The sequence below is a fragment of the Shewanella gelidimarina genome, assembly GCF_023283945.1.
Taxonomy (GTDB): domain Bacteria; phylum Pseudomonadota; class Gammaproteobacteria; order Enterobacterales; family Shewanellaceae; genus Shewanella; species Shewanella gelidimarina.
This window is the reverse complement of sequence record NZ_JAKIKW010000022.1, coordinates 1-57,671: the sequence shown is the minus strand read 5'-3', so window position 1 is coordinate 57,671 and position 57,671 is coordinate 1. Positions and strand designations below refer to the sequence as shown.

Annotated in this window: 54 protein-coding genes, 1 other RNA gene and 1 pseudogene (1 of these 56 running past the window's edge); 22 read left to right on the top strand and 34 right to left on the bottom strand. The window is 43.8% G+C overall.

Annotated features, from left to right (window positions below; genetic code table 11):
• The 5 genes from L2729_RS17070 to L2729_RS17050 all read left to right on the top strand — a co-directional run.
• A protein-coding gene (locus tag L2729_RS17070) for an NAD(P)/FAD-dependent oxidoreductase (RefSeq protein WP_248989342.1) crosses the window boundary here: on the top strand, positions 1–106 show its 3' end. It extends 1,103 nt beyond the left edge of the window; the window shows 106 of its 1,209 coding nt (coding positions 1,104–1,209); the start codon falls outside the window, past its left edge; the stop codon is at positions 104–106.
• A 30-nt stretch (positions 107–136) separates the two neighbouring features.
• Positions 137–565: a hypothetical protein gene (locus tag L2729_RS17065; RefSeq protein ID WP_248989341.1), complete on the top strand. Its 429-nt coding sequence runs from the start codon at positions 137–139 to the stop codon at positions 563–565.
• A 301-nt stretch (positions 566–866) separates the two neighbouring features.
• A complete protein-coding gene (locus tag L2729_RS17060; RefSeq protein WP_248989340.1) occupies positions 867–1,220 on the top strand; it encodes a hypothetical protein in 354 nt (117 codons plus the stop codon).
• Positions 1,221–1,356: 136 nt separating this feature from the next.
• Entirely contained in the window at positions 1,357–2,052 is a 696-nt protein-coding gene (locus L2729_RS17055) for a HupE/UreJ family protein (RefSeq protein ID WP_248989339.1), read from the top strand.
• Positions 2,053–2,127: 75 nt separating this feature from the next.
• Positions 2,128–2,787, top strand: a complete 660-nt coding sequence (locus L2729_RS17050) for a hypothetical protein (protein ID WP_248989338.1) — start codon at positions 2,128–2,130, stop codon at positions 2,785–2,787.
• 127 nt (positions 2,788–2,914) lie between these two features.
• Here L2729_RS17050 and L2729_RS17045 read toward each other — a convergent pair whose 3' ends face one another.
• The 5 genes from L2729_RS17045 to L2729_RS17025 form a co-directional block, all read right to left on the bottom strand.
• The gene (locus L2729_RS17045; protein WP_248989337.1) at positions 2,915–3,382 is read right to left on the bottom strand and encodes a DUF6491 family protein; all 468 of its coding nucleotides are present in this window, start codon (positions 3,380–3,382) and stop codon (positions 2,915–2,917) included.
• 406 nt (positions 3,383–3,788) lie between these two features.
• Entirely contained in the window at positions 3,789–4,628 is an 840-nt protein-coding gene (gene fghA / locus L2729_RS17040) for an S-formylglutathione hydrolase (protein ID WP_248989336.1), read from the bottom strand.
• Positions 4,629–4,727: 99 nt separating this feature from the next.
• Positions 4,728–5,858: an S-(hydroxymethyl)glutathione dehydrogenase/class III alcohol dehydrogenase gene (locus tag L2729_RS17035; protein ID WP_248989335.1), complete on the bottom strand. Its 1,131-nt coding sequence runs from the start codon at positions 5,856–5,858 to the stop codon at positions 4,728–4,730.
• 202 nt (positions 5,859–6,060) lie between these two features.
• On the bottom strand, positions 6,061–6,327 hold the full coding sequence (locus L2729_RS17030) for a DksA/TraR family C4-type zinc finger protein (protein ID WP_248989334.1): 267 nt from the start codon (positions 6,325–6,327) through the stop codon (positions 6,061–6,063).
• A gap of 410 nt (positions 6,328–6,737) precedes the next feature.
• On the bottom strand, positions 6,738–9,041 hold the full coding sequence (locus L2729_RS17025) for a patatin-like phospholipase family protein (protein ID WP_248989333.1): 2,304 nt from the start codon (positions 9,039–9,041) through the stop codon (positions 6,738–6,740).
• Between the two features lie 680 nt (positions 9,042–9,721).
• Between L2729_RS17025 and L2729_RS17020 the strand changes: the two genes are divergently transcribed.
• From L2729_RS17020 to L2729_RS17000, 5 genes are all read left to right on the top strand, one after another.
• The gene (locus L2729_RS17020; protein WP_248989332.1) at positions 9,722–10,726 is read left to right on the top strand and encodes an ABC transporter substrate-binding protein; all 1,005 of its coding nucleotides are present in this window, start codon (positions 9,722–9,724) and stop codon (positions 10,724–10,726) included.
• Between the two features lie 85 nt (positions 10,727–10,811).
• Positions 10,812–11,711, top strand: a complete 900-nt coding sequence (locus tag L2729_RS17015; RefSeq protein ID WP_101093430.1) for an ABC transporter permease — start codon at positions 10,812–10,814, stop codon at positions 11,709–11,711.
• Positions 11,704–12,960, top strand: a complete 1,257-nt coding sequence (locus L2729_RS17010; protein WP_248989331.1) for a quaternary amine ABC transporter ATP-binding protein — start codon at positions 11,704–11,706, stop codon at positions 12,958–12,960. Before L2729_RS17015 ends, L2729_RS17010 begins: the two co-directional genes overlap by 8 nt.
• Complete coding sequence (locus L2729_RS17005) at positions 12,960–14,219, top strand: OprO/OprP family phosphate-selective porin (RefSeq protein WP_248989330.1); 1,260 nt, start codon at positions 12,960–12,962, stop codon at positions 14,217–14,219. The genes L2729_RS17010 and L2729_RS17005 overlap by 1 nt, the downstream gene beginning before the upstream one ends.
• A 1,053-nt stretch (positions 14,220–15,272) precedes the next feature.
• Positions 15,273–15,605 (top strand): hypothetical protein, encoded by a 333-nt coding sequence (locus tag L2729_RS17000; RefSeq protein ID WP_248989329.1) that lies wholly within the window; start codon positions 15,273–15,275, stop codon positions 15,603–15,605.
• 108 nt (positions 15,606–15,713) lie between these two features.
• On the opposite strand, the gene L2729_RS16995 is transcribed toward L2729_RS17000, so the two are convergent.
• From L2729_RS16995 to L2729_RS16975, 5 genes are all read right to left on the bottom strand, one after another.
• On the bottom strand, positions 15,714–16,685 hold the full coding sequence (locus L2729_RS16995) for a hypothetical protein (RefSeq protein ID WP_248989328.1): 972 nt from the start codon (positions 16,683–16,685) through the stop codon (positions 15,714–15,716).
• Between the two features lie 93 nt (positions 16,686–16,778).
• Positions 16,779–17,318 carry a helix-turn-helix domain-containing protein gene (locus tag L2729_RS16990; protein ID WP_248989327.1) on the bottom strand — a complete coding sequence of 180 codons (540 nt, stop codon included), beginning with the start codon at positions 17,316–17,318 and terminating at the stop codon, positions 16,779–16,781.
• The gene (locus tag L2729_RS16985; protein WP_248989326.1) at positions 17,284–17,454 is read right to left on the bottom strand and encodes a hypothetical protein; all 171 of its coding nucleotides are present in this window, start codon (positions 17,452–17,454) and stop codon (positions 17,284–17,286) included. The genes L2729_RS16990 and L2729_RS16985 overlap by 35 nt, the downstream gene beginning before the upstream one ends.
• A gap of 1 nt (position 17,455) precedes the next feature.
• Positions 17,456–17,791: a hypothetical protein gene (locus L2729_RS16980; RefSeq protein WP_248989325.1), complete on the bottom strand. Its 336-nt coding sequence runs from the start codon at positions 17,789–17,791 to the stop codon at positions 17,456–17,458.
• Positions 17,785–18,087 carry a hypothetical protein gene (locus tag L2729_RS16975; protein ID WP_248989324.1) on the bottom strand — a complete coding sequence of 101 codons (303 nt, stop codon included), beginning with the start codon at positions 18,085–18,087 and terminating at the stop codon, positions 17,785–17,787. The genes L2729_RS16980 and L2729_RS16975 overlap by 7 nt, the downstream gene beginning before the upstream one ends.
• A gap of 362 nt (positions 18,088–18,449) precedes the next feature.
• Here L2729_RS16975 and L2729_RS16970 point away from each other — a divergent pair, with 362 nt between their 5' ends.
• Positions 18,450–19,001: a recombinase family protein gene (locus L2729_RS16970; RefSeq protein WP_248989323.1), complete on the top strand. Its 552-nt coding sequence runs from the start codon at positions 18,450–18,452 to the stop codon at positions 18,999–19,001.
• Positions 19,002–19,853: 852 nt separating this feature from the next.
• On the opposite strand, the gene L2729_RS16965 is transcribed toward L2729_RS16970, so the two are convergent.
• From L2729_RS16965 to rsmI, 5 genes and pseudogenes are all read right to left on the bottom strand, one after another.
• On the bottom strand, positions 19,854–20,333 hold the full coding sequence (locus tag L2729_RS16965) for a hypothetical protein (RefSeq protein ID WP_248989322.1): 480 nt from the start codon (positions 20,331–20,333) through the stop codon (positions 19,854–19,856).
• Positions 20,334–21,222: 889 nt separating this feature from the next.
• A complete protein-coding gene (locus L2729_RS16960) occupies positions 21,223–22,434 on the bottom strand; it encodes a tyrosine-type recombinase/integrase (RefSeq protein ID WP_248989321.1) in 1,212 nt (403 codons plus the stop codon).
• 24 nt (positions 22,435–22,458) lie between these two features.
• Positions 22,459–22,665, bottom strand: a pseudogene (locus tag L2729_RS21845) (DUF6538 domain-containing protein); the annotation flags it as partial.
• A gap of 38 nt (positions 22,666–22,703) precedes the next feature.
• An RNA gene (rnpB, locus tag L2729_RS16955) (RNase P RNA component class A) lies at positions 22,704–23,049 on the bottom strand.
• A gap of 73 nt (positions 23,050–23,122) precedes the next feature.
• Positions 23,123–23,965, bottom strand: coding sequence for a 16S rRNA (cytidine(1402)-2'-O)-methyltransferase (rsmI, locus tag L2729_RS16950; protein ID WP_248989320.1), 843 nt, complete (start codon positions 23,963–23,965; stop codon positions 23,123–23,125).
• 102 nt (positions 23,966–24,067) lie between these two features.
• Between rsmI and L2729_RS16945 the strand changes: the two genes are divergently transcribed.
• The 4 genes from L2729_RS16945 (at position 24,068) to L2729_RS16930 (ending at position 27,581) form a co-directional block, all read left to right on the top strand.
• Complete coding sequence (locus tag L2729_RS16945; protein ID WP_248989319.1) at positions 24,068–25,933, top strand: penicillin-binding protein activator; 1,866 nt, start codon at positions 24,068–24,070, stop codon at positions 25,931–25,933.
• 85 nt (positions 25,934–26,018) lie between these two features.
• Positions 26,019–26,360 carry a YraN family protein gene (locus L2729_RS16940; protein ID WP_248989318.1) on the top strand — a complete coding sequence of 114 codons (342 nt, stop codon included), beginning with the start codon at positions 26,019–26,021 and terminating at the stop codon, positions 26,358–26,360.
• Between the two features lie 61 nt (positions 26,361–26,421).
• Positions 26,422–27,015, top strand: a complete 594-nt coding sequence (locus L2729_RS16935) for a phosphoheptose isomerase (RefSeq protein ID WP_101093436.1) — start codon at positions 26,422–26,424, stop codon at positions 27,013–27,015.
• Positions 27,012–27,581: a BON domain-containing protein gene (locus L2729_RS16930; protein ID WP_248989317.1), complete on the top strand. Its 570-nt coding sequence runs from the start codon at positions 27,012–27,014 to the stop codon at positions 27,579–27,581. The genes L2729_RS16935 and L2729_RS16930 overlap by 4 nt, the downstream gene beginning before the upstream one ends.
• A 23-nt stretch (positions 27,582–27,604) precedes the next feature.
• Here the strand turns inward: L2729_RS16930 and L2729_RS16925 are convergent, their stop codons facing one another.
• On the bottom strand, positions 27,605–28,495 hold the full coding sequence (locus L2729_RS16925; RefSeq protein ID WP_248989316.1) for a DMT family transporter: 891 nt from the start codon (positions 28,493–28,495) through the stop codon (positions 27,605–27,607).
• Between the two features lie 145 nt (positions 28,496–28,640).
• Between L2729_RS16925 and L2729_RS16920 the strand changes: the two genes are divergently transcribed.
• Entirely contained in the window at positions 28,641–29,513 is an 873-nt protein-coding gene (locus L2729_RS16920) for a LysR substrate-binding domain-containing protein (protein ID WP_248989315.1), read from the top strand.
• A gap of 64 nt (positions 29,514–29,577) precedes the next feature.
• On the opposite strand, the gene trpS is transcribed toward L2729_RS16920, so the two are convergent.
• The 3 genes from trpS to rpe are packed head-to-tail and all read right to left on the bottom strand — an operon-like array spanning position 29,578 to position 31,960.
• Positions 29,578–30,579 carry a tryptophan--tRNA ligase gene (gene trpS / locus L2729_RS16915; RefSeq protein WP_248989314.1) on the bottom strand — a complete coding sequence of 334 codons (1,002 nt, stop codon included), beginning with the start codon at positions 30,577–30,579 and terminating at the stop codon, positions 29,578–29,580.
• A 4-nt stretch (positions 30,580–30,583) separates the two neighbouring features.
• Positions 30,584–31,282, bottom strand: a complete 699-nt coding sequence (locus L2729_RS16910) for a phosphoglycolate phosphatase (protein WP_248989313.1) — start codon at positions 31,280–31,282, stop codon at positions 30,584–30,586.
• Between the two features lie 3 nt (positions 31,283–31,285).
• Complete coding sequence (gene rpe / locus L2729_RS16905; protein ID WP_248989312.1) at positions 31,286–31,960, bottom strand: ribulose-phosphate 3-epimerase; 675 nt, start codon at positions 31,958–31,960, stop codon at positions 31,286–31,288.
• Between the two features lie 201 nt (positions 31,961–32,161).
• Here rpe and L2729_RS16900 point away from each other — a divergent pair, with 201 nt between their 5' ends.
• Positions 32,162–32,497, top strand: a complete 336-nt coding sequence (locus tag L2729_RS16900; RefSeq protein WP_248989311.1) for a hypothetical protein — start codon at positions 32,162–32,164, stop codon at positions 32,495–32,497.
• Positions 32,498–32,505: 8 nt separating this feature from the next.
• Positions 32,506–32,691 carry a DUF2970 domain-containing protein gene (locus L2729_RS16895; protein ID WP_248989310.1) on the top strand — a complete coding sequence of 62 codons (186 nt, stop codon included), beginning with the start codon at positions 32,506–32,508 and terminating at the stop codon, positions 32,689–32,691.
• A gap of 2 nt (positions 32,692–32,693) precedes the next feature.
• Here the strand turns inward: L2729_RS16895 and L2729_RS16890 are convergent, their stop codons facing one another.
• From L2729_RS16890 to L2729_RS16850, 9 genes are all read right to left on the bottom strand, one after another.
• Positions 32,694–33,533: a Dam family site-specific DNA-(adenine-N6)-methyltransferase gene (locus L2729_RS16890; protein ID WP_248989309.1), complete on the bottom strand. Its 840-nt coding sequence runs from the start codon at positions 33,531–33,533 to the stop codon at positions 32,694–32,696.
• 49 nt (positions 33,534–33,582) lie between these two features.
• On the bottom strand, positions 33,583–35,004 hold the full coding sequence (locus tag L2729_RS16885; RefSeq protein WP_248989308.1) for an AAA family ATPase: 1,422 nt from the start codon (positions 35,002–35,004) through the stop codon (positions 33,583–33,585).
• A gap of 148 nt (positions 35,005–35,152) precedes the next feature.
• A complete protein-coding gene (aroB, locus tag L2729_RS16880; RefSeq protein WP_248989307.1) occupies positions 35,153–36,232 on the bottom strand; it encodes a 3-dehydroquinate synthase in 1,080 nt (359 codons plus the stop codon).
• A gap of 3 nt (positions 36,233–36,235) precedes the next feature.
• On the bottom strand, positions 36,236–36,751 hold the full coding sequence (gene aroK / locus L2729_RS16875; RefSeq protein WP_101093448.1) for a shikimate kinase AroK: 516 nt from the start codon (positions 36,749–36,751) through the stop codon (positions 36,236–36,238).
• A gap of 214 nt (positions 36,752–36,965) precedes the next feature.
• Positions 36,966–39,038 carry a type IV pilus secretin PilQ gene (locus tag L2729_RS16870; RefSeq protein ID WP_428848259.1) on the bottom strand — a complete coding sequence of 691 codons (2,073 nt, stop codon included), beginning with the start codon at positions 39,036–39,038 and terminating at the stop codon, positions 36,966–36,968.
• A 5-nt stretch (positions 39,039–39,043) separates the two neighbouring features.
• Positions 39,044–39,562 carry a pilus assembly protein PilP gene (locus L2729_RS16865; RefSeq protein ID WP_283104265.1) on the bottom strand — a complete coding sequence of 173 codons (519 nt, stop codon included), beginning with the start codon at positions 39,560–39,562 and terminating at the stop codon, positions 39,044–39,046.
• Positions 39,559–40,173 (bottom strand): type IV pilus inner membrane component PilO, encoded by a 615-nt coding sequence (locus tag L2729_RS16860; RefSeq protein ID WP_101093451.1) that lies wholly within the window; start codon positions 40,171–40,173, stop codon positions 39,559–39,561. Before L2729_RS16860 ends, L2729_RS16865 begins: the two co-directional genes overlap by 4 nt.
• Positions 40,170–40,751 (bottom strand): PilN domain-containing protein, encoded by a 582-nt coding sequence (locus L2729_RS16855; RefSeq protein ID WP_248989305.1) that lies wholly within the window; start codon positions 40,749–40,751, stop codon positions 40,170–40,172. The genes L2729_RS16860 and L2729_RS16855 overlap by 4 nt, the downstream gene beginning before the upstream one ends.
• Positions 40,739–41,818: a pilus assembly protein PilM gene (locus L2729_RS16850; RefSeq protein ID WP_248989304.1), complete on the bottom strand. Its 1,080-nt coding sequence runs from the start codon at positions 41,816–41,818 to the stop codon at positions 40,739–40,741. Before L2729_RS16850 ends, L2729_RS16855 begins: the two co-directional genes overlap by 13 nt.
• A gap of 598 nt (positions 41,819–42,416) precedes the next feature.
• Here L2729_RS16850 and L2729_RS16845 point away from each other — a divergent pair.
• Entirely contained in the window at positions 42,417–44,984 is a 2,568-nt protein-coding gene (locus L2729_RS16845; RefSeq protein ID WP_248989303.1) for a penicillin-binding protein 1A, read from the top strand.
• Between the two features lie 96 nt (positions 44,985–45,080).
• Here the strand turns inward: L2729_RS16845 and argH are convergent, their stop codons facing one another.
• The 5 genes from argH to argC all read right to left on the bottom strand — a co-directional run bounded on the left by argH (position 45,081) and on the right by argC (position 50,560).
• Positions 45,081–46,448, bottom strand: coding sequence for an argininosuccinate lyase (gene argH, locus L2729_RS16840; protein ID WP_248989302.1), 1,368 nt, complete (start codon positions 46,446–46,448; stop codon positions 45,081–45,083).
• Positions 46,449–46,527: 79 nt separating this feature from the next.
• Entirely contained in the window at positions 46,528–47,757 is a 1,230-nt protein-coding gene (locus L2729_RS16835; protein WP_102038642.1) for an argininosuccinate synthase, read from the bottom strand.
• Between the two features lie 68 nt (positions 47,758–47,825).
• On the bottom strand, positions 47,826–48,734 hold the full coding sequence (locus L2729_RS16830) for an ornithine carbamoyltransferase (protein WP_248989301.1): 909 nt from the start codon (positions 48,732–48,734) through the stop codon (positions 47,826–47,828).
• Between the two features lie 12 nt (positions 48,735–48,746).
• Positions 48,747–49,532, bottom strand: coding sequence for an acetylglutamate kinase (gene argB, locus L2729_RS16825; protein ID WP_248989364.1), 786 nt, complete (start codon positions 49,530–49,532; stop codon positions 48,747–48,749).
• A 38-nt stretch (positions 49,533–49,570) separates the two neighbouring features.
• Complete coding sequence (argC, locus tag L2729_RS16820) at positions 49,571–50,560, bottom strand: N-acetyl-gamma-glutamyl-phosphate reductase (RefSeq protein WP_248989300.1); 990 nt, start codon at positions 50,558–50,560, stop codon at positions 49,571–49,573.
• Between the two features lie 274 nt (positions 50,561–50,834).
• Between argC and argE the strand changes: the two genes are divergently transcribed.
• The 3 genes from argE to L2729_RS16805 all read left to right on the top strand — a co-directional run bounded on the left by argE (position 50,835) and on the right by L2729_RS16805 (position 55,333).
• A complete protein-coding gene (gene argE, locus L2729_RS16815) occupies positions 50,835–51,986 on the top strand; it encodes an acetylornithine deacetylase (RefSeq protein ID WP_248989299.1) in 1,152 nt (383 codons plus the stop codon).
• 168 nt (positions 51,987–52,154) lie between these two features.
• Entirely contained in the window at positions 52,155–54,791 is a 2,637-nt protein-coding gene (ppc, locus tag L2729_RS16810) for a phosphoenolpyruvate carboxylase (protein ID WP_248989298.1), read from the top strand.
• A complete protein-coding gene (locus tag L2729_RS16805) occupies positions 54,791–55,333 on the top strand; it encodes a YceB family lipoprotein (protein WP_248989297.1) in 543 nt (180 codons plus the stop codon). The genes ppc and L2729_RS16805 overlap by 1 nt, the downstream gene beginning before the upstream one ends.
• Before the next feature lie 46 nt (positions 55,334–55,379).
• Here L2729_RS16805 and L2729_RS16800 read toward each other — a convergent pair whose 3' ends face one another.
• Positions 55,380–56,654, bottom strand: a complete 1,275-nt coding sequence (locus L2729_RS16800; RefSeq protein ID WP_248989296.1) for a CinA family nicotinamide mononucleotide deamidase-related protein — start codon at positions 56,652–56,654, stop codon at positions 55,380–55,382.
• Positions 56,655–57,671: the final 1,017 nt, after the last annotated feature.

Genomic DNA, 57,671 nt, shown 5'->3' with positions numbered 1-57,671 from the left:
GTACGATACAATTTTTCGCTTACATCAAAAAACCGTTAGTGGCCTATTTACCATGTCACGACTGATTATTATCAAACGCTTAAAATGTATGTTTAAGCCGGCTTAAAGCAGGTAAAGCCAAAGTCCAAGCTGAATATTGAACATAAAAAAGGCGGCTAACACCTCCTTTTTTATTGGCGTATGTAAATGCTTACTCACTCAGTCTTACAGCGCATTAGTCGCTAACAACTATGCCTGCAAACACATGTTTTCTTCACTCGTTCATTACCTTCTACCCGTTCTTTTAGGCATTGTTGTGCCAAGAGCATTGTCGACCAACCGCTTTGCTGTAATCAGCTTGCTTCGTATTCGTCTAGGTGAGGCTGTAGGTAAGTTAACCTCGGCAATGGTTTTGTCGTCGGGAATATTAGGGGCTGTAGATCTTTCACGGTTGTTTTTGCCGCAGTTTATTGGCTATTTTGACAAGGCGGAGGCTATGTCGTTTAGTCATTCTCCACAAATAACCTACAACACAGTCAAAATAGCCAAGAAGCGCGGCCCTTCGGGTTCGTTTCAATGCTTTTAGTCTTTTATGACTAGAATGCGTTACGAGCTTTTCGCTTAGCCAGCTAAGCAGCATCGCTCAAGCCTTGTACTAAAATCATTATTCCTTACGGTAAAGAATCGAACAAAAACTAAGCTAGGAAGATCAACAGCCCTAGCAGTTTGATCTTCAATCTGATTTAATCTCGGTAGCTATATTCTCTTGAAGACTAAACATACTGAGCAGCAAAAACATCAAGGTCAGGTTAGCGTTACCAGCGACCCACCAATCCAGAACAACATTAGCCATCATGCTAGTGCTGTTGCTGTGCCAGTTTTTTGTGATGAATTCAGCTTATTCAGTACAATACCCCAATGGTAAACACCCTATGGGTAGCAGTGTTAGCCATCATCATAGCCATGAAAATGTGCATGCAACCTTTGCTCATGTGCACGATGTAGAAGCCCTGCCCGCTTTTAATGCCACCGAATTAATTGCCGATTTAAACGGCACTGATGTTGTTTTTGCTAGCGACAGTAGCGAGCATGATCATAACAACCACTCACACACGCCATCACACCCGCCCTTTGAGTCGACCTTTAACAGCGATTTTTATCAGGCAGGCACTGTCGGCGACAATGATGTGCTTTATAACAACTACCGATACGCACCACCCAATCCCCCTCCACACCGCTAATTATTTATCTTTTTAACGACGGCTTGGTTAACTATTCCAAGTCGTTTAGCGATAGACCCATTTTGCGCTTCTTTGACTGACTACATTCAGTCTGTGATTCATGCGCTTAATAAAATAAATAATTGGAGTACATGTAATGAGCCAACCATTGGCTAACACCATAAGATTTATGGTGATTTTTTTGGGGTTATTGGCCTCTTTCTCTCTTTTTGCTCACGGCGTAGATGAAGGTACCAAGCAGTTTTTAGCTGCTAATCAAGGGGTTTCTATTCTGCCCTTTATCTATATCGGTGCTAAACATATGGTCACTGGATATGACCATTTACTGTTTTTAGTCGGGGTGATTTTTTTCCTTTATCGCACTAAAGACGTGTTGCTCTACGTCAGCTTGTTCACTATTGGTCATAGCATTACCTTGCTGTACGGCGTGTTTTACGACATCCAGGTAAATCCTTATCTTATCGATGCGATTATTGGATTTTCAATCGTTTATAAAGGCTTTGATAACTTAGGCGGATTTAAACGCGTGTTTGGCTTTCAGCCCAACACCAAGGTCGCGGTGATGATTTTTGGACTGTTCCATGGCTTTGGGCTGGCCACTAAAATCCAAGAATTCAATCTGCCTAAAGAGGGGTTAATGACCAATATTATTGCCTTTAACGTCGGCGTAGAAATTGGGCAGTTTTTAGCGTTAGGCGTTGTACTCATTATGATGAGCTTTTGGCGCAGGCATCAAAGTTATCTCAAGTTTTCAACTGCGGCCAACACACTACTCATGAGTGGTGGATTGATGTTAGTCGGCTTTCAACTCACTGGATACTTTACAAATTAAAGCAGATTCCAAAGCTGCTACCAACAGAAAAATGCAGCTAAATACGCATGCGTAAATACAAATTTAGGAACTATAATGACACAGCAAACAGACAACCAAGCAACTAACACCGTGAACAACCCACTCAGTGCACCGGTCCACTCTAACGCCACCTTACTGAAAGCGAGTATCGTCGCAACCGTCATTGCAGCGATTGTATTAGTCACGGCGATTTTACCCGCTGAGTACAACATTGATCCAACAGGTATTGGTCAATCATTAGGCTTAACAAAAATAGCCACCGCGGCGACAGATCCTATACTCCCTAGTACATCAAATATTAAAGCCGTGCCAGGCGTAATGGTAAGTTCAGGCTCTATTGTGATAAACGATGCGCCCTCAGTGGCTGAGATCAAACAAACTCGTACAGAAGTGATGGGGCTACGCCAAGATACGGTCGACATCATTATTGCGGCGGGTAAAGGCTTAGAATATAAACTACTGATGAATGAAGGAACCCATTTAGAATATGAATGGCGCACCAATGGCGCACCCTTGTATTTTGATTTTCACGGCGAACCTCAAGGTGATAAAACAGGTTTCTTTGAAAGTTTTACCATCACCACCTCAGATCAAGTGAAGGGCACGTTGACCACGCCTTTTGCAGGTGCGCACGGATGGTATTGGAAAAACAAAACCAGTGAGCCAATCACGGTGACACTTTCAACCAAAGGCGCTTATCTTATTAAAGGCTAACGCGGTCTTTAGTTAAAAACCATTCGGGTTAATGACCCCTCTGAATGGTCTACAGTAAAAAGCCCGTCTATCGACTGATAGACGGGCTTTTTTATAGACCTATTCCACTCAGCGGTAAGTGGGCAATTTAATCGCCTCGAGTGCTACTGGCCTCAGGATTTTTATTTTCTAAATTTTTCTCATCAACAGAGAAAGCGAGGATTTTTTGCTTTATAAGCTCTTTTTCCGCTTTATCTTTTATGCGGTACATACGCTTAATATTGTACTTACTTTGCGGGTTGTCTCGAGTGGAGACACTATCAAAACCAACTTCTACCTTACCAAGGGTTGATGTAATGAGTAATCCTTGGGCAAACTTAAGATCATTATTACCACCATTTAAAATCAACAGATAGATCTCTCTTGGCCTGCTATTGACTATCAGCGAATACTTATCAACCTCTTCCCAACCATCCATTCTAAAATTATCAATGGAATTAACTTGCTCTAACTCAGGAAACTCATACATTGCCGCCCGCTCTTTTGAAGCTTCCGTTGATGCGCAACCTGCTAAAACTATCGCAAGCCCAATCACAACTATATTCCATATTTTCATTGTTTTCTCCTGATATGAATTAGCTTAACTCTAGCGCTAAAATAGCAGAGTGCAAACACTCGCCTCACTTGCTAACGGGTAGTAACAAGCTCAATATCACTAGCTGTTTATACCTCGCCTACGCAGCCATAGTGAAGAATGCATTGCCATTATTCGCTAATAGCTTTGATCTTGAGAGAAGTGAATCATCGCACTCGCCATTCAGTCCCATAAAGCATGTAAAACACCAACCATGATCACTTTCATTGCCTGCCCTAAAAAACAAAGTCCATAAGGTGTACTTTTCTATCGAAAGGCTTGCTAAATGAACCACGAATAAGGTGAGTGATTCCGAGGAAATTTAATAACTACTGCGCATAAAAAATGCCGCGATAATGCGGCATTTTTATAATAGGGTAATGTAACGCTAGTCTCTCAAGTGAGCAGCATGAAAGCGTAAGTGTTGTTCAATAAAGCTCGAGATGAAGAAGTAGCTGTGATCATAACCTTCATGCAGATTCAAAGTCAGCGGATAACCACTCACTTTAGCGGCGGCTTGCAGTACTTCAGGCTTGAGCTGCTCGCCAAGGAAATTATCGCCTTCGCCTTGATCAACTAACGCCGGCACAAACACGCTGGCTTTACGCATCAATAGGCTCGCATCGTAATCCTGCCATGCATTAGTGTCACGGCCCAAATAAGCGGTAAACGCCTTCTTGCCCCAAGGGCAATTAACCGGGTTGCTGATTGGGCTAAACGCCGACACTGACTGATAAGCCTCAGCATTGCGCATAGCGATAACCAAGGCACCATGTCCGCCCATTGAATGACCCGCTATTGAGCGCTTGTCACTGACAGGGAACATAGACTCAATCAATTTTGGTAGCTCATCAACCACGTAATCATACATTTGGTAATGACGATTCCACGGCGCTTGCGTTGCGTTAACGTAAAAACCTGCACCTTGGCCTAAATCATAACCGGCATCATCAGCCACACCTTCGCCACGCGGGCTAGTATCTGGTGCAACAATTGCGATACCCAACTCTGCAGCTAGCGCTTGTGCACCGGCTTTATGCATAAAGTTTTCATCAGTACAGGTTAAGCCTGACAACCAATATAATACGGGTACTTTTTGGCCATTTGACGCTTGAGGTGGCAGATAGATAGCAAAGCGCATCTTACAATTTAACGCTTCTGAGTGGTGGGTATACTGCTTATTCCAGCCGCCAAAACTCTTGTTCACACTGATATTTTCGATTGTCATACTTGAGTCTCTTAAAGCGCTGACGCATTAACTATCGATGACAGTTAATGCGAAAGCGGCTGGATAGGGGCTTACGCCCTATCCACTTATTTTGATAGTTTACTTGTCGAAGTGAATAACAGTACGAATACTCTTACCTTCATGCATAAGGTCAAATGCTTCATTAACCTGCTCAAGCGCCATAGTATGAGTAATAAAGTCGCTTAACTTAAACTCACCCGCCAAATAACGTTCAACGTACTCAGGTAGCTCTGAGCGGCCTTTAACACCACCAAAAGCGCTGCCTCTCCATACGCGACCAGTCACGAGTTGGAATGGACGGGTTGAGATCTCTTGACCTGCACCTGCTACACCAATAACCACTGATTCGCCCCAACCTTTATGGCAACACTCAAGCGCGCTTCGCATGACGTTAACGTTACCGATACACTCAAATGAGTAATCAACGCCGCCATCGGTAAGCTCTACAATCACATCTTGAATTGGCTTGTCGTAATCTTTTGGATTAATGCAGTCAGTCGCGCCCAGTTGACGAGCTAAGTCGAACTTACTTTCGTTAATGTCGATAGCGATAATGCGGCTGGCTTTAGCCATTGCAGCGCCAATAACCGCCGACAGACCAATACCACCCATACCAAAGATGGCAACCGTAGCGCCCTCTTCAACTTTTGCGGTATTCATGACTGCGCCCATACCTGTGGTTACACCACAACCCAATAGACACACCTCTTCAAGTGGTGCTTTAGGGTTCACTTTTGCTAGTGAAATTTCAGGTAATACGGTGTATTCAGAAAAGGTTGAGCATCCCATGTAGTGGAAAATATCGACGCCATCTTTTGAAAAACGCGTAGTGCCGTCTGGCATCAAACCTTTACCTTGAGTTTCACGGATTTTCTGGCATAAGTTAGTCTTACCAGACTTACAGAACTTACACTCGCCACATTCTGGCGTATATAAAGGAATGACATGGTCGCCGACTTGAACGCTAGTTACGCCTTCGCCAATTGACTCAACGATACCGCCACCTTCGTGACCTAAAATACAAGGGAAGATCCCTTCTGGGTCATCGCCAGATAATGTGAATGCATCGGTATGGCAAACACCGGTAGCAATCATCTTGACTCGAACTTCGCCTTTTTGCGGTGGCATAACATCGACGATTTCCATAGAGAGTGGCTGGCCTACGGCCCAAGCGACTGCGGCTTTAGATTTGATTGTCTGTGCTGTCATCTTAAATTCCTAGATTGATAGAGTGTATAAACGGTCTTATCTGAACCAGCGCCGTAATGAATATGCGAACATTATAGCGAGGGCACAACAAATGATAATCCCACTATTATGCAATTTACTTTTACCATATGGTAATAATCAACTGAATTACTAATCTGACTAATATACGGTTATCAACATGGATCCCGCCTTAGCGTCGACCTTAACGTAATTGACTATCTTTACTGCCTCGGCGATTAAACAGTGCCATGTTACTGTGCCGTTTATCTCGCTCGCTTTGACATTCAACACACAAACGAACGCCTTGAACAGCTCGTCTACGCGCCTCGAGGATGGGTTTATCGCACTCTTCACAGTCGAACAGACTTTGTCCAAGCGATAGTTCACTACGAATATGCGCCACGCCATCTTCGATACTATTATCGATTTGATCTTGCACTGCCCCGTCGCGGGCCCAACCACCAGCCATTTTGGCTCCTTAATTAACTCAGCCTGCAGCAAAGAACCTTGTTCAACTGCAGCGCCAAGTAGATTTAAAGTTTAGAAGCTAACAGGCGTATTGCCATGTCAATTTTGTTGATTGAATTATACTCAACTGACTTGGTTTGATAATGCACTCAATCTGAAAATTTCTTTTTCTGTACAGTAACAATCCTCGAGGTTGCTGTATCCATCCACTTGTGATGGTAATAATTGTGGCATCTGAATATCATTGTTGAGAGTTAACTGCGGTTTATGACGGTAGCAGTAGTGAAGAGAGGGTTTGGTTTTGTATTCTAGTCATAAGCACCTCTTCCACGAGGTGCCAGATATCCGAGCGACGGCTTAAATGACAATATCAACTCAGCGCTCTATTAGAGGCATAGAGCACCCAACACGCTAAAAGGTCTTTCCTAAGGTCAGGTAAAGCGTTTTATGATGCTGGTCGTTAACCCCAAAGCCGAGTACTGCGGGGCCAAACTCAGTTTCAGTGCCGATAAAAATACTGCTGGCATAAATCAGGTCATCCAAGCCACGCTCACTTTTATACTGCCAAACATTTCCTGCCTCAGCAGAGGCACCTAAGTAGATTGGTATCATTCTGCCGCCAAAGCCATTCCAGTCGATACGGTATTGATAGATTAGCGAGCCGTAGATCAGTTGCGAACCGACTAAGGCATCTTTATGCAAACCAGAAAGATTTAAAAAGCCGCCAAGTTCGTGAGTGTGGATCAGACTAATTTGATCGCTATCCGTACCACTGACTTTAATTTTATTAATCAAAGTATGCTGCTTAAAACTGCGAGCATGTTTAAAGGCAAACTCGTAATTGAACAGCTCAGTATCACCCACCACCTCACCAACGCCAGGTAAGGTTAGCGGTTGCAATTCATCCTTGCTATAGGCGCCTTTGAAATAGAAAAGTGTGCCTTTACGCGGAAAACTATAGCTATCCAAGGAATCATAACTCACCAGTGCAAAACTAGAATAGGTATCATAGTCCAGATCGACGTTAACAATAGTCGGCCCCTCAATTTCACCGGTTTCGGCTGAAAAACCCAGTTCTATGATCATATTATTAGTCACGTTAATGCCTAGCGACGTACTGATATTGTGAGCTTTGGTTACCGTTTTAAGGCTGCGCTTATTATCCCAAAAGTACAATTGCTCCTCTTGTGAAAACTGGTAGCGAGTTTTCCAATAAAATTTTTCAAGTGAATCCAATGGCAAACGATACTCGCTGGCGAGCTGTTTTGCTCTGCCTGACGAGAGCTCAAAACGCAGCTGACCGTCAGTCCCTGCAATGTTATTCATGCTATAAAGCAGATCGAGTTTAAGATCGGATATTTCACCAAAATCCTCCTCCCATGAAAAACCGATATCGAAGAAATTTGGCCCCCAGCTTTTCTGCTGCGTTTTAAGCTGTAACTCCTTACCGTGATCAGCACTGCTGAGCGCCTCCACCTCTACCCGTTCAAAAGTGTTCAGTGCATAAACACGATCAATTGCCTCGACGATCTCTTCCGCCTCGACGCTATTTCCCGCTGTGATACTTAAAGCTGTTTCAATCGTTTTGCTACTGGTTTCACTGTTGTTAACCAACACGATGCTATCAATTGGCTGCTGCTGAAACGCCAGTAACTCTTGCTTATAAGCCAGACGTTCAGCTTGATACTGAGCAAAATGCTCAGCGGAAATTTGAAGCGCTAAGAGTTGTTCTTTATGAACTATTGCAGCTTGTTCACCTTTCTCAAGGCCAAGCGGCATACTGCTAAAATCAGTGGTATCGAGCTGGCTAATGTCAGGACGAATAAGGATATCTTGTGGTTGTAAGTTTGAGATTTGCTGTACCGCATTTGCCCGGGTCATCATGGTAGACAGCTGCGCTAAAATGGCAAAACTATCTTTTAACTGCTCTTTCGGCGCAAGCTCGGAACCAATATCAATAGCGATAACGATATCAGCACCCATCTCGCGCACCGTATCGGCTGGCATATTACTGACCATGCCGCCATCAGCCAGATACTTGCCGTCGATTTCGACCGGCTGCAATATTCCCGGCACCGACGCCGACGCTTGCATTGCCGTTAATAGGTTACCAGAGTCGAGCACTACAGCATTGCCCGTCACAATATCGGTCGCAATCGCTCTGAAGGGAATGGCCAGACCATCAAACGAGCGCTGACGAGGCACTATACCGGCAGACTTAATGTATAAGTTACCCATGGTTTGTCCACGCAGTATGCCCTGTGGCATTAGGATTTCACCATCAAGAGAGCCAAATTCAAACGGCAGATTGAAACGGTCAAAATCTTGTTTGTCATGATAATTTAATGCCTGACGTGGCACTGCATCATCAAAGCCACTGTTCCAGTCGAGGTTTAGCATGATATTTTCTATATCATCAGCACTGTAACCCAACGCATAAAGCCCTCCGACATACGCGCCAATACTGGTGCCAGCAATGTAATCAACGGCAATATGGTTAGCTTCTAAATAGCGTAATACGCCAACATGAGCAGCCCCTTTTGCACCGCCGCCGCTTAACGCCAAACCGACTTTTAGTCTTGTGGGTGCAGAGTCTACAACGGTGACGGTGACTGCGGCCGAATCAGTCTCAACGACCACAGCAAAAACTTGAGTAGCATAGAACCCAATGACCAACACAACGCACTTGACGCTTATAGCGAATACTTTCTGCAACTTGATAACGCTCCAATAAATTAGAGCGCTATTTTACGAGATAATCAGTTAGTTCTTTAAGTGTCCAGCGTGAGTTTGATTGTCTCAAATACAAGTACAATCGATTTCCTCAATGCCTGCTTACTTTTATTGACTGTAAGTGACCTGATGTCTAATTAGGTCATTTTGACAATGTCGATTCAATTCGGTCTGTGACTGTTAATGGCAGTCATGCAATGACGGTGCTTTCAGCTGGCATCACTGCAAGAGCTTACTAAAGCCCCTGGGATGCAATGCTCCGTCGAGCATCACATCACGACCTAAACACCCACCCTGCAACTGACAAGCACAGCATGCTCATCACCAATAGTTAGCAATGTGCAGATAGCCAGTCTACAGAGCAAAACCAGCAGACTAGCAACCCAACTAATACCCAATAGGTCACGATTAGTTTGAGCTCTAATCACATTTATGAGGGCGGAATTGATTAAGGTAGCAAGTTTGAAGTACTAAACTGTTAACCACGCCACTATTGTGTTAATTTACGCTCTCAAACGCTTTATTTAGCCCTACTCTTGGTAATATGTTTGTCACATTACTGTCACCTGCAAGAATCGAAGCACAGCCCCTAGTTTGAACTCTAACCATTGTTAGTTAAAGGCACGTGCGCAACAAACTCTCAACTCGAGCACGGAGCTCTTATGAAAAGTATAATTTTGATTGGCGGATTACTGCTTAGTACCGCGACACATCAAGTCTTTGCCGAAGAGCAATGCGGTAAAGTCACCATCGCAGATATGAACTGGAGTTCAGCTTCATTAATCGCCAATGTGGATCGCTTTATTTTAGAACATGGTTACGGTTGCGAAGCGGAGTTAATCCCTGGCGATACGATGCCAACGAGCACCTCAATGGTTGAAAAAGGAGAGCCGGACATCGCGCCTGAGATCTGGAGCAACAACGTTAAAGATCTTATCGAACGAGGCATCAAGGAGAAGCGCTTAGCAATTGCAGGTAAATCACTCTCTGATGGCGGTGAAGAAGGTTTTTGGGTACCCCAATATATGGTCGATAAAGACCCAAGCCTGAAAACCATCGCGGGTATTATTGCCAAAGTAAAAACCTTTGAGCATCCAGAAGATCCAGAACGTGGCGCTTTTTATGGCTGCCCTGCGGGTTGGGGCTGTCAGATCACCGCTGAAAATCTGTTTCGAGCACTAAAACTAAGTGATGCAGGGTTTGATCTTGTCAATCCGGGTTCAGGAGCAGGTCTATCAGGTTCCATCGCCCGTGCTTACGAGCGTGAAAAGCCTTGGTTTGGTTATTACTGGGCACCCACTGCAATATTGGGTAAGTACAACATGGTTAAGGTCGATTTTGGTACCGGTATCGATGAAGACCATTTTCGTGACTGTATCTCTAACGTAGAGTGCGCAGATCCTAAAGTCACCATGTACCCATCAGCATTAGTGCAAACGGTTACCACCGCAGCTTTTGCTAAAAAATCAACTCAAGAATTTGAGTATCTTGCTAAACGTTCTATCACCAATGCCCAGATGAACGGCTTGCTGGCTTGGATGGAAGACAATCAGGCTGATGGTAATATCGCCGCCGAGTACTTCCTAATGAAGCATGAAGACATATGGCTTAAATGGGTTCCTGCTGATGTTGCCGCAAAAGTAAGATTGGCAGTAAAAGCACTCTAAATCTAAACAAAACGCGAGGCCAACAAAGCTTCGCGTTTTTGTTTCTGATCTAGATTATTCCGTATAAAAAACGATAGAGGTAACAATGGCTGACTTTTCTTGGCTCAGCAAATTTCCAAAGATGGACCGTGAAACGTTATTGGAAATTCGCAAATATTTAGACAGCACCTTTCGGGACTTTTCCCGTGAGTATGGTGATGTCATCGAGTCTTTCTTTGATCCGCTGCTCGACTTTCTTATCTGGTTTGAAAAGCTGTTGGTACAATCACCTTGGTGGGCTGTGCTGCTGTCAATTACTGCATTAGTTTACTTAACCAGTCGTTCATGGAAGCTATCTGTCGGCGTGGTGGTGTCATTTCTACTTATCGGTTATTTCGGTATGTGGGAAAATACCATGCGTACTCTCAGTATCATTACCGTGTGCACGCTATTAGCCATCGTACTCGGCGTACCCATTGGTATATTAATGGCCCGCAGTAATCGAACTCGCTCAATAGTGACGCCGATTTTGGATGTCATGCAAACCATGCCAGCCTTCGTGTACCTGATCCCCGTGGTCATGTTACTCGGTATTGGCAAAGTGCCCGGCGTGATTGCCGTGGTAATTTATGCCATTCCGCCCGTTATTCGACTCACGAATCTCGGGATCCGTCTGGTAGACAAAGAAGTACTAGAGGCTGCTACCGCCTATGGTGCAAGTCCGATGCAACGCCTTATGGGAGTGCAGTTACCACTCGCCTCTCCGACCATTATGGCAGGCATTAACCAGACAATTATGATGGCACTGGGAATGGTCGTTATTGCCTCGATGATTGGCGTCACGGGGCTGGGTCAACCCGTACTCAAGTCGATCACCAACCAATACTTCACCCTCGGACTCTTTAACGGTTTAGCCATTGTCGCGCTAGCCATCATTTTTGATCGCACTTCTCAAGCTTACGCCAAGCGATCTCAGAAACACACCCAGAGTGGAAATCATGACTAATCAATCATCAACGCAGCCACTCATTCAAATTAGAGATCTCTATAAGGTCTTTGGCAAAAAACCCGCTAACGTCATGCCGATGGTTAAAGAAGGTTTATCTAAAGATGAAATTCTAGCTAAAACCGGCCATACCGTGGGCCTTAAAGCCATTAACCTCGACATTCATCAAGGTGAAATTTTTGTCATTATGGGGTTATCTGGCTCAGGAAAGTCCACTTTGATCCGTCACTTCAATCGCCTTATCGATCCCACTGAAGGGCAGATATTGGTTGAAGGCATTGATGTGATGAAGTTGAATAGCAAAGAGTTGGAGCAATTTCGTCGCAATAAAATGGCGATGGTGTTTCAACGCTTTGGTTTAATGCCTCATCGCACCGTACTGGAAAATGTTGCCTATGGTCTCAGTGTACAAGGGGTAGACAAAGCCAGCAGAAATGCCAAGGCCAATCAATGGCTAGAGACTGTTGGTTTGAGCGGATATGAAGCACAGTACCCTTCGCAGCTATCAGGTGGCCAACAACAGCGTGTGGGCCTCGCGAGAGCGCTGTGCACTGATGCAGAAATTCTACTGATGGATGAAGCTTTCTCGGCGCTTGATCCCTTGATACGCAGTGAAATGCAAGACCAACTCATAGAGCTGCAAAAAGAGCTGCATAAAACCATCATCTTCATTACTCACGATCTCGATGAAGCGCTGCGCATTGGCGACCGGATTGCGATCCTCAAAGACGGCAATCTGATCCAAGTGGGAGCGCCGGTGGATATCTTGCTCAACCCTGCTGACGATTATGTCGAAGCGTTTGTCAAAGACGTCAACCGTCCGCGAGCTTTAACGGTTGAAACCGTGATGAAGCCACCAGCCTTTCGCCTTACCGCCGATACCATCGGTGAAGCGCTCAAGCAGATGAAGCAGATCCCTGCCAACTATGCCTATTACGTTACCGATGAAGGTTTTCAGGGCGTAGTGTGCCAAGAAGCACTGGAGGACGCTGTAAAGACGGATAAAGATGCTCCGATGGAAGACTTTCAGGTCGAGGAAATGACCCCGATATCACCAGATGCACTGCTTGAAAGTATTATTCCGACCACTATGGAATCCGACTTTCCCCTGCCCGTTGTCGATGCCGATGGTGACTTGCAGGGTGAGCTATCGCGTTCTCATCTTGCAGGCGTGTTATCAGACTTCTACACGGATGATGCCGACAACACCGAATCACAAAAATCAAACTTAATAAACAAGGATAAATGATGAATCGCTATACACTTGCTGCTTCTTGTATCGCCCTGGCGTTAGCTGCTAATGCAAATGCCGCCCCGATAGACGAAGAACTTAAAGCACTAAAAAATCGAATCGAACAGCTAGAAGCCCAGCAGCTAAAGGCAGCTGAAAAGCCACAAGAAGTAGAAGAAGTTGTCATCGTCAATGAGGTGGAGAAAAAAGAAAACAACCTCAAGTTTGGTGGTGCCGTTCGTGTTAATTACTCTTATGAAGATTTTGATGATGATAACGCTGATCGCGGTGGTGATTTTGATTTCGATCTATTTCGCATTGACGTTTCAGGTAATTACCAAGACCTAATTTACTCTGCTCAGTATCGTTGGTTTGAATACATGAATGTAATTCAGCATGCGTGGATTGGTTATAACTTTACTGAAGAGCAGCAAGGTAAAATTGGTGTCACTCAAGTCCCTTTCGGTATTCTAACTTACGCATCAAATAACTACTTCTTCAGCTCTAACTTCTACTTAGGCTTAGAAGATGACTACGATATGGGCCTAAATTACAAATACACAGGCGAGAATAATCGACTTGATTTAGCCTTCTACAAGAATGATGAGCAAGGCGGACTTGACGGCTATGTCTCTGACCGAACTGATCGTTACGCCTACGATGTTGTTGGTATTCGCCTACCTGGAGAAGGGATCTACGATGCCCCAACTGACGGTTATGCCGCTGGCGAAGTAAACACCTTCAACGCGCGTTATGCCCATAACTTCGCATTTAATGATGTTGCCGTTGAACTCGGTGCATCAGTTCAAGCTGGCCAGCTTGAAATTGCCAACGGCACTGATGGCGACAACGTTGCCGCCGCAATCCACAGTGTTGTTAACTACGACCGTTGGAATGTTAAGCTGCAATTAACCGATTATAAGTACGACGTTGATGGTATGGATGTTGAACGTATAGTCGTAGCGGCATACCACTTCTACGACTCTATTCCAGCAGAAGCGACGACTTACATCGCTAACGTAGCATACAGCCTACCGGTTAATATTGGACCGATATCAAACCTAACATTCTATAACGACTACTCATTGGTTACTGATAAGTCTGCGGATTTAGAAGATACCTTTATGAATGTCACAGGCATGGCGGTAACTGCCGGCGGACTCTACACCTATTTCGACTTTGTTGTCGGTGAGAACCAGCCTTTTATCGGCGGCACTATGGTCGGTGATGGTGACACCAACAAGCGCTTTAATATTAACTTTGGTTATTATTTCTAAGCATAAAAATAGTCTTGATAAGCTAGAGATAGCTTAAGCAAACAAAAAGCCGCATCCCTTCAGGAACGCGGCTTTTTTTATTGGAAATCGGTGATGCTGAAGTCTAATAAGTCGTGGCTTAAAAGTAGAAAACCAATATGGCACGTCATCAAATATCATTTGATGTATCTTCATTTGGCTCTAGCAGCCACATTCTGCGTAGCAACAAACGCATCAGCTTATGAGTTGATTAAGCGCTTTATTTGAATCATACCCTGATGAAATTGACTGCTTTTTGTATCAGGTAGCTATATCGATATCGATATGGATATGGATATGGATATGGATATGGATATGGATATGGATATGGATATGGATATGGTAACAAGATAACTGGTTTAGGTTTTCGTGGGATGAATCCACCATCGACCCCCCTAAGAAAGGTTAAACTCAACCAAGCGTTATCTTAATACACTCGTGGGATCTGGTTGTTTGGTCAAGCCTGACTCTAGTGCTCGTAGTACGCGATATCATCTTGAAGTGATATAGGGGATGTCGGGGGGATGTTAGGTGTACCCGTTTGCGGCACATCATGTAGCACAGGTAGAAAAACAAAAGGCCTCACATTGCTGTGAGGCCTTTTGCTTGAATGGGTGAGTTGGCCGATAAGCCAACCCCTCACAGCGAATTCTGTTCAGTTATAACAACGGATACGGGCTATTTAGAGCCATTTGTATCCCACTTTGTAGCACAGTTTGGTACTCATACTTTAATAAGCATATTCCAATCAACTAACGAATTAAAGACTATTTCAAATTTGCTCTAACATTAGTATTAAGTAAACTACTTCCACCCAGTGTTAATAACGCTCAATTCATCAAAATGCTAACGTATTGATTTATCAATACTCCTTTCAGAACATCATACAAGTATGAATAATTAAGCTTTACAGTTCAGTAAGCACTTACTTATCACCAGTAATTTCAATAGGTTACACACCTCACATAATGTGACTTGTATGATTACCCCCCCTCTATTAGATGGTAGATTACCGCCAAATAATTTGGAGTGAAAATGTATATAGTCATAAAAGCGAATCAAGATTACACCATAATATCTGTGTACTGCATGGAGAAGAAGGATCATCCTAGTTGGTCTTTAAAAGGGACAATAAATGGTGAAATTATCAGTCGGCGCAAGAAACCTTCTAGTGATGAGTACATACGCTTGCATGCTGCAATTTTGGCCTTGAGTAATAGCTCAGATACCAAGCAACTTAGAAGGAAGATCTGTCTTTCATACGATATCTGGGCTGAATTTGTTGTTCTTGCAAAGAAATATGAAATAGAGCAGGTAATGTCTAACAAAACCGTATCGGCTTCAAACGGAAGCTCATTGAACCTCTAATATTGAGTCAAAATATGGGGGATTGTTTGGGGGTATTTTCAAAAAACACCTCTAAAACAATCTCCCAGTTCGATTAAGGCAAGTCGTATTGTTCTAGGACTTTAGGTTTTATGACTCGCGGCTAGTGGACTTGTACTTTCGCTTGAACTCTCTTGTGGTTTCTATCCGCTCTTTAACCTTTAATCCGCGTAGGTTGCCAAAATGAATAAAGCCATACCTTTTACGAGCTTCCATCTTACCGAACTCTTTAGATATGTAATCACTACTAGCGATATTAACTGGAACACGCCTTTTTACTTCATCACTATCAGTCTGGCGCCATGAGCCTAACCAGTAAGGATGCGCTTTCCCTTCTTTCGTCGGCAATGATCCGAACTGCTCTTCCTCTAGCTCAATAAGCTCTGTATATGGTTGCTTCAAGATATAATCAGTTGCAACCACGACTGCATTCTTTGTGCTTGGGTTATCGAATTTTAAAATCTTTCTAAGACGCTTTAAAGTTGATTCAGGCGCTTCTCTGATAATAGTAATGACATGAGCGTGTGTAATCTCTATACCGTCTGTAGCCTCTGTAGCCTCATCTTCAGGCTTTATTGGGCTACTCTCAAGCACGATAATTGTTGGCTCATTCCAGAGGCGCTCCCTTAAGAGCTTTCCATACGCTTTTGCATGATCCGGTGTGCGATTAATTCTGGCTTTTGACTCCTTTGAGAAACTGACGGTACCAAACACAATTGTTGCTTGATTTTCTTTTATTTGAGCGATGTCTTTTAGAACTAAAAAAGCAGTCTCTAAATCTCTTGAAAAATACCTTTTACCCAGCCCTTCTTTTTGAGGAATTAGCGATTCTATATGTCTTTTATTTCCAACCTTGGTATGAGTGAATAAGGGTTTAGTATATCTCTTAAAAGGATATACTGGTTGAGCGTCCATTCCTGCTACATTCGAGTATTCTACAGCCCTCAATAAGGCTGGGGTTGGGGTTGAATCCACAGGTGAAAACTCACTTTTGAAAATCGTCTTTTTTGCGATTCCTTCAAATACTATTATTGATGGCTTTTTTAGATTGATTTTAGTCAATTCGGTACACTCCTTGCGTACATTAAGGCAAAAAAAAACACCTCGATTTGAGGTGTTTCGTGTGGGTTATTATTCAAGCTGTTTTGAGGGTTATTACTCAAGCTTAATTGCTCTAACTTCGATCACTTCTGCTTCAAGCATTTCTCTTACGATTAACTCTGGTAACTCGTCCGACTCCTCTGGTTTTTCTCCGAGCTTAAAGCTCGCCCTTAACGTGTCATTTGATAGCTTAAGACTCGATGCTATAGCCGTTAATGCTCTCGCCACCTGTACCGCTTCTTTAGTGTCTGATGGCTTATCTGGTATCTCATCCATTAAGGCGTGTAACTTCCCTCTTAGTTTTGTTGCAAGAGCGAGATCGTCAACTAGAAGTGACGAGGCTTGAGCTTTGATTGATTCGCTGGTTAACGATTGCTTAAGTGCCTCTTGGTATTGCGCCACAAGTTCGGTTTTCAACGAACCAGACTTCACACCATGTCGTTTTTGAATATCCCTTACTGTGTGGTAATTCAATCCAAACTGTTTCGATATTGCAGCAAGCGTGTAGCCTGCTGCTATCATGGCTAAGATCTCAGACTGAGTCTTAGGATCTGTACGCTTACCCAACATCAACTCCGTTGGACGAAATAGCATTTGCTCTAAGCTTCAAAGTTTCTAGCCCTTCAACAATTAAGTATTGCACTACATGCCGATATTCCATGCCAGCCTCTCTCGCAATACCTTCTATTGTTGGCTCTAAGACTTTAGGTACTCGAATCTGTTTTGACATGTTATCTAACTCCTAACATTGGCAAAGTAACGACCTTCGCGATTCCAGCCTCTCTCTTAAGCAGCTCCGCAAAAGTTTGTTTGCTTGAACCGTGCCCCCTAGCAGCAACAGTGCAACCAGCGAGAATTAACCTCTCCAATGTTTGAAGGTCATCGACTCCAGTCGCTTCAGCTACTTTATTGATCACCTTTAATGTCGATTCATCACCAAATTTAAGGCCATTAATCAGATTCCGTAAAGCTTGTAAGTTGGCAGTAGCCTGTTCAGGCTCCCCTTTCTCAATAGCTTGCTCTGCGGTATCGATAAGGTTTGTACAAAAATACATACGCTCTAACATTGGGTATCCTCTGATTTGGTCAACGATGCCGCGATTCGGTGCATACCACCCAAATGACCATTATTAATGGTGCGTTGTCTGCTTACTTCCATTTTTTCCTCCCTCCACTTTGTATTCATCGAACCAAGGGAAGCTGGAACACAGGCATTAGCTTGTGAGGTATTACGCGTTGAGATCTCGTCATTCAGTATCTCGAATAGCGTTATGTCGCAATAACCTTCGGCTATGTGCCGAGGCAACCCTTCACTATCAAGTCTATCAATCATCTCTGCTCTGTTTATCGTTCTAGTAGTCATGAATTAGGGCTTCCATCAAGGTTAGCAACCAGTCTATGTATAAGGTTTTCATACACTTAACTAAAGTAAGTATATCTACTTAAAATACATGTTGCGACATAATATGTCACACATTCCATTAATATTACGCCCAACTCCCTTAACCCAATGACATTAATAGGCTATTATTTTTCTTTAAGCACTGTACTGTTGATACCGAACACCCTAAAGCCTGTGCCGTTTTGCAAATGCTTATGGTTAGCCTATGATGAATTCTCTAAAGCATACCTTTGTAGATATACACAAAGGTACTCTATAAAGGTTGAATTGTTACTTTGTAGAGGTTATTATCAAATTCTCTTAGACCTTTATGGATAGTCAACATGTCAAACATCGCCTATATTCGAGTCTCAACCATTGAGCAAAACACTGACCGTCAAACATTTCCGAATATTGAAATAGACAAGGTGTTTGAAGAAAAGGCATCAGCAAGCAGTATCAAGCGCCCAGTTTTAGATGAATGCATCAATTACCTTAGAGAAGGCGATATATTGCATATTCACTCTTTAGATCGTGTCTGTCGTTCTGGGGCTGGAGACGCTGTAAAGCTTGTAGAGCATCTAAGCTCTAAAGGGGTCGGCATACAATTTCATAAAGAAGGAATGAGCTTCTACGGTTCGATGACGGCCGCTCAGAAAGGTGTGCTGTCTATTCTAGCCAGTGTGGCTGAAATGGAACGCGGATTAATCAGAGAGCGACAAGCTGAAGGTATAGCAGCTGCTAAAGCCAAAGGTAAACACATGGGCAGACCGAGCATAAAGGTCAGCAAAGAGCAGGTAGAAGAATTACTCGCCCAAGGTCTGACTGTAAAAGCTGTGGCCGAACAGTTAAAGATCGGGGTTTCTACGGTTTACAAGATCAAAGCAAGTCATTGAGCCACATTCAAAATATTGTTGTTATCTGCACTTTACGTTACAGAAGTTCTTCTCCGCCATAGCAACAATGGGCACATCTAGCTGCATTCAGTTTATAAGCAAATACATTTCATTTCGATGTGTTCAGTTAACCTTCAAAACCGCATGGCTCAACACGAAAGGCTCTATTCACTCAGGCATACTTAGTGAACACGCCGTTATCAATAGTCTCACTTGAGAAAAAAAAGAGACACCACCTTAGCTAGCAAACGCACGCCTCAAAATGAGTTTAAACAACAAGCTGTATTTTATAGCTACTCCCATGCAGCATTGAGGCTGAAGGAATTTAAAACCATAGGGTCGTTATCTACCACTTAAAGATATAATAAGACCCGCACATAGCGGGTCTTAGGGACTATCGCTTACTTTCCAATCTTAAATCGGAAGTATTTCGATGTCTTTGGGTAGATGAATTTACCGGAGCGCCAATGTTTAACCTTGGTGCAGTAAACGTAACCATCTTCAATGTGGGTATAATCTTTCTTACTCATAGCAGTAGCCCTCTGTACAGTTAATATCAGTACGGGCACACCACAAGCAAAGCTGGATTCCCGCGTTCTCGCAAATCGGAGTTCTAACTCTCAATTTGTTGTGTAAATTCAAATTACAGGTCATTTCTGACTCCTAGTAATATTCAACTAGTCCCCATTGGGGAATATATGTATTGATTTACACTACGCGGACGGCTAAGATTACTACTGTTACAATAGTGAAGTTTGGTCGTCCAAGATGCTTGCAGGCATCTTGTAATGTAGATCAATCTCGATTTAGGCACCTTTTATGGGTGCCTTTTTCAATTATGGATAATCATAATTACACCTCCTCATTTTCCTTTGCAATATCGCCTTTCTCTTCTTTCTCCTCTAACTTCAATTTAAAGGTCAACTGGCCAATATTGGAGTCATATTGAATCTTCTCGTCTTCATGAACGTATTTAACTTTCTTATACTCTTTACTATCTCTTTTACTTTCTCTTTCTAGAAAGTTAGGTAAGCCATATTTAAAAGTCAGACGGATAATACTGGCAGACAGAGGGTTCTTCTGAACCTGTTTGCTCAAGGTGACTGACCCTTGCTCATCACTTTTGAGTATTCTACAAATGCTATCTTCTTGAGCAAACTGGATAATAACTTTGTCTTTATACTCAAAGCCCGCTTTATCCATTACCTCTTTACTCAGGCGAAACATCAGTTCACTTTTACTACCAGAATCGTTATGAGTAATGCTGATCAAATCATTTGAACCTGATCTACCTACTGACGTGACTGTTTTAAAATCTAGATTATCGAACATCTCTAACCCCTTCTTTCTTGCATTGTTTAAATTTTACCATCCTCATATTATTTTGCAACACCCCTCACTGTTACAACAGTAAGATCCCATTCAGTTTTGCATATCAAGATCCAGAATATCTAACTGACGATCTCGTCAAATAAGAGCCATTCAATTGCGATTCGCAGTAGGTGCAAATAACGGGATCCCGTTTTCAATAATCACCGCAAGATCCCACCAATACAATAGTAAGATCCCACGAGCCCGCTACTACTATGCATTTCAAAAGTAATAACTCTCCAGAGGTATTACTTATTTGCATTTGAAATCGAATCAAAGTTAAAGATATTTGACGAGAATAAAAACATTTCAGAAAAACAAAAAAGAAGATTAAAAAATATCATCTCAACCTGAAAAGTAGATAACAAAATATTTGAAAATATTTAAAAATAGATGCCTGCAAGCCTCTATTTCTAAGAGGTTTTAACCGAAAACCGTTAATGAGCTGTCTTGAGTTTTATTTTTAATACATGAGAAAGTCATATAGGAACCCCAAAATGCGAAATAAAAACATAATGAAATACATCTGATGGGGAGTTCATGGATAAAAGAGGTGGGCTGTAACTGTAATATTCAAATTTAGAGTAACTAACGTGACATTACGAAGACATTCGCCTTAATCATTTGAGAGCTTTATCTATCAACTAATCATAAATAGTCAAACTATCATCATCTGAAAACACGACGTTGCTATCTAAACTCTAATTTAATTTAGTAGCATCAAGATAAACTTTTATTAGAGATAAGTTGAAACAGTTACCCCTCACAACCATTTGTGTCCAAATACGTGCCAGCATAATCCTACTGACACGTTCGTATGAATTACACCCTGATACTAACTAACAGCTTGTTATCGCCAATCCAAACAATCAATTACACCTAAATAATTTTTCAGCTCAAACTCACCAGTATACTTTTTGGTAATACCAGCTTCTGAAAGTTCGTGACCGACTACTCTTTGCACTAAGTGCATTTCGTTATATTTCATTGATTCAGTTATCATTGCATGCCTTAGACTATGAAATGATCGCCGTCTTTTCTCATCACTAAGTTTATCAATTGACAGGCTTTCCAAACTAGCGGCAAATCGAGTAGTTATATAGCAATCAGTCTTGAATGCTCTAAACAGTTTAAATTCTAACGAGTGTCCAGCAGATTTTTGTTCAAGAAATGTCAGAAAGCCCATGTTGACTAATTCTTGATGTATCGGAATCTTTCTACGAGCAGCATCTGTCTTGCCTTCTTCAATGAATAGGTAATGTCTATTACAGCTATCATCAAACTTGATTGAAGATAGTTTTAAGTTAAAGATATCACCTCGCCTCGCCCCCGTATAAGCAGCCAGCAAGATAATCCATTTATAGTCAGTGTCTTGTTGTCCCCTCCAATAACTAACAATCGAATTCATCTGCTCAAGTGAAAAAGGAGCATATGACCGACTTTGCGAAGTAATCTTCAGTCCAGTAGTAGGGGACGCATCGAGAATGAACTCATTGTTAACTAAAAACGTCGAAAACAGAGATTGATAGTCTTTAAATGCCTCTTTTACTGACTTTGATGAAATCAAGTCCTCATCAGGTATTTGGCGCTTGCTAGCAGCTTCCACCCATACAGATAAGTCCTTATTCTGACAGTAAGGCTTTACATTCCTTCTCGGCATATTCTCAATTACTGTCATTGTTTTTCTAACGTCAGATTTAGAAATGGTTTTAACATCTTTATCCCCGAGCACCAGCAATAATATACTGAAGTTCGAATACCGAGATTGGGCGACTTTGTTACTAAGCCCTCTACTTTTGCTGCCTACAGGCTTTGACTTGTCTCGCCATTTTTTATAAGCCTCAATTGCTTCTGAGAGCTTCATACCGCCCTCTTCAAGCTCTACTGAGTTATCAGCAACTCGATGTTGAGCATTCACCTTTTCAAGCTCTAATGAGTGCTTGATTGCGCTATCACTATCACTGTTGTCATTACCGGAATCGTATTTGGTTAAACTGTGCGGTTTACCGTTGTCATGGAAGGTCGTAACGGATGCAAAGGTCATTGCGATTTTTGTAGTCATGAGAGAACTCCTAAGATCATTAATTTGGCTAATTATCTGGTTAACCAGCGTAATAGCTATTCTTGAGGACTTCGTCTGTAGGCTTTGCCGCATGATTGGCGGAAGGTTGGTGTTCTCTTGGATAATTTTGGGTATGCGAACCCTCAAGTAATAGACCCCATTACGCTGGAATGTATAGGGGATCTTGTGTGTCACAGGTTGTGACCCACTTTGTAGCACAGGCAGAAACATAAAAGGCCTCACATTGCTGTGAGGCCTTCTACGTGGAAAGGTTGAGTTGGCCGATAAGCCGGGTCTTGTCGTGGACAGTTATTCATCTAGGCCTGCAATCACTCACAGGCTCAAGCGACCTACCCGGTCCCAACGCGAGCAGCGCCATACGGGACCCTATTTGGTCTTGCTTCGGGTAGAGTTTACCTTGCTACGGACTATTACTAGCCGCACGGTGCGCTCTTACCGCACCCTTTCACCCTTACCAATCCGAAGATTGGCGGTCTCCTCTCTGCTGCACTTGTCGTCGGTTCACACCGCCCAGGCGTTACCTGGTACCCTGCTCTTTGAAGCCCGGACTTTCCTCCCCGCTTTTGCAAGCGCGGCAACTGTCTAGCCAACTCGGCGCGGAGTATAGCCTAAGCTCCACCAACAAACCAACTACTTTCACACTTAGTCTCTCGCAATGTGCCTAACGTTAGAGGCCGATCGCTAAACCGTGCTTATAAAGCGCATTCTTTTTAATGCCATAGATCTGCCCTGCAATGGCTGAGGCCTTCTTTAATGGCAACTCTTCACAAAGCAGTTTTAGTGTTTCAATCACCACGGTAGAGAACTCAGACTCTTCATCACTGCGGTGGCCATGACACATCAACACGATTTCGCCGCGTTGCTGGTTAGGGTCGTCTTTAACCATTTGCAGCACATCGCCTACGGGACCAGACAGAAAGGTCTCGAACGTTTTGGTCACTTCGCGCGCCATTACAATTTCACGGTCAGCCCCAAGCGCGGCGACCATCGATTCTAAACTGTGGACGATACGGTGCGGTGACTCATAGAAGATTAAGGTGCGTGGATCTTCTTTAAGCGCGGTTAGCTTATCGAAACGTCCTTTCTCTTTAGACGGTAAAAAACCTTCAAAAGTGAAACGGTCTGAGGGTAAGCCTGAAGCGCTCAACGCGGTGATAGCTGCGCAAGGGCCTGGCAATGGGATAACATTAAAGCCCGCTTCGCGTACCTGCTTCACTAGGTGGTATCCAGGATCTGAGATCAGTGGTGTACCAGCATCGGAGATAAGTGCCACCGATTCACCATAGCCCAGTTTTTGAATAATCCACTGAGCTCTATCACGTTCGTTATGGTCGTGCAGCGCGGTTTTACGCGTCTCAATACCAAAGTGACTCAACAACTTACCACTATGGCGTGTATCTTCGCAGGCGATGAGCGACACTTGATTAAGCACCTCAATTGCACGGCTACTGATATCCCCTAAATTCCCGATTGGTGTGGGAACAATGTAAAGCGCGACCGACAGGTCCATATCTACCTCTGTAGTAACTTATAGCAAGAGTTTTTAACAAGACTTTCGCCAAGCGTAAGAGCAGGTTAAACTGTTGACAGCATCTTACCAGAGTGAAGACCTGTGTTAAAAAGACTGAATTCAACTAAATTTATCTCAATCGCGATTTTATCTGCAGTTTTATTCGGTTGTGGCACCTCTACGGCTCCCGTAAAGACTGAAAAGACACAAGTTTCTTTGTCTGCGGTGACAATGGCTTCATCACAGTATTTGGCGCTAGCCGCCAGTGAAAAAAACCGTGAAACGCGTGATAAGTATGTTTTATTGGCAGCGCATGCATTTCTCAACGAAGGTAATGCCAACACTGCAGACAAAACATTAAAGTCTATCGCACAAGATATGACACAAAAACCTGAATTACTCGCAGAGCACAAATATCTTTCCGCGCGGGTTTTAGAGGTGATTTCAACGTATGATCATGCGCTGAAAACGCTCGACTATCCTAGCACTTGGACATTACCAAATTGGCAGTGGGTGAGCTATTACCAATTTAAGGCGCGACTTTATCAGCAGGTCAATCAGCCGATAGAACAAGTTAGACAGCTGAGCTTATTGAGCCAGTACTTACCACCGACGCAAGCTTACGATGTTAACAATGAAATCTGGCGTTCACTGCAGCCCATTAACGAAAAAACACTACTCAGTTTTCGCGATGACCGCACCAATCCTATTTTTGCAGGCTGGGTACAGTTAGCCTATATCGCTAAACATTACGCCATTAACCCAAATGATCTAGTGCGCCAACTCGGTAGCTGGCAACAACTTAACCCTAATCACCCTGCAGCAGCAAAGTTACCAACCGATCTCGAGAAGGCCCTTAACACTAAGCCATATCAGCCTAAAAATATTGCGGTACTGTTACCACTCACAGGCCCAAGAGCCTCTGTTGCAGATACTGTAAAGCAAGGTATTATTGCTAATTACATGGCGACCGGCGATGACAGTGTAGCAGTCAATTTTTTTGATACAGCCCTTGGCGCACCGCTGGCTTATCAACAGGCAGTAACAGCAGGCGCTGAGTTTATTATTGGGCCACTACTGCAGTCTGAAGTGGAACAGTTACAAGAAATGACTCCAGTTTCAGCAATAACAGCGGTCACCCCGGCAGCCGAACCCATTGTAGCTAAGAGTATTCCGCAGCTGTACTTAAACCATATTGATAATTTTACCGCACAAGATGATAAATTTTTCTTTGCCTTGTCACCCACAGATGAAGCGATTGATGCGGCGCAACGATTGTATAATGACGGCATAGAGCAACCTTTGCTGTTAGTCAGTAATGATGCTGTCGGCCACCGTATGGCAGACAGCTTTAGCGATGCTTGGCAACAACTGACTCGTAAGCCTGCCGAGATTCATTACTATGATGCTGGCGATAAAATGAAGGTCACGGTCCAAAAGGCACTAGGCGTTATCGACAGCAAAGAGCGTATTGCGCGCATTAAGGCCATTTTGGTACCGAAAATTGAAGCTGATTTTCGTTCGCGCCGTGATATCGACGCGATTTATATGATCTCTGCTAGCCGTGATTTAGTCTTATTGAAACCGTTTATTGATGTCAACTTCAGTGTATTTGCACAGCCAGTGCCTCTCTATACCACCAGCCGCAGCCGAGTTGAAAGTAATACGCGTGAAACCGCAACCGAGTTGAATAACCTCACCATTAGCGACATTCCTTGGTTAATCACCCCCAATACCGAAACTCGTATGGTAAATGAGTTATGGCCTAATTGGAGCAACAGTCGCAAACGCTTATACATTATGGGCTATGACGCGCTCGATTTAGTCGGTAAACTTGCGCAGATGCGTGCACTGCCTGGCTACCAGTTTTCTGGCCGTAGCGGCACATTATCAGTTCAACACGACGGCACGATTAATCGTCAATTGAGCTGGGGTCGCTACCAACGAGGTAACTTGCGCCCGCTTTAAGCTGACATGTAAATGTCCAACGCTGAGTAACAACACTTCGGGCTTTTGCGCTATATTCAAATACCGCCACAAGGATGCAGCGAATTTGAAAGAGAAAACAGCGGTTAAAGGACAAGCAGCTGAAGTCGCCGCGCGACTATATTTGGAACACCATGGGCTTAAGTTTGTCGAACAAAACGTACGCTATCGTTTTGGTGAAATAGACATTATTATGCGCGATGGTAACGATTGGGTATTCATCGAAGTTAAGTATCGCACCCATACCCAATATGGTGGAGCCGTTAACGCATTGAGCTTGGCTCAAGTTCGGCGCTTAAGAAAAGCGGCGAGCCATTACATACAATTAAACCGAATCGACGCTATCTGCCGATTCGATGTTATCGCCGCCGATCCCTCTGGCATACAATGGATCCGCGACGCTTTTTAAACCGATTTAATTTTAATTTGCGCGTTTGCTAAAACGCTATATATAGATATAAGGTAACTCCATGTTAGAGCGCATTAAAGACAGCTTTACTGAATCCATTCAAACCAAAATTGATGCTTCAGAAGCATTGCCAGAGTCACTTGCCAAAGCGGCAGAAATGATGGTGAATTGTTTGTTAAATGGCAATAAAATTTTAGCTTGTGGTAATGGCGGTAGCGCAGGTGATGCGCAGCATTTTTCTGCAGAGTTATTGAATCGCTACGAAATAGAGCGTCCACCTTTACCCGCTATCGCACTGAGCTGTGACACATCAACCATTACCGCAATTGCCAATGACTATAGCTACGATGAGATCTTCTCTAAGCAAATCATGGCACTGGGTTCTCCTGGTGATATCTTGCTTGCTATATCAACCAGCGGTAACTCTGGTAACGTGATTAAAGCGATGGAAGCTGCACTTAGCCGCGATATGACCATAGTGTCGTTAACCGGAAAAGACGGCGGCGCAATGGCTGGCTTATTAAGTGTCAATGACGTTGAAGTCCGTGTGCCGTCAAATGTGACCGCCCGTATCCAAGAAGTACACTTACTGGCGATTCATTGCTTGTGTGACAACATTGACCGCACACTATTCCCCCAGGACGAACCTGCATGATAAAGCGGCTGCCAATAATTGCTATCCTGCTCATGCTACAAGGCTGTGCGGGCGCTGTAATGGTGGGGGCTGTTAGTGGCGCTATGATGGTCAATGATGAACGCAGTTTTCAAACTCAGCTGGATGACACCAATGCAGATTTCAATATCTCCAGTGCACTGTCATCTCATGATGATCTCAAAAACCAAGCGAACGTAACCGGTGTGGTGATGAACACCAACGTATTGATGATAGGCCAAGCGCCCAACTCAATGCTGAGAGATAAAGCGATTCGCACCGTGCAAGAGCTTAAGATTGGCGGCAAGATTCATAATCAAATTCGCATCGGAAACCCCACCTCATTTACCACTCGAAGTAACGACACTTGGATAACCACCAAAGTCAAAAGTCGAATGCTCAGTGAGGATAATCTTGATATGACCAACATTAAAGTGGTAACCGAGAACGGTGAAGTATTCTTGATTGGGTTAGTTAGGCGACAGCAAGCCGAGCTTGCTGTGGATGTTGCGCGTAATACTGCTGGCGTGCGTAAAGTGATTAAGGTATTTGAGTACACCGACTCATAACCTTAATCGACTCAGTGACTGTATTAGCTTAAAAGATCATCGTGCATTATGTTCGATGATTTTTTTTGCATGACTATTTTGTGGCTTAGCCAAGGAATAATAAGTGATGGCAGTACAATAAAGGCAGCCCCAACCCAGCTTAATGCATCCAGCCACTCCTCGAATAACAACCAACCGAAAAACACGCAAAACAACAATCCACTGTACTCAGCAATCGCGACTTTACTCGCCTCGGCACGTCGATAAGCCAATACACAAAACCACTGGTATGCCAGTAGAAAGCAGTTGCTTAGTCCCGCTATGGCCACTAATTGCCAGCTTAAACCCTCTAATCCTTGCACAGCAACCATCACCATTACTAACGGAATACTTAGGCCGTTATAGAGTATTAGTGTCACTGTTGGATCTTCTGTCTCCGGCAGTTTACGCAGCGTAAGTTGATTAATAGCGAAGGTAAATGCGGCAATAAGTACCGCCACACCAAACCAATTAATCTCACTCGGCCTTAACAAAATTAGGATACCAATAAAGCCAAGAATAGTTGCCAACCACTGCGATGGCGTGACCTTCTCTTTTAAGAATACACACCCCATCAACACGATAATTAACGGCGCCGAGAAAAACAGCGAGCTCACCGTTGCCATAGGTAAAGCCATCAACCCCATGATTAAGCACACAGCTCCCATAGCACCCGTATTAGCTCTAAAAAGGTGTAACTTAAGGCAAGAGGTCGTTGGTCGGCGAGCTGCAAACCATAAAGGCAGTAACATCATGACCGACAGGACTTGCCGCAACAGTAGAAACGTCGCGGCATTGCTCCCCTCTGGCATCCACTTTATAGATACATCGTACAGCGCACTAAAAAGATTGCCGAACACCAGTAACCCTATGCCTATCATGACATTTGATCTCATTTTCATTTCCATCCACCCGCTTTATATTCGCGGATGATATAGCGCTTAAATCTCGACATGAAATGATGTTTTTTGCCCATACATGAATTAAACTAATACTATGCACAATATCACTTATTCAGCTCATATTAACTAAGGCCACACAATGCGAAAACTCCCGCCATTAAGGGCCTTGCAAGTGTTCGAAGCGGCTGCAAGGCAAGCGCATTTTTCCAAAGCAGCCAGCGAACTCTGCATTACCCAAAGCGCTGTTTCACATCAAGTGAGGCTGTTAGAGGAACACTTTGGTGAGCGTTTATTTAAGCGACTGGGGCGCCAACTATGCTTAACCAGCAAAGGGAAACTCCTCTATGAGTCATTGGAGCGGATCTTTAATGAACTCAGCGATCTGAGTATGCAAATAAGTGGCGATAGCAATGATCAGCTGCGACTCGCGGTTTATAGCTCGTTTGCCATAAAGTGGTTAATCCCAAGGTTGAGTGGTTTTAGAAGGCAACACCCAGAAATAAAAATCCGTTTAGATATGATCACTGATGATCCTGAACTTAGCGATGGTGTGGCCGATATGTTTATTACAGGCCAGAGCGGACAACCCGGCTACTACCACCAGCTGCTACATAAAGAACGCTTGGTGCCTGTGATTAGCCCTAACTTGCTGACAGCTGCCAGTCAGCCGCTCAATGAGTTAAGCTCACATCCGCTGCTTACCGTCGACGAAGGGCCCTTAGGCTTAGACTGGGATCGTTGGTTTGTCGCTAATAAGATGATTTTACCGCCGGAGCAACAGCAGCATATCTTCAGCCATGTATTATTGGCGATTGAAGCGGCAATAGCAGGCCAAGGTATCGCGTTGGCATCTGACTTTATGGTACAAGCTGATATTGAAAAAACAGTGTTAGTTGAGTTGGCGCTACCCGATATATTGACTGGGTTTGAGTTCTATTTCAGCTGTAAGCAGCGCCGGTTAAAAGAGCCTGCTATTAACGCATTTGTTAATTGGCTCAGCAAGCAATCGTAGCCCACAAAAAAGCCAGCGTATTAAGCTGGCTTTTTATCACGATGATTTAGTTATCATTTCATACCTAAACAATCATGCCTATTTTTTCGTACGCCTGCTTTATCGTCACTTCAGCACGCACTTTAGCTTTTTCGGCTCCCGCTCTAAAGACTGAATCAAGATAAGCTTCGTCAGCTCTAAACTTGTGGAAGCGAGCTTGTAGTGGCTCAAGCATAGCAACAACAGCTTCGCCAGTGGCGACCTTTAAGTGGCCATACATCTTGCCTTCAAAGTCTTTTTCAATTGATGCAATTGATTGACCGTTACAGCCAGACATCAAGCTCATTAAGTTAGACACACCAGGCTTTTCTTCTACGTCAAAACGCACCACTGGTGGCTCTTGACCATCGGTCATTGCCTTTTTAATTTTCTTCATAATCGCTTTAGGATCATCAAGTAAACCAATAACGTTGTTACGGTTATCGTCCGACTTAGACATCTTCTTCGTCGGTTCTTGCAGTGACATCACCTTAGCGCCCATCTCTGGGATGAATGGCTCCGGTACCACAAACGTATCGCCATAAGCATTGTTGAAGCGAGTTGCAATATCGCGCGTTAGCTCCAAATGCTGCTTCTGATCTTGGCCAACAGGCACTTCATTCGTTTGATAAAGAAGAATATCGGCAGCCATCAGTACTGGGTAACCAAACAAACCAACGTTGATATTGTTAGCGTGTTTTTGCGACTTATCTTTAAACTGCGTCATACGGTTAAGTTCACCCATCTGGGTGTAACAGTTCAATGCCCAGCTAAGCTGTGTGTGCTGTGGCACTTGAGACTGTAAAAATACGGTGCTCTTTTCAGGATCGATACCACAAGCAAGATAGATAGCTAGGGTGTCTAAACACGCTGCACGCAATTGTGCTGGATCTTGTCTAACGGTAATCGCATGTAAATCAACTACACAATAAATACAGTCATGAGTGTCTTGTAAAGCAACCCACTGACGTAGTGCACCCATGTAATTACCAATACTCAGCTCACCAGATGGTTGAGCACCACTAAACACGATAGGTTTTGCAGTCATTCTTTTATTGCTCCATTGATTCAGCGCTTACATCTAGTAGCCCTGAAATTTCATTAAATTGTTCGCAAACCACTGTCGGGCTGCTCAGCCCAATATCTTCACCGTAGTTGTAGCCATAGGTCAAGCCTATTGATGCTATCCCAGCGGCTTTTGCGGCTAATATGTCATTTTTTGAGTCACCAACCATTAAGAGCTGTTCCGGCTCAAGCTGCCACTGCTGCAATATATGCGTTAACGGCATAGGATCGGGTTTCATTTTTAACAATGAATCTCCGCCCAAAACTATCGAAAAGTAACCATTGAGTTTAAAAGCTTCAAGCAGCGGGACGGTAAATTCATAGGGCTTATTGGTCACGATGGCGAGCTGATAACCTGCAGCATACAGCTGCTGTAACACTCGTTCTACGTCATCATATAAGCGACTATGTTGCTGTAAGTTCTGCTGATAGAAATACATGAACCTTGGCATACAGGCCGCAAGCCTTTCATCACTAACAGCAGTATTCAATGCAAAGCTCAGTGCGCGACGCATTAACATTTCAGCGCCGTTACCGACCCAACTGCGCACCTGGTCTTGAGTACATAAAGGTAAGTTTAACTCTTGCAGTGCAGCGCGAGTCGCTGCAGCAAGATCAGGAACGCTATCAATAAGCGTCCCGTCTAAGTCAAACGCAATTGCTTTAATTTGACTAAAATTAGCCATCAGTTAAATCTCTACACTTGCCAATTCGGCACGCATTTCATCGATAACGGCTTTATAGTCTGGCTTATTGAAAATGGCCGAACCGGCAACGAACATGTCCGCACCCGCTGCGGCAATGGCAGCAATATTGTCGACTTTAACGCCACCATCGACTTGAAGACGAATGTCATAGCCACTGTCATCAATCAGCTTACGCACTTGACGTAGCTTGTCTAAAGTTGACGGAATAAACGACTGTCCACCGAAACCAGGGTTAACCGACATCAACAGAATGACATCGAGCTTATCCATGACATGGTCTAAATAATGTAGCGGCGTACCAGGGTTAAACACCAAACCTGCTTTACAGCCAGACTCTTTGATCAGCTGCAAGCTACGATCTAAATGCTCACTCGCTTCAGGGTGGAAGGTAATAATGGAGGCGCCCGCGTCGGCAAAGTCAGGGATCAGACTGTCGACTGGCTTAACCATTAAGTGCACGTCGATATCGGCTGTTACGCCATAATCGCGCAATGCTTTGCACACCATCGGTCCGATGGTTAAATTTGGCACATAATGGTTATCCATTACATCAAAGTGAACAACATCTGCCCCTGCGTTCAATACCGCGTCAACGTCTTCACCTAGACGCGCGAAATCAGCTGATAAAATAGAAGGAGCAATCAAAAATGGACGCATAACAAACCCACCAGTATGTTTAAGAAGTGCACTATTCTACCTTTTGCAGCTCAAGCGCTCTATACCTGTAAGCTTATTTAGCGAAATTGGTAGGCTAAAAAATTCATCGTAGCGGCTAAAATGAATTTATATGTAAAATATGTTTAAAATATAACCTTGTTTGCTATAATGTTTTGACGGCATGAAATATAGGAGGACGACATGAAGGGATTACTCAAGAAAACAGCGACCTTTAGAGCCACTGCTGTTCTTGCTGTCGTGACTGCAGCCATTGGAACCATTAGCTTAACGTCTCAATCTTCTGATTCAGCCTCTATCGCTTGTGCATGTGATACCGCAACCAGTAGCTACAATCCAGCCCTACCCGCAAGCCACCCGAGCAACCGCTGCGCTTCTCAAGCAAATGATTTGAGTTGGAAAAGTTGGTTATCAGGTAAAAGTCAGACCAATCAATTACATTTCATCGATCTATTTGAGCTGCTCTATGGCCACCAAAGTGCGCCCATTAGTAATAGTTCACCGATGAAGGGCGAATAAAGAGTCATATGCTAAATCAATGGTGGCAAGTACTCTTGAGTACCTTAGCTGCCTTTGTTGGCGTACAAACAGAGCAAAACCGACGTAAAGACTTTCAAGCCTCTTCGCCTATCCCCTTCATCGTGATGGGTATTTTGCTCGCTATTGTGTTTGTATTAGGGCTGCTATTTATCGTCAGTCAAGTCGTAGGTTAAATCTAGTCGTTTTCACTGTTATATGAATCATCGTATAACGCCATCAACTCATCGACTTTCTTACGACTACTGCCTTTTTGACTAATATTACGCTGCACTTTAATCGAGTCAAATGTTGCGCCGTGATAAAGCTCTCTGGTCAGTGGAATATCATGATTACTGATCAGCACCGGTATACCACGTTCAATGGCAGTGTGGCGTGACTTCCTTGCCAGCAGCGCTTGATCATCTAATGAAAAACCCGTACCAACATAAGTGGTAAAGCTGGCCGTTGATGACAATGGCGCATAAGGTGGGTCGCAATAAACAACATCACCATTTTGAGTCATATCGATTGCTTGTTCGTAACCAATGCATCGAAACTCAGCACGTTGAGACTTTAGCGAAAAAGCACGAATTTCGTTTTCAGGAAAGTAGGGTTTTTTATACGAACCAAATGGCACATTGAAGCCGCCTTTACGGTTATAACGGCATAAGCCATTAAAACCATGACGGTTCATATAAAGAAAATAAACGGAACGTTTGAAAGGATCTTTAGTCTCGTTAAAGCTGGTGCGAACCTTATAGTACGCTTCCTTTTCATTCATCTCAGGGACGAATAGGGCTTTAGCCGCCTTAATATACTTTTCAGGATCTGACTGCACAATCTTATACAAGTTAATCAAGTCTTGATTAATGTCGCACAATAGGTAGCGATCATAGTCAGTATTGAGGAACACAGAACCTGCGCCCACAAAAGGTTCTACCAGCCTATCACCCTGGGGAAGGTGCCCTGTTAGAAACTCAATCAGTTTAAATTTTCCGCCAGCCCACTTTAAGAAGGCCCTTTGTTTTTTAATCATTTAAATTGATTGAATACTAAGAAAAAGAGAGCTGGGGATTGTACTATGTTTATTCATTAATTTCACGAGTTGGAAGCGTATCTTGTAACTCATATTGCGTAAGATCTTGCCACTTTCGAATCCAAGGTGCAGAAATCGTGGAGTTTGCTGTTAATTCAAGCAATTGTTCTCTCGCTTGCTTTGCCGAATCAAACTCACCCATTAATACTACCCAGCGACTTTTATAGCGTGCAACCTTGACGCCCTTTTCCTGTTTCACACTCTCTAACATCCTGACTAATGAATCTAAACGCTTAACACTGGCGAGTTGCAATGTGTAGCCTTTGGTCGGCTTTTGCACTGCTTTCGCAATAATCTCTTTGTTATTAACGTGAGTAAGAGTTTCATTTGGCTTTGCTGAAAACGCCTCAACATTAACGTCTGCTAAAGGTTCAATAACCTCAGTCATAATGTCGACGCTTTTTTCAGGTACAACATCCACTAACTTCTGACGATCTGACTCCACAGTCGTAATTAGCAAGGGGTCATCAGCGACTGTAATTACCATTCCCTGATTAATATCTGCTTCAACTTGCTGTAATGCCATAGGCTCAGCCGTAAAATGTCCTGCTAAAAGCTGTTGACCATATGCCGCTAAAAAGGGCGAACTCGATACCGCCACAGCAGCAAATACGACTGTGCTTTGCTGCTCAGCGAGCGGCGGCTCATCATCGATGAATAACCAAGCAAGCAAGGTGGTCGCTAAAAGAATAAACGCACCTATAACGAATCGCTTTGTAGTGGATTTTACAACAGGCTCTTCAGCCCCTCCATTTAATGCCAGTTCAAGCAGCGCAACAACCTCTTTCGGTGTGCCGTTTTGTGCTTCTAATCTATCTTTAACGATATCTCGAGGCGTAAAGGGCTGTGCTTCACTGCGGCTTAATAGCATGTAATAAAGCCCTTCTCTTTCAGTGCAATCGATGGGCTCGATATCTAACGGGAGCAGCAACTGCCGCTGGTCGATAGGCAGTTGCTGTAAAACATCATTTAGAAAACCAACAGGTGATGTCATGGTCACGCTGACTGTTTTTCCAGCAAAAGACATCTGGCTCAACACGATGCATTCTGCCCAGATCTCTAGCGGTATATAGTGAGCATCATCAAGTACAATACAACTAGCAGAAGCCAGTGTAGAAGAGGCTCGTAGCATTGCTTCAGGCAGAGGTAGTTCATCGTCAAATACTGGCTCAGCTAGGAGTTGTACCAGTATTTTACGTCTAATTTCAGCGCTGTCACAATGCTTCGGACAAATAACCAGAGCGGAACTAAATGCTTCAAGTTCAGTGAGTAATGCAGTGACAAGCGTGGTCTTGCCTGCACCGTCTTCGCCAGTGAGTACAATAAGCTGCTGACCATACAAGCTAATATGCTGTAGGCGATTTAACAGTGCTTCTTGGCTAGGGAGTAAGATTGAACCGGTTAAAGACATTTATATCCATGCTCTCGCAAGAGAAAGCCCAAGGTATGACTGAAAATGGCGCAGCAAAAGTGGCCTATGTTCAATAAACATAGGGACTTTACCCGTTATATAATTTGGAGGACTAAATTTAGCTTTCACCGAACACCTGCTACATAGTTTATGCGCAGTCGATAACCTCTTGAAGTAGCTCGTCAGTAACATCGCTATAGATCCCCGCCTGGCCTAAGCCTTCGGGTAACACTAAACGCAATTGTCCTTTAAGCACTTTCTTATCTCGGCGCATATGTTTAATGAATTGTTCAAAATTCATAGTGTCTGGTGCAGTAATAGGGAGATCAAATGCGGCAAATAACGCCGTAATACGACAAACAATTGACTCTTCTATTAACCCCAGCTTATTTGAGGTGACTGCAGCAAGGACTGTGCCAGCAGAAACGGCTTCGCCATGTAGCCACACGCCGTAGCCCATTTCAGCTTCAATCGCGTGCCCAAAAGTATGTCCCAAATTTAGCAATGCTCTTACTGCTTGTTCGGTTTCATCTTTTTCAACTACATCAGCTTTGATTTCACAGCAACGCCCAATCACATACTCAAGTGCCTGAGTGTCTAATGCTTTTAATACATCAACATTGTTTTCCAACCAGCAGAAAAACTCTGCATCCCACATAATGCCGTATTTGATCACTTCTGCCATACCAGCAGCAAATTCTCTTTTAGGCAGTGTGTTCAAGCAGTCGGTATCAATCAAAACATATTTCGGCTGATAAAAAGCACCGATCATATTTTTACCCAGAGGGTGATTGACTGCTGTTTTTCCACCTACTGATGAGTCAACTTGAGACAACAGTGTGGTAGGGAATTGGATAAAGTCGATACCGCGCTGATAACTTGCAGCCGCAAACCCAGTCATATCTCCAATTACGCCTCCGCCCAATGCAATAAGTACCGTATCACGGCCCAAATTTTGTTGTAGCAATGAGGTGAAAATTGAATCCATTTGGTTTAACGTTTTGTATTGCTCGCCATCAGGTAAAATAACGGGAGTGACACACACAAAATCCGACAGCATGGCTTGTACTTTTTCAAGGTACAGTGGCGCTATCGTTTCATTAGTGACAATGAGGATATTTTTGTTTTTAAGATAGCGAGCCAAAGGCTCGCCATTACTTAACAAATTCTGGCCAATTACGATTGGGTAACTACGTTCACCGAGTTCAACCAGAACCTGCTTAGTCATATCTTAAAAACCTAATTGCTCAATTATTTGGTTTGCAACTACTTTTGCGCTTTGCTCATCGGTTTTAACGATAACATCAGCGATCTCTTCATAAAGAGGGTTGCGCGCCTCGGCTAGAGTTTCTAGCACTTCTCTTGGATCATCTACTTGAAGTAGTGGACGACGCTTATCTCTTTGCGTACGTGCTACTTGTTTGTCGATGGTGGTCTCGAGGTAGACTACAATTCCACGAGCAGAAAGATTATTACGGATCTCCTTACTCTGAATTGAACCACCACCAGTTGCTAACACGATACCTTGCTTTTCGGTTAAATCAGCAACAACTTGTGTTTCGCGAACGCGGAAGCCTTCTTCGCCTTCGACATCAAAAACCCACGCAATATCAGCGCCTGTACGGCTCTCAATTTCTTGATCTGAATCGTGGAACTCTAAGTGCAGCATCTGTGCCAGATGACGGCCTATAGTGCTTTTACCAGCCCCCATAGGGCCTACTAGGAAAATATTACGTTTTTCGGCCATTGCGATATATGTCTGAATCTTATTTGAAGTTTGCCTACGCCAACCCGAAAACTAGAGTTGACCTTAAATGTTACCTTGCTCTATTGAGACTTGACCGCTGATTATCTCAGCTAACCGCTATTGATGGCAAGTGAAGTAGCACATTTCTATCAAAAATCTATTTCATCTTGTAAAAATCCGACGCTAAACGCAGGCTTTTACTGGTTTATTGCCATTAAAGTGATTCGGAAATAATTTTAGGGGTCACAAAGATAAGTAACTCTTGTCGCTCATTCTTATCCGATGTACTTCTAAACATGAACCCAAGGTAAGGGATATCGCCCAAAATAGGAACCTTACTGACGCGACTGATCGATTGTTGTTGATAAATCCCTCCTAATACAATCGTCTCACCATGGTCCACCAGCACTTGGGTGCCAATACGCTGTGTATCGATAGAGACGGCTTCTCCCGTTGGCGTGGCAACCACTTTACCTTGAGAGTCTTGTGTAATTTCTAAATCGAGGATCACGCGGTTATCAGGGGTGATCTGCGGTGTCACTCTAAGAGATAAAACTGCCTTTTTGAACGTCACCGTTGTCGCGCCACTCGAACTAGCTTCAACATATGGGATCTCAACACCTTGCTCAATGTAAGCCGACTTCTGATTTGAAGTCGTGATGCGCGGACTTGCTATAATCTCACCCTTATTTTCTTGCTCTAGCGCACTCAATTCAAGATCGAGTACCGTACCATCGGCAAGCTTAGCAACGTGAAAAGCAAGACTCGTGGCGTTAACAGCCGCTGCAGGCAGATTAACGTTCAATCTGTCCCCTAGGCTCGGGATGATACCATTAGCAATGTCACTAGCGCCCTCTAGGCTGCCTGACGTACCTTTAGTGCCTTGCTGATCGGTTATGCCCCAACGTACCCCTAAATCTTCTGCTACATCGTCTTTAACCGTTACCATTCGCGCTTCAATTAATACCTGTTTAATTGGGATATCGAGCACTTCTATCAAGCGATGAATGCTCTCTAATGTTTCTTCGGTATCTTTAACTAACAACGTATTAGTACGCTCATCCACGGCGACACTGCCACGCGTTGACAGTAAGCTTGAATCTTCACCTTTTAACAGCGCTGCAATATCAACGGCTTTAGCGTAATTAATCTGCAGATACTCTGAATATAACGGCGCTAATTCTTTAACTTCTTGTAAGTTTTTGAGCTCTTGGCTCTCTCTTATCGCAATCTCTTCACTGGGCGCAATCATCAAGATGTTGCCTTCAATGCGCTTATCTAACCCTTTGGTTTGTAGAATAAGATCAAGCGCTTGATCCCAAGGCACATCGTCAAGTCGCAGCGTGATATCACCTTCTACGGTATCGCTGACGACCAAGTTAAAATCGTTATAATCAGCAATGATCTGCAGCACGGTTCTAACAGACATGTTTTGGAAGTTTAGTGACAATGAGCGACCGTCATATTTCTTTTCTTCTTTGACGATATCAAGGCGTTTGGCCTTTTCTATACTCAACTTAAATAAACGACCGTCTTGTTGGTAGTCATACTCATATGTACCTTCTACATCAATTAGAAAGCGACTAGTGAGTTCCTCATTAAAGGTTTCAAAACTCTTCACTGGCGTTGCAAAATCATGCACATCCATCACGTAAAGCAGATCAGAGCGAATATCGGTGTTATATAATTTAAGCTCAAGTTTAGCGCCAACTTGTTCCACATTTGCCGCGACTGAGCTATTTTCTAGCTTAATCAGTAGCTGGCCACCACCATTTGATGTGCGTTTAAAGTCGATACTTTCAATGCCGTTCATAAACGGATTGCTCGCCGCAGCGCCATCATTACGATTCATCACTTCATCATTGATAGTGAGTCTGTAGGTATTACCGACAACACGACCTTGATAGGCTTTGACACTTTCTAACCCGACAAATACTTGAAGACTCGCACCGCTCTGCACTGTACTGACGGTATCGACACCAACGGTATCAATAGCGAGCGTTTGCTTCTGGAGTCCAGAAAGGCTATCTGCAAACCCTAAAATAATCTGTGCGGGGTCAGCATTTAACTCAATCTCGGGTTGCTCAATATCATGTTCAAATACCAACTGTAATTCCAATTGGTGATCCACTACCGCATGATATTTAACATCAATTAGCTTATTAGCCGCATGTGCTAGCGGAGCCATTCCCAATAGGAACGCAAGGCTAAAAATAACCTTAATAAAAGATGCGGCCTTAGCGAAGGCGCGGTGTGTAATAGACAGTCTCATGAGCCTCTCAGTCATTCTTATTATTCTCCTGTTAATTCCATGCTGCTATTTCGTTCCGTCCAACAGCCAGACCCGTCTGGAATCAACTCTATAATTTCGATCGTTTGCGGCGTTACTTTGGCGATTCGGCCATGATAAAGCCCCAGGTATTGGCCTGCTCCCAAGCGATAAACACTTCCATCACTGGTCTCAAGCAGAGCCCAAATAGTATCAACTTCACTCAATGTGCCACGCATTTTCAAGTTATCGAGTGCGTATGTTTCTAATCGCCCTTTGCGGCGTTTAAGATCGGGTTGTAAACAGTCCTTGGTGGTATCAATTACCTCTTCGGTCAACTCTCTTGACGGAGGGATATACGGGCTACGCATAAGGTCTGCTTGATAATCAAAATGTTCAAATTTAGGCGTTTCTTTTAATGGCTTAATGTGTGCCACATGCTGCGCTTTAGTGGTTGTGACAAATAGCTCTAGATCGCTTCTGTCGCCTACGCAGCCAGAAAGCAGCAATACAGCCATCATAGCGGGCAGTATCTTTATCATTTAGCTGCCCCTTTTGCTGCAGGCAATTCAGCACCCTCTTTAAAGCGATAAGTCTTCGCTAAAATATCCATAGCCAGTGAGCCCGTCTCATCTCGCTTAATCACGAAATCATGCAAGCTCACAATGCGCGGTAACTTTGCCACACCACTAACAAGGTGCCCAAGTTGATGATAATCTCCACTGACTGCAATTTTGATCGGAAACTCAATATAAAACTCTCTTATTATTTCAGAGTCCCAATCTAAACTATTAATTTTAAGTCCCGCATCAGTCGCCACAAAAGTAACGTCATCTAGCAAGCCTGGCATTTCATTTTGAGACGGTAACATCTTCAGCAGTTCAGCAAACTGCACTTCCATAACCGCTAACTGCTCTCGATATAACTTAAGATTAGCGGCTAACTGATATTTAGACTTAAAATCCGTTTTGAACTGCTGCTCTTTTTGTTGCTCTGCATTTAACGCATCAATCGCATCTGATATAAACAGAAAGTAACTGGCTACGAATACACACACTGCGAGCAATGCAGCAAACACGCCTTTAACTAACTTGGGCCAAGCACCGATATTCTCAAAATCAATATCGTTAAACTGACTCAGATCGAGGTTCATTTACTCGCTCCTTTTGTCATGCTTAAATCCGCTATTTCACTATCTGCAATGGTAACGCGCAGAGTAAATCGTTGTAATTGCCTTAACTCTTCATTCTGAGCAATAATCGATTGCATATTAGGATCTTGTAGCCAACTAGAGGTCTTAACTTTTCGCATCATATTCGCGACATTATTGTTGGATTCACTGCGTCCTTCTATCCACAACATACTACCTTTTTTCTCTATACTGGAAAGGTAGATCCCTGCTGGCACGATACGCACTAACTCGTCTAGAACATGTGTCGGCAAATTTCTAGATTGCTGAAGCCCTAGAATGATTTCAGTACGACGCTCAATATCTTTTTTGCGTGTTCTAATTTCGGTAATTTCAGCTATTTGAGCTTCAAGCAATTGAATTTCAGATTGTAAATAGGCGTTACGACCTTTTTGGTCGTCAGATATCACATCAATCGCCATTAGAGATAGATAAACGATAAGGCCAGAGACTAAGAAAACCAGTGCCAGTAAACCGGTGTAATCTCGTTTTTGTTTTTCTCTGGCTTCTTCACGCCATGGTAAGAGGTTTATGTTCGCCATTCAGCATAACTCCTTAATGCCAGTCCACATGCCAACATGTATTTACCAATGTCTGGCTGGAGTTGTTGCCTAACGGCGTCATCTGCATGCAAGCAACCTTTAAAAGGGTCACCGACAATGGTATTAACACCTAACTCATTAATCATTAGGTTGGTCATACCTTCAAGTTTGGCAGTGCCACCACATAGAACAATGTGATCCACTTTATCCTTACCACTCGAAGTACAGTAAATCTGTAGGGTGCGTTTTATTTGTTGTAATAGCTGAGTTTGGAAAGGAGATAACACTTCAAACATGTAGTTCCGAGGAAGCTCACCGGCTAACTTAGCCTTTTCAGCTTGCTCGTAGGTCATACCGTAGAAAGAGAGTATTGATTGAGTAAATTGTTCCCCACCAAATGCCTGCTCTCTGACAAAAGTGGTTTCACCATTTTCAACAACAGAAAAAGTCGTAATACTGGCGCCAATATCGACCAGCGCAATAACTTTACTTTTTGCATCTTCTGGCAGTTGCCCCGCGATCATTTCAAATGAACGACCCAATGCGTACCCTTCAACATCGACAACTTTAACCTCAAGATTAACCTCATCCAGCGCATCTGTTCGAGTATCAATATTCTCAGAGCGACAAGCACTTAGCAGTACATCCACTTTAGTAGGATCTGTTTTATTGGCACTGAGGGTTTCAAAGTCAATATTAACTTCGTCTAGCGAATAAGGGATAAGATTGTCAGCTTCAATTTCAATTTGAGCTTCCATCTCCTCTTCACTCAAAGAGGCATCCATATAGATGACTTTGGTCATAACGGCTGAACCAGATACAGCCACAGCAGCAAATTTGGTCGTTTTTGGCAGTACTCTTTTGACTAACTTTAACGCCTCGACAACGGCTTCGCGATCTCGAATTTCATGATCATTGACCGCCCCCTTCTTCAGCGGGATAGCAGCATGGCTTAGTATTTTATATCCATCAGCAGTCTTGCTCAGCAGTATTGCTTTAACTTCATGGGAGCCAACATCAATCCCAACCATCTGCGGAGCCTGACGCTTCCATATATTTGAAAGCATAGTCCAACGTCACTTTATTATTATTTTCAAAAATAGATTAGCACAGAATCTACACGTTATAGCTATTTGTACAAAATGTTTCTAGATTTTACAATTGCCATTTTATTGACTTTAAATAACTACTTATAACTCTTAGTAACGCGTCAGACTAAAAACACAGTTCATTGTTGGTATTCATACTAATTTTAATCAAGTTGCAGTGATAAATGTCGACGATAACGACATTAACAGTGACTTATACTGGCGTCACTGTTCTGACGGCGGTTAATACTCAGCCAGATTTATTTTCAAGAACATCGAATACTGCACAAATTGGAATATTGTTTCGGATTTTTTCTAATGCTAAATATGGCCATGTAACTCGAAGGCATCTAGTGTTAACTTTTTTAACGATACTCATTACGGCAAGCTCTGTATCTAGGTTAACGAGTCACTTGGCTTTTACTCCGACGACCACCATCTGGGTTATTTTTATAATTAATAGACAACCTTAAAGCCTTTTTATTCATCAATAACATTAATCCTTAGGCTTTTACTTCACCATTGCTTCAACGGCTTATATACTACGGGTCTTATTTACAATTCATGGAATCTTCCTTTGAAGTGGTTAAAACGTCTTGTTATTGCTTTTTTTAGCCTAGGTCTACTTGGTATTGGTGCTATTGCGGCAGCATATTTTTATGTGCTTCCAGATTTACCCGATGTCACCACACTTAAGACGGTCAAACTGCAAACGCCACTTAGAATTTTTAGTAGCGACGGTAAACTGATCTCTCAGTTTGGTGAGAAACGCCGAATTCCCGTCCACTATAGAGATGTTCCAGAGCAATTAATTAACGCGATACTCGATACCGAGGATGCACGCTTCTTTGAGCATAGAGGCATTGATCCTATTGGTATTATCCGCGCGGCAGTTATCTTGGTCACTACCGGTAAAAAGAGTCAGGGGGCCAGTACAATCACCCAACAGGTCGCTCGAGGTTTCTTTTTAACGCGAGATAAAACCTACATACGTAAGACCAAAGAAATTTTCCTCGCATTAAAAATTGAAAAAGCACTGAACAAACAAGAAATTTTAACGCTTTACCTTAATCGCTCTTTCCTAGGAAACCGCGCTTATGGTGTGGGTGCTGCTGCTCAAGTTTATTACGGCAAAGAGTTAAGTGAATTAACCTTGCCTGAAATGGCAATGATTGCCGGACTACCACAATCACCGTCTGCAGCTAACCCCATTAGAAATGCTAGCCGCGCACTTAATCGTCGTAATTGGGTGCTGAGCCGTATGCTTGAAAAGCGGAATATCACTCAAGTCCAGTATGAAGAAGCAATACAAGCACCTATCACGGCTAAATATCACGGTGCTGTAATCGACTTATATGCACCCTACGTCTCAGAAATGGCCCGCGACTACCTTGTTGACAAATATGGTGAAGAGGAAGCGTACACTGGCGGCTACGATATCTATACTACCGTGGATTCTAAACTGCAGCTTGATGCCCAAAAAGCGCTTCGTCATAATGTTTACTCATATGACGAACGTCATGGCTACCGCGGACGCACCAAGGTGCTTTGGAGTGAAACTCCGCTAGAAATCGAAGAGATAAAAGCCAAGTTAAAACAAACGGGTTCGTTCCAAGGAATGTACCCGGCGGCCGTAATGTCTATTGATCAACAAACAGCAAAAGTCATGACCGCTAAGGGTGAGGTTTACACTCTCCCGTGGGATGGCATTAAATGGGCCCGTAAATTCATCACTAATAAACGTCAAGGCAAAGCCCCTAAGCTTGCATCTGACGTATTAACAGCTGGTCAGCAGGTATGGATCCGCAACAACGGTGATATTTGGCAACTGAGCCAAGTGCCACTAGTGGCCAGTGCGATAGTATCGATAGATCCTCAAGATGGCGCTATCAAAAATTTAGTCGGTGGCTTTAGCTTCTACACCAGCCAATATAACCGTGTCACTCAAGCGAAGCGTCAATTAGGCTCTAACATTAAGCCATTTATTTATACTGCTGCACTCGAGAAAGGTTACACACTGTCGACGCTGATCAACAATGCGCCGATTAATAAGCCCGATACTCGACAAGGTACAGCTTGGCGTCCCAAGAACTCTCCCGATGTTTATGGCGGTCCAACAAGGCTGCGTGTTGGTTTAGCCCAATCAATCAATGTCATGTCAGTACGTGCCATGCGTTATAGTGGACTTGACGCTACCATTGCCCAATTAGTTAAGTTTGGATTTGATCCTGCCGATCTCCCTCGCAATGAGTCAATCGCCCTGGGTTCGCCTTCGGTAACACCACTGCAAGTTGTCACTGCATTTTCAACATTCGCTAATGGCGGCTATCTAGTTGAACCCTATTTTATTAAAAAGATAGAGTCTGCTAATGGCGATCTTATTGAAGCCGCGAATCCAACATTAGCCTGCACCCCAGTAGCCTCTGAGCAACCCGTTGCGGTTGATCCATTTGCAGCGATGGCAAATGAATTTCAAAGTGACATAGTCCCTGAACAAAAAACAGAGACTGCAATGAAGATGACAGGCACGGCGATTCAATGCGGTAGTGATGACTCTCGCTTTGCCCCTAGAATCATTTCAGAGCAAACTTCATTCCTTATTACTGAAGCACTAAAAAGTGTTATTTGGGGCGGCGGTGATTGGCGTAAAGGGACAGGTTGGAATGGTACGGCTTGGCGCGCATCAAGAGTGGTTAAGCGCCGTGACATTGCGGGTAAGACGGGTACAACTAACGAATCTCGCGATACTTGGTTCAGTGGCTATAATCCTAAGCTGGCAACCACTGTGTGGGTTGGCTTTGATGACCATGGTCAAGAGTTAGGCCGCACTAGCTGGAATGCGAATGGCGCAAAAGATCAAATATCACTCGCCGAAGCGGGTGCCAAAACGGCAGGACCAGCCTGGAATGAGTTTATGAAAGATGCCTTAGCGGGGACGCCCGTGCTGCCAACGACTCCACCGGAGGGCATTGTCTCGGCTCGTATCGATTTAGCCACTGGCAAGTTAACTCGTAAGACTGATTACACCAGCAAGTTCGAGTATTTTATTGCCGGTACCGAACCGAAGGAATATGCCACAGAACAAGAGGTAGACAACAGTGATATCTTTATCGATAAGTCAGAGGAAGACGATCTGTTTCAATAACGCTGTTGCACAATAAAAAAGGCGGCTATTTCGATAAGAAATAGCCGCCTTTTTTGATCATTAATTTAGACCACCTAAACTCGAGTTAAGTGAGCATTAGCTCGACTGTTTTACCGCTAATGCAGACTTGACCTGAATCAGTGATGTTCCACCCAGCGCTTCACGCTTTGCCAAGCACGACTCAATCGTTAAGCAAGCATAAACATCAGCTTCGATGATAGCACTGAAGCTTTGCAGCTCCTCCAATGGCAGCTCTTCAAGCGGTGTTTGCTTGGCCATGGCATTAACAACGGCTTCACCTACCACATGATGCGCCTCTCTAAACGGCATCCCTTTCGCCACAAGGTAATCGGCTAATTCAGTGGAGTTAGCATAACCTTGTTGCGCGGCTATCAATGTTCTTTCACGATTAACTTGTAAACCACTTAGCACCAAAGCTGCCATTTCGAGACAGATAGCCCAGCTATCCATCACATCAAATAGTCCCTCTTTGTCCTCTTGCATATCTTTGTTGTATGCCAGTGGTAGCGCCTTCATCGTAGTGAGAATACCTACTAGGCTGCCATAAACCCGGCCAGTCTTGCCTCTAATAAGCTCAAGTGCATCGGGATTTTTCTTTTGCGGCATCAATGAAGAACCAGAGGTAACTTCATCATCTAACTCGATAAAGCCCGCTTCTCCACTGTTAAAGAAGATTAAATCTTCAGCCATACGGCTCAAGTGCATCATACTAATTGACGCATCACTACAAATCTCAATCACATGATCTCTATCAGATACCGTGTCGAGGCTATTAAGCGTTGGCCCTGCAAAGCCTAATGACTCGGCAAGTTTAACTCTGTCCATTGGATAAGCGGTACCCGCCAAAGCACCTGTCCCTAATGGACAAGTATCGGCACGCTTTAATGCATCTTCTAAGCGGCTTATATCACGTTCGAACATCTCAACATAGGCGAGACACCAATGACCGAATAACACTGGCTGCGCTCTTTGCAAATGAGTATAACCTGGCATGACAGATTCAATTTCACGCTCCGCGAGTGCAATAAGTGCCGATCTAAGTTTCGCAAGTAGCGCTAGTTGTTGTTGGCCCTCTTTCTTACACCAAAGCTTAAGATCGGTAGCGACCTGATCGTTACGTGAACGCCCAGTATGCAACTTTTTACCTAAGTCACCCACTTTAGCGATAAGCGATTGCTCGACAAAACTATGAATATCTTCAGCGCCAGAGGCAATAATCAGCTCTGGACTCGCTGATGTTTCGACAAGAAGCTCATTGAGCGCAGCATGTAATTGTGTACACTCATCAGAGGTTAAAATCCCCACCTGAGTGATAGCACTGGCCCACGCGATAGAGCCTTGAATATCTTGCTCTATGAGTCGGAAGTCCACTGGCAAAGAGTCGTTAAAAAGTTTGAATAGTGCACTGCTCTCTTGGCTAAATCTGCCGCCCCATAATGCCATTTTGGCTTCCTCTTAGATGCTGGGCGGACAATCAGTCCGCCACGATAATGTTGAATTTAGTGAATAGTCAGTTTTGACTCTACTTATTATGGCCGTGTAATGCTCTGATCCGACTCGAAAGCGAATACAAACGGATAAAGCCTTCAGCATCTTTTTGGTTATAAACATCATCGTCACCAAAAGTAGCAAACTCTTCTGAGTATAAGCTGTTAGGCGAACGCTTTTTCACTGCACTTGCTTGGCCTTTGTAGAGTTTAATAATAACCTCTCCATTAACAAGATCCGCCAACGGCTTCGATGCTCCAAGCAATGATGCACAGAGGGGGGTAAACCAACGACCGTCATAGACTAGGTGCGCCATTTGCGCGCCAACTTGTTCACGCCATTCGCGGCTCGTTTTATCAAGCACTAACTCTTCAATTGCACGCAGTGCAGCAAACATCACGGTGCCACCTGGGGTTTCATAGCAACCACGAGATTTCATTCCGACCAGTCTATTCTCAGTAATATCGATTCTGCCGACACCATGAGCGCCTGCCAGTTCATTCAGTACCATGAGTGCTTTGTAAGGCGACAGTGCTTCACCATTCACTTTGGTGATCTTGCCTTGCTCAAGTTCTAATGCAACATATTCAGGCTCATTAGGCGCATCTTCAGGCGCGACCGTCATCGTCCACACACCTTTAGTTGGCTCGTTCCAAGGATCTTCTAGCTCACCACCCTCGTGGGAAATATGCCAAGCATTAGCATCACGGCTATAGATCTTAGCCAATGACGAGGTCGTTTCGATATTACGTTCCGCAAGGTAATCAAGCAGATCTTCACGGCTCACCATCTCCCATTCACGCCAAGGAGCGATGACTTTAAGATCCGGTGCTAGCGCAGCAAAACAGCCTTCAAACCGCACCTGATCGTTGCCTTTACCTGTGCAACCATGACAAACTGCATCAGCACCCACTTTACGCGCGACTTCGACTTGAGCCTTGGCAATAATCGGTCTCGCCATAGAGGTACCGAGTAGATAGGTTCCTTCGTAAATAGCGCCAGTCGCAATGGTAGGATAGATATAGTCAGCCACCAGCTCTTCTTTTAAATCAACGATATGGCACTCTGATGCGCCCGATTTAATCGCCTTTTCATATAGACCTTCAAGCTCTGCATCACCTTGGCCCACATCGGCGCAAAAGGCGATAATTTCACAGTTATCATAAGTTTCTTTGAGCCAAGGAATAATGGCTGAAGTGTCGAGACCACCTGAATACGCTAGAACGACTTTTTTAACGTCTGTTTTCTTTGCTTCGATTGACATATTTACTTCCTAATACTTGATATCTTCTCGTCGAATACTCAACGAAATATAAATTAATTAACTCGTTGTTACTGACCTAATAAGGTCACCAGCACTGCATTTTGTGCATGCATACGATTTTCTGCTTGCTGCAATATCAGCGAGCCTGCGCCATCTACAATGTCAGCGGTAGCTTCAACTTCTCGATAGGCTGGCAAACAATGCATGAAATGCTTAGCGCCAGCGGCTGCCATTAACTCGGCATTCACCTGATAAGGTTTGAACTTAGCTTCAATTTCTTCCATTGAGGCGCCGTCACCCATCGAGATCCATGTATCGGTATAAATAGCGTCATGACCCGCTATAGCCGCAACATCAGAGCTTAGCACTAAGGTTCCGCCATGTTTTTCGGCTAACGCTTGCGCTTCGCACACAACCTTGCCATCGGGGAAATGACCCGGCGGACACAATACGGTGAGATGAGCCCCAAGAATAGCCGCTGCGAACATCAATGAATGGGTCACATTATTGCCATCTCCAACATAGGCTAATCTCACTTTACTGACATCTTCATATTGCTCAGACAAAGTTAGAAAGTCCGCTAAGCCCTGACACGGATGGTAAAGATCAGAAAGCGCATTAATGACCGGCACTGAACCATGTTCTGCTAACTGCTCTATTGTTGAATGCAAAAATGTGCGCGCTACAATTGCATCTGCCCAGCAAGATATGTTTGCTGCAAAATCTGATACAGGTTCACGTTTTCCGAGAGCCCCATTTTGCTGATCAAGGTATAAGCAATGGCCCCCTAACTTATTAATACCAATATCAAAACTGACACGCGTTCTTAATGAAGGCTTCTCGAACAACATGACAACACTCTTGCCGTCTAATGCTTTTCTATAATCAGCAGGGTTAGCCTTAATGGTTTTAGCCAGCGCTAACAGATCCAAAAGTTGCTGCTGTGATAAATCTTTAATTGATAATAAATGGTCCATGAAATCGCTCTCCTATGGTTGAATCTGTGTGCCGACGGTTTCACCGTTGCTTAATGCAATAAGTTGTTCTGCATGACGCCAAGAGGCAATTTGCACCGTTTGTCCCATCGATTCGGCAACATCTAATGCTGCTTCGACTTTAACTTTCATACCCTTGTCGATAACACCAATCTTAGTTAATGCAGCAACCTCTGCTCGATTCAAACTGTTAATCAATTGCCCTTTACCATCGAGTACACCCGATACATCAGACAGCAACACGAGATTTCCGGCGACTAACTTGGCCAAAGCCGTGGCGGCTTGATCGGCATTAACATTAAGCATTTCGCCTTGTGCACTAATTGCAATAGAGCTAACAATTGGCATCCAACCTTTAGCTAGCACAAACTCAAGATAGCTCGCATCGTTGGGTTCGACTTCGCCGACAAGTCCGAGTAGTGGATCTTTAATACTTGCTGTCATCATATCGGCATCAGCAAGGCTCATGCCTAAACTGGTAATGCCCGCCTTAATGGCCGCGGCTTGCAGTATTTTATTTGAGGTTCCAGCCAGCGCACCAACAATAATGGGCACTTGTTCAGCCGGCGTGACTCTGAGTCCGTCCAATTTTTCCGTCACCATATTGTTTGCTTTAAGCTGCTCATCCACTAAGCAACCTCCGCCATGCACCATGATGAGAGCTTGACCATTAGCAATGATTTTTGCAGCGGTCTCCATTAAACGAGCCATGCCCATTTCGCACTGCAACAATGCGCCACCCACTTTAAGCACCATTACAGGTTTGGTTTTTGCATTCATATCAGTATTTAACGTTGCCATATCTGTTTCCAAGCCGGTTATTTTAACAATGGGTTAAAGTGAATCTTTATGCACTGGAGCGCTTGACTAGCAGCACCCTTCATTAAGTTATCAATTGCGCTTGATACCACCAAGTAATTTGTCTCTGCATCATACTTCCAACCGATAAGGCAATTTGGTGTTTGCACTACATCATCAATCTTGGGAAATTGATTCTGCTTTACCGTCACCAGTGACGTGTTGTCATAGCACTGGTAGGCTGCTTCTATGTCCTTGCTTGTCGTACCTTCCGCTAACTTCACCGTAATAGTGGCGAGGATCCCTCGTTTAAAATTGCCTAAATGAGGAGTAAAGATAACTTCCTGCCCTAGCTGAGTTGCTATCTCAGGTTGATGCCTATGACCGAGTACGCTGTATGCCATTAGGCTTACTTCACAAAAACTAGTATGAAGCTGCGCTTTTCTGCCCGCGCCAGTCACACCGCTAACCGCATTGATCACCGGCAATACGTCAGTAAGCAAGTGTGATAGCGGCTTAAGTGCCGTAAGCGATGCTGTCGGATAACAACCCGGTACCGCAATCATTTTACTGTTAGCAATTTTCTCCGCATTCCACTCTGCGAGACCATAAACAGCATCAACAAGGACTTGTGGGTATTCATGAGTAAAACCATACCACTTAGGATACTGTTCTAAGGATTCGAAACGATAGGCGCCACTTAAATCAAAGACGACTAGTCCCCGTTGATAAAACCAAGCGGCGAGGTGCAAGCTCACCACATGATCGGTCGCTAATACGACCGCATCCGCCTGTTCGATGATGGCTGCTTTAGCATCATCGGTCAGTGGGCTTAAACAAAGATTAATATGACTATATGTAGGGTATAGCTCAGCAAGCGGCTTGCCTTTATCTAAGCTATTTTCAGAAACATAAAGGCCTTGAATGGATAAGTCCGCTTCGGCATTTATGAGAGAAGTGATTTGTGCGCCGGTATAACCGCTAGCACCAATAATGGCTATATTTTTCATAGTCTATGAGTTTAAAACCTTAATCTTGAATTTAGATGACAAAACGAAAAAAAGAATGGGCACAACTTAAGCCCTGGCTGAACACCATAAAGACAAGATTATCGTCGCAGGAAGTGGGTATTACTGACCTTAATAATTAATAATTGAACTAGGTTAAACATATATACTCTCATTTATAGGTCATCAAAACATGGTACTTATCTTAGCTGTTTGATAGACTACCACACAAAACTAATTATGCAATATATTTGAATATATATTTGAGTATTTTTTAATGAATAAATTACCTGACATAAAGAGTAGCTTCACTCAGCTAATCGCGGCACCTTCAATCAGTGCATTAGAGGCACAACATGACATGAGCAATAAAGCCGTCATAGCACTATTGCATAGTTGGTTTACCGATCTAGGCATGAACTGCCAAGCTCAACCCGTTCCCGATACCCGTAATAAACATAATTTCGTCGCCTCTTTTGGCTGCGGAAAAGGTGGGTTATTACTGGCGGGGCATACCGATACAGTTCCATTTGATGAGGGCCGTTGGAGCCAAGATCCTTTCCAATTGGTCGAAAAAAATGACCGTTGGTATGGCTTGGGAACTTGCGATATGAAAGGTTTTTTTGCTTTAGTGTTAGAAGCCTTAAAAGAATTGCCAATGGACCAGTTCAAACGCCCATTACACATACTCGCTAGTGCCGATGAAGAAACCACCATGAATGGTGCAAAAGCCTTTGCAGCAGCTAAGTCTATCAGCCCTGACTACGCCATTATTGGTGAGCCTACTAGCCTTAAACCCGTCTATATGCATAAAGGGCACTTTACTCAAGGCATAAAGGTTACGGGTCGAAGTGGGCATTCATCTGATCCCGCTAAAGGACTCAATGCCATAGAGATTATGCATTTAGTCACCGGACAACTGCTCAAACTAAAGCAACATTTAGCCGACAACTACCGCGAGAATGCCTTTAGCGTACCCTACCCTACAATGAACTTTGGTCACATTCATGGTGGCGATGCCGCCAATAGAATTTGTGGCTGCTGCGATCTACATATTGATCTCCGCCCGATACCGGGGCTCGCACTTGAAGATCTGGAGCTGATGGTAACTAACTACTTAGAGCCTGTCGCTAGCCAATATCCTGGCTGCATAAGTGTCGCCCCTTTATATCCAGGTTCGGAGCCGTTCGCAGAGAATAAAGACAGTAGTTGGAGCAAGCTCGTTGCACAAGTATCCAAAAATGAGCCTGAAGTCGTCAACTATGCAACTGAAGCACCCTATATACGTCAATTGGGTTGTCAGACACTAGTACTCGGCCCTGGCAGTATTGAGCAAGCTCATCAGCCAGATGAGTATCTTGATCTGCACTATATCAATCGTACTAAACAGCTATTAAAAGAGCTGATATATCATGCCTGTATAAAATAACTCAGGCTGTTGAGGCCAATATTTAGTCCAAACTTATTCTAAGCGTCATAATTAATGAATTGAAAGGTGAGTTAGAGCACATTCAGGCGCAATAACCCAAACTAGATCATTGCCTAGTGTGCAGCCGCTAGGTATTGTGATCGATTAGCTTACTAATATGGAGCACGTATGGTTGATATGTATGCATCGTTAAGGTCAAACGTCGGTACCTTAGGACAGATTTTAGGCGACACAATTCGTACTGATCTCGATGACACTTTTCTAGACAAAATCGAACAGATCCGCCATCTCTCTAAAAGTTCACGTCAGGGTAACGATGCCGCCCGCGAAGAGATGCTCACCTTGCTGTCCTCATTGAGTGACGATGAACTCGTGCCATTTGCCAAAGCTTTTAATCAATTTCTCAACCTAGCCAATATTGCCGAGCAATTCCACACCATTAGCCGTAATTGCGATGAGCTAGTATGTGTCCCAGACCCTGTTGAGCAGCTTCTTGGGAGAATGTTAGGTGGCAATATCGATCAAGAAAAAATGCTCAACTGTCTAAAAACGCTTGATATCGATTTGGTATTGACCGCGCATCCAACAGAAATTTCGCGACGCACGTTAATCCAAAAATATTCCGCAGTCGTTGATTCGCTCGCCGCGTTAGAAAACCCGCAATTAACTGAGCAAGAGAAGAAACAACACCATCTACGCTTACGTCAGCTTATCGCACAAATTTGGCATACCAATGAGATCCGTAACGAGCGTCCAACGCCTGTTGATGAGGCACGTTGGGGCCTAAGCACGATTGAAGTCTCTTTGTGGCAAGCTATCCCTGATTTTCTAAGGCAATTAAACCAACAGGTGGAAGAGCGTACTAATACCCAACTGCCGATTGATATTGCGCCAGTGAGATTCTCCAGTTGGATGGGCGGTGATCGTGATGGCAATCCATTTGTAACCTCGGTGGTCACTCAGGAAGTATTGGATAGAAATCGTCACACTGCAGCCAGACTTTACCTTAAAGATGTTGTATTACTCGTCAATGATCTGTCGATGGAAGGTGCAAATGACGAACTTCTTGCCTACACCAACAACAGTAACGAACCCTATCGTGACGTATTAAAAGGCCTCCAACAAAAGCTAAGAAAAACCATCGATTATCTCAATGCCAGACTTGAAGGTCATCAGCCTGAAGTCGATTTAAACGATATTATCTGGGAAGAAAAAGATCTTAAAGATCCACTGATGATGCTTTACAGGAGCCTGAGTGATCGTGGCATGAGTCTGATAGCCAACGGCTTATTACTTGATATGTTGCGTCGTATTGCTTGCTTTGGCATCCACATGCTAAGACTTGATATCCGCCAAGATGCTCAGCGTCATGCCGATGTCATTGCAGAATTGACTCGATATTTAGGCATGGGAGATTATGCGCACTGGGGAGAAGATGAAAAACAATCGTTCTTGCTCAGAGAACTTACTAGCAAGCGCCCATTAATCCCAGTGACATGGCAAGGGTCAGATGACGTTGCGGAAGTATTGAGAACCTGCCGCTTAATAGCCACTCAACCAGCACGAGCCATGGGCTCTTACGTTATTTCAATGGCCAGCCAGCCTTCTGATGTTTTAACCGTATTATTATTACTTAAAGAAACCGGTTGCCCTCATCCAATGCGAGTAGTGCCACTATTCGAAACATTGGATGACTTAAACAATGCTTCTCAATGTATGTCGTCTCTCTTTAGCATAGATTGGTATCGTGGATACACTAAAGGCATGCAAGAGGTCATGATTGGCTATTCTGACTCTGCAAAAGATGCAGGTGTCATGGCTGCGGCATGGGCACAATATAGCGCACAAGAAAAGCTAGTAGAAGTGAGCCAAGATGCTGATATAAAACTAACACTATTCCATGGACGTGGTGGCACTATTGGCCGCGGAGGTGGACCGGCGCATGAGGCTATTTTATCTCAACCTCCTGGATCTGTTGATGGACGTATTCGAGTCACAGAGCAAGGCGAGATGATCCGCTTCAAATTCGGCCTGCCTAAGCTGGCAGTACAAAGCCTTGCTTTGTACACATCTGCGGTAATGGAGGCAACTTTACTTCCGCCACCAGAACCCAAGCCCGAATGGCGTAGATGTATGGAGCAACTAGCTGACGAATCGGTACTTGCTTATCGCGCCATTGTTAGAGAGGAACCGGACTTTGTCTCTTACTTCCGCGCAGCAACACCAGAAGTCGAGTTAGGAAAACTACCTTTGGGCAGTCGACCTGCCAAGCGCAGAGTTGATGGGGGTATAGAGAGCTTACGTGCTATTCCATGGATCTTTGCTTGGTCTCAAAACCGCTTAATGCTACCCGCTTGGTTAGGTGCAGGAGAAGCACTACAAGCAGCATCGCTAAGAGGCGACCTACCATTATTACAAGAGATGGAGCAACACTGGCCTTTCTTTAAAACCCGTATATCCATGCTTGAAATGGTTTACGCAAAAGCCGAGCCCAATTTAGCAAAATACTATGAAACTAGCTTAGTACCTAAAGAGCTGCATCATTTAGGAGTCCAATTACGTGAACGTCTCGCCATTGGCATAGATGCAGTACTAGAGCTAACTCAATCAGAAAGTTTAATGGCACATACTCCTTGGAGTAGAGAATCAGTAGAGTTGAGAAACCCCTACATTGATCCACTCAACTTCCTTCAGGCCGAACTTTTAGCCCGTACTCGCCGAGAGGAAAAAACGTCAGCTAATGTCGAACTGGCACTCATGTTAACGATTGCAGGCGTGGCAGCTGGAATGAGAAACACTGGCTAATGAAATTTATCAAGATAGCTCTAAGTAGCTTATTGCTGTTATTGACTGGCTGCGTCAGTCAATACAGCATTACCGAAACAGAATTAGAAGGCTATCTCAGTGACGAGATGCACTTTGAAATCAAGCAAGGTAATCAAATTTTCGGTATAGAACTTAAAGTTAACAATATAGAGGTCACTTTAGGCGAAAAGCCCGATACCATGGCAGTAACAGCTTCAACTCGAATCAAAGTACGCAATCCTTTACTCCCCATTAGTGCAGATCTAACGGCGAAGTTTGAAGCGCAACCTTGGTACGATGCAAGCAATCATAGTGTCTATTTGCGTAACCTTAATTTGGTAAAAGTAGAGTCACAACCTAAGGATATTGAGAAAGCGATAGGTTCAATAGCACCACAGTTAATGGGGTTCCTAACTCAGTTCTTAGAAACTCAGCCTGTATATGTACTTGATACACAAGAATCAAACCAGGCTCTTATAGCTGAAATGACAAAGCGTATTGAGGTTCAACCAGGTAAGCTTGTGTTAGTGTTTGACGAGTAGATAAAACTTAGGGCAGTAATGATCAATCCATTACTGCCCTATTTATTTATTTTTTAAATCTCTTAATCGAGCCATAATCCACTATCACAGCTTCACCCAGTAACTCTCTACGAAGCATATCAAACGCGATGGCAGTGCTTAAGCTACGTACTAAATCACGCGAACGTCTCGGTAATTTAATCATCTGACTATAAACTCCGCCCTTAGTCGCCAAGGCTATAGCAACTGTTCCAATGGGTTTGTCCTCTGTACCACCAGTAGGGCCAGCAATACCACTAGTCGCCAATGCATAATCACTGCCTAAAATGCCTCTTGCTCCTTTAGCCATCTCCTCTACGGTTGCAATAGACACTGCTCCATGATCATCTAACGTTTCGGCTTTTACCCCTAACACTCGTACTTTAGATTCATTACTATAAGTCACTAAGCCTTGATGAAAGTAAGATGAGCTCCCCGCAAAAGCAACTAACTGGCTCGCTATCATACCTCCAGTACATGACTCTGCAACACTGAGGCTACTTTCTGAACTCACTAACAGCCCATGGATCTCTTCGGCTAGGCTCTTTTTATTATCAGCAACTATCGCCGTTCCAAGTAAAAATCGTATTTGAGCCTCAATCTTATCCATCTCACCGATCGCCAACTTACCACGCGCAAATAGTTTTATTTCAATATGTGGCATCGAAGTTCGATAACCAATCGTTATCCCCTCTGGCAATACAATAGATTCAAGTGCATCAGCTAAAGATGACTCCCCTTGCCCAAGCGTTAAATACTTACGCAGTGAAATATCTCCCGCAATTTCAAATCTTTCTTTAATAAACGGTACAAACTGCTCTTTTACCATCTGTTTGAATTCAAATGGCACTCCCGGAGTGAAAAATAACCAAGCTCGGTTAAGCTTTACAGCAAAGCCGCATGCGGTGCCGACTGGGTTATCTATCATAATTGCGGATGCCGGCAATAATGCTTGCTTAAGGTTACTCTCCGCCATCACTCGACCGTTACGAGTAAACCAGTCCTCTAAGCGAGCGCGCCAAAGAGCATTCTCAACCAAAGGTTCACCTTTAGCTAATGCCATTGCCTCTGAGGATAAGTCATCACTTGTAGGGCCTAAGCCACCATTGACAACAATGACATCAGCTTCCGTACTGCGCTCCTTAAAAACAGCGATAAGATCTTCGAGCCGATCACCAACAGTGATCCGACGCTGACACTCTACACCGTGATCCATCAGAGTATTAGCAAACCATGCCGCATTCGTATCAACGATCTGGCCCGCCAATACTTCTTCACCTGTACAAATCATTTCTAGCTTCATAGCACAATCTCCAGCATTTAATTGCAGTTAAACTAGGAGAGCTCAGCAGTAATAGCAATAACCAATTGTAATTAATTAATTTTATCAACTTGAACATAGGTTTACGCAGTGAGCTAAGAGCCAGAACGACCAGCTCTGAATCGCTAAATTTTAAACATCAAATGACAGTAAAGAGTGCTGAACATCTATAAATACGTCTCGAATTGAGCAATAACACCACTAAATAGACTAGCTGACTAGCTGACTAGATTCACATTATTAGCACGATAAGGCCTACTGCATTAGCCCTGCATTCTGTTGTTCCGTCAGTTCATCAACTTAAAAACCACAAATCGCAGACGTAAAAAAGCCCGTTGCGTTAGCAACGAGCTGCTCACTCTCTTTCGAGACCAAGATAAAAAAGAATGGCGACTGGAAATGTTCGACTCGCACCTAGGCATCATGGTCACAACACTATGATTATGCCTACTGCATTAGCCCTGCATTCTGTTGTTCCGTCAGTTCATCAACTCAAAACCACAAATTACAGACGTAAAAAAGCCCGTTGCGTTAGCAACGGGCTATTCACTCTCTTTCGAGACAAATATAAAAAAGAGTAGCGACTGGAAATGCTCGACTCGCATCTCGGCATCATGGCCACAACACTTTGATGATGCCTGCTGCATTAGCCCTGCATTCTGTCGCTCCGTCAATTCATCAACTCAAAACCCACAAATCGCAGACGTAAAAAAGCCCGTTGCGTTAGCAACGGGCTGTTCACTCTCTTTCGAGACCAAACTTAGAAAGAGTGGCGCCTGAAAATGTTCGATTCGCACCAGGCCAATATCGGCCACAACACGATTATGCCTATGCTATTGCCCTGCATTCTGTTGTTCCGTCAGTTCATCAACTCAAAACCACAAATTACAGACGTAAAAAAGCCCGTTGCGTTAGCAACGGGCTGTTCACTCTCTTTCGAGAAATTAGGCGCCTGGAAATGACCTACTCTCACATGGGGAAACCCCACACTACCATCGG

Coding starts and splice junctions, on each gene's coding strand:
- L2729_RS16925 (WP_248989316.1), bottom strand. CDS start 28,495: ATGAGATCAAATGTCATGATAGGCATAGGGTTACTGGTGTTCGGCAAT.
- argB (WP_248989364.1), bottom strand. CDS start 49,532: ATGAATGCAAAAACCAAACCTGTAATGGTGCTTAAAGTGGGTGGCGCA.
- rpe (WP_248989312.1), bottom strand. CDS start 31,960: ATGCGTCCATTTTTGATTGCTCCTTCTATTTTATCAGCTGATTTCGCG.
- L2729_RS17035 (WP_248989335.1), bottom strand. CDS start 5,858: ATGACAGCACAGACAATCAAATCTAAAGCCGCAGTCGCTTGGGCCGTA.
- L2729_RS17005 (WP_248989330.1), top strand. CDS start 12,960: ATGAATCGCTATACACTTGCTGCTTCTTGTATCGCCCTGGCGTTAGCT.
- L2729_RS16805 (WP_248989297.1), top strand. CDS start 54,791: ATGAAATTTATCAAGATAGCTCTAAGTAGCTTATTGCTGTTATTGACT.
- argE (WP_248989299.1), top strand. CDS start 50,835: ATGAATAAATTACCTGACATAAAGAGTAGCTTCACTCAGCTAATCGCG.
- L2729_RS16935 (WP_101093436.1), top strand. CDS start 26,422: ATGTTAGAGCGCATTAAAGACAGCTTTACTGAATCCATTCAAACCAAA.
- L2729_RS16850 (WP_248989304.1), bottom strand. CDS start 41,818: ATGCTTTCAAATATATGGAAGCGTCAGGCTCCGCAGATGGTTGGGATT.
- L2729_RS17020 (WP_248989332.1), top strand. CDS start 9,722: ATGAAAAGTATAATTTTGATTGGCGGATTACTGCTTAGTACCGCGACA.
- L2729_RS16895 (WP_248989310.1), top strand. CDS start 32,506: ATGCTAAATCAATGGTGGCAAGTACTCTTGAGTACCTTAGCTGCCTTT.
- L2729_RS16920 (WP_248989315.1), top strand. CDS start 28,641: ATGCGAAAACTCCCGCCATTAAGGGCCTTGCAAGTGTTCGAAGCGGCT.
- L2729_RS17050 (WP_248989338.1), top strand. CDS start 2,128: ATGACACAGCAAACAGACAACCAAGCAACTAACACCGTGAACAACCCA.
- L2729_RS16990 (WP_248989327.1), bottom strand. CDS start 17,318: ATGCTATTTCGTCCAACGGAGTTGATGTTGGGTAAGCGTACAGATCCT.
- rsmI (WP_248989320.1), bottom strand. CDS start 23,965: ATGGACCTGTCGGTCGCGCTTTACATTGTTCCCACACCAATCGGGAAT.
- aroK (WP_101093448.1), bottom strand. CDS start 36,751: ATGGCCGAAAAACGTAATATTTTCCTAGTAGGCCCTATGGGGGCTGGT.
- L2729_RS16885 (WP_248989308.1), bottom strand. CDS start 35,004: ATGTCTTTAACCGGTTCAATCTTACTCCCTAGCCAAGAAGCACTGTTA.
- L2729_RS17055 (WP_248989339.1), top strand. CDS start 1,357: ATGAGCCAACCATTGGCTAACACCATAAGATTTATGGTGATTTTTTTG.
- L2729_RS16870 (WP_428848259.1), bottom strand. CDS start 39,038: ATGACTGAGAGGCTCATGAGACTGTCTATTACACACCGCGCCTTCGCT.
- L2729_RS17015 (WP_101093430.1), top strand. CDS start 10,812: ATGGCTGACTTTTCTTGGCTCAGCAAATTTCCAAAGATGGACCGTGAA.
- L2729_RS16960 (WP_248989321.1), bottom strand. CDS start 22,434: ATGACTACAAAAATCGCAATGACCTTTGCATCCGTTACGACCTTCCAT.
- L2729_RS16930 (WP_248989317.1), top strand. CDS start 27,012: ATGATAAAGCGGCTGCCAATAATTGCTATCCTGCTCATGCTACAAGGC.
- L2729_RS17045 (WP_248989337.1), bottom strand. CDS start 3,382: ATGAAAATATGGAATATAGTTGTGATTGGGCTTGCGATAGTTTTAGCA.
- L2729_RS16980 (WP_248989325.1), bottom strand. CDS start 17,791: ATGTTAGAGCGTATGTATTTTTGTACAAACCTTATCGATACCGCAGAG.
- L2729_RS16835 (WP_102038642.1), bottom strand. CDS start 47,757: ATGTCAATCGAAGCAAAGAAAACAGACGTTAAAAAAGTCGTTCTAGCG.
- L2729_RS17060 (WP_248989340.1), top strand. CDS start 867: ATGAATTCAGCTTATTCAGTACAATACCCCAATGGTAAACACCCTATG.
- L2729_RS17030 (WP_248989334.1), bottom strand. CDS start 6,327: ATGGCTGGTGGTTGGGCCCGCGACGGGGCAGTGCAAGATCAAATCGAT.
- L2729_RS16985 (WP_248989326.1), bottom strand. CDS start 17,454: ATGTCAAAACAGATTCGAGTACCTAAAGTCTTAGAGCCAACAATAGAA.
- fghA (WP_248989336.1), bottom strand. CDS start 4,628: ATGACAATCGAAAATATCAGTGTGAACAAGAGTTTTGGCGGCTGGAAT.
- argH (WP_248989302.1), bottom strand. CDS start 46,448: ATGGCATTATGGGGCGGCAGATTTAGCCAAGAGAGCAGTGCACTATTC.
- L2729_RS16800 (WP_248989296.1), bottom strand. CDS start 56,654: ATGAAGCTAGAAATGATTTGTACAGGTGAAGAAGTATTGGCGGGCCAG.
- aroB (WP_248989307.1), bottom strand. CDS start 36,232: ATGACTAAGCAGGTTCTGGTTGAACTCGGTGAACGTAGTTACCCAATC.
- L2729_RS16830 (WP_248989301.1), bottom strand. CDS start 48,734: ATGGACCATTTATTATCAATTAAAGATTTATCACAGCAGCAACTTTTG.
- argC (WP_248989300.1), bottom strand. CDS start 50,560: ATGAAAAATATAGCCATTATTGGTGCTAGCGGTTATACCGGCGCACAA.
- L2729_RS17010 (WP_248989331.1), top strand. CDS start 11,704: ATGACTAATCAATCATCAACGCAGCCACTCATTCAAATTAGAGATCTC.
- L2729_RS16965 (WP_248989322.1), bottom strand. CDS start 20,333: ATGTTCGATAATCTAGATTTTAAAACAGTCACGTCAGTAGGTAGATCA.
- trpS (WP_248989314.1), bottom strand. CDS start 30,579: ATGACTGCAAAACCTATCGTGTTTAGTGGTGCTCAACCATCTGGTGAG.
- L2729_RS16900 (WP_248989311.1), top strand. CDS start 32,162: ATGAAGGGATTACTCAAGAAAACAGCGACCTTTAGAGCCACTGCTGTT.
- ppc (WP_248989298.1), top strand. CDS start 52,155: ATGGTTGATATGTATGCATCGTTAAGGTCAAACGTCGGTACCTTAGGA.
- L2729_RS16865 (WP_283104265.1), bottom strand. CDS start 39,562: ATGATAAAGATACTGCCCGCTATGATGGCTGTATTGCTGCTTTCTGGC.
- L2729_RS16910 (WP_248989313.1), bottom strand. CDS start 31,282: ATGGCTAATTTTAGTCAAATTAAAGCAATTGCGTTTGACTTAGACGGG.
- L2729_RS17000 (WP_248989329.1), top strand. CDS start 15,273: ATGTATATAGTCATAAAAGCGAATCAAGATTACACCATAATATCTGTG.
- L2729_RS16890 (WP_248989309.1), bottom strand. CDS start 33,533: ATGATTAAAAAACAAAGGGCCTTCTTAAAGTGGGCTGGCGGAAAATTT.
- L2729_RS16860 (WP_101093451.1), bottom strand. CDS start 40,173: ATGAACCTCGATCTGAGTCAGTTTAACGATATTGATTTTGAGAATATC.
- L2729_RS16975 (WP_248989324.1), bottom strand. CDS start 18,087: ATGACTACTAGAACGATAAACAGAGCAGAGATGATTGATAGACTTGAT.
- L2729_RS16970 (WP_248989323.1), top strand. CDS start 18,450: ATGTCAAACATCGCCTATATTCGAGTCTCAACCATTGAGCAAAACACT.
- L2729_RS16855 (WP_248989305.1), bottom strand. CDS start 40,751: ATGGCGAACATAAACCTCTTACCATGGCGTGAAGAAGCCAGAGAAAAA.